The following is a 45,416-nucleotide window of genomic DNA, read 5'->3' on the forward strand; positions in this document are numbered from 1 at the left end:
GGCGTCCTGCCGGGTTACCCACGGATTCAAGCCTGCGTTCGGCCAGCGTGGTTTAACGGGGCGCCTAAGACCAAGATCAAAAGCCAGATCAAGAGCGACTCGCTTCGCATCGTGGTTACGGTTGGGTGCTACGCAGGTGTGTAGATACCTATGCCCCCGATGACGCCGGCCCAGCCAACACAAGACTCAGCGCTTGGGCAGGTAAGCCGGCAAATAAAGCCCCACATACGCATCAAACACCCGCATGCCTTCCTGCGCCATGCGCGGCGTAATCTGCCCATGCTGATGCACCGAGCGCGCATACACGCGGTCGCTCAATTCAAGCGCCAGGGCGAACACATCCACATCGCTCGGTAGTGTCGGCACTTCAAAGTGGCGGTTGAATACCGCCAGCATCAAATCGCCGAGTTCCAGGTCATGCTGACGATCCGCCTGGGTCACTTCAGTCAACCCATGCTGGGCCAGGATCAACTGGCGCGCGGCGGCGTCATGGCTGTAGATGGCGAGCATGCGCTGCTCGACGATGCAGGACAGGTCGCGCCAGGTCTTGAGCGAGTCGTGTTCGATGGGCGCCTGGATGGCCGCGCGAAAGGCGGCGTGCACATCGGCCGTCAACGCCTCCAGCAGTGCCGGCACGCTGGCGAAAAAGTGGTACACCGACGATGGCGGGATCTGCGCCCGTTCGGCCACGCTGTAGATCGACAAACCGGCCACGCCTTCGGCCGCCAGCAAGGCGCGGGCGGCGTCCAGGATCGCGTCGATCCGCGCTTGACTGCGGGCGCGAGGTTTGCGAGGGGCGGCGGTTGTCATGGAAGTCTCCTACAAGGCAGCGGGCATTGTACGCGACCCTAGGATCGTTCCCACGCTCTGCGTGGGAATGCCTCACTGGACGCTCCGCGTCTGCTCTTGGGACGCGGAGCGTCCCTTGATGCATTCCCACGCGGAGCGCGGGAACGAGAGTGCAGCGCAAAAAAAACGCCACAGACCCTCAAGCCTGTGGCGTTTCTTCAACATCGCAACCGCTTACACGGTATGCAGGTACCAGTTGTACTCAAGGTCGGAGATGGAGTGTTCGAACTCCTCCAGCTCGCTTTCCTTACAGGCGACGAAGATATCGATGTATTTGGGATCGATGTACTTGGCCATCACCTCGCTGTCGTCCAACTCGCGCAGGGCATCGCGCAGGTTGTTCGGCAGGCTCTGTTCGTTCTGCTCGTAGCTGTTGCCTTCCACGGGCGCGCCCGGTTCGATCTTGTTGGTCAGGCCGTGGTGCACGCCGGCCAATACCGAAGCCATCAGCAGGTAAGGGTTGGCGTCGGCGCCGGCCACGCGGTGTTCGATGCGCACCGCATCGGACGAGCCGGTCGGTACGCGAATCGCCACGGTGCGGTTGTCCAGGCCCCAGCACGGCGAATTCGGCACGTAGAACTGTGCGCCGAAACGGCGGTAGGAGTTGACGTTGGGGCATAGAAACGCCATCTGGGCGGGCAGGGTCTCGAGCACACCGCCGATCGCGTGACGCAATGCGGCGTTCTGCTCGGGATCCTCGCTGGCAAAAATGTTCTTGCCGTCCTTGTCCAGAATGGAGATGTGCACGTGCAAACCGTTGCCTGCCTGGCCTGGGTAAGGCTTGGCCATGAAGGTGGTGTCCATCTCATGGTCGTAGGCGATGTTCTTGATCAGGCGCTTGAGCAGTACCGCGTAGTCGCAGGCCTTGATCGGGTCGGCCACGTGGTGCAGGTTCACTTCGAACTGCGCCGGGGCACTTTCCTTGACGATGGCATCGGCCGGGATGCCTTGCTCCTTGGCACCTTCCAGAATGTCCTGGAGGCAGTCGACGTATTCGTCGAGGTCGTCGATCAGGTAGACCTGTGTCGAATGCGGGCGTTTGCCGGAGATCGGCGAGCGCGGCGGTTGAGGGCGGCCGTTCACGTTCTCCTGATCGATCAGGTAAAACTCAAGCTCGAAGGCGGCGCAGATGGTCAGGCCCATGTCGTCGAACTTGCTCACCACTTGGCGCAGTACTTCGCGTGGATCGGCGAAGAAGGGTTCACCTTCAAGTTCGTGCATGGTCATCAGCAGTTGCGCGGTAGGGCGCTTTTGCCAGGGTTCATTGCACAGGGTGTCGGGGATTGGATAACAGATTCGGTCAGCATCGCCGATGTCCAGGCCCAGGCCGGTGCTTTCCACCGTCGAGCCATTGATATCCAGGGCAAATAAAGAGGCAGGCAGGTTAATGCCCTTCTCGTAAACCTTGTGGAGGCTGGTGCGTTCGATGCGCTTGCCGCGCACCACACCATTCATATCCGCAATTAGAAGGTCTACGTACAGAACCTCAGGATGATCCTTAAGGAACGCGTTCGCTTCGTTAAGCTGAACGGCACGCGGGGGTACCGACATGATGCAACACCTTTGTTGTTAAAAATATCAATCATTGATCTTTTCTGGTTTCAGTCAACCCGAACGGCATGCCGAAGTCAAGCGAGGCCTTTTTTGCCCTAAAAAAGCGCCGTGGCGCCTTTTTTGGGGCTTTTTAGAGCGGTTTTTTGGGTTTCAGGGTCTTGGGACCAGCCGGCTTGAGCGGGCCGTGTTGTATTTTTTACGGGGGTGTTGTGTAAGAAAATGAACAAGGCTAAGCTCGATTCAAACCCATAACAGCAATAATATCGGGGTGCTTCATGTTTCACCTGCCACCATTGGGTGTCTATGCCTGCTTGAACCGGGCGTTGTCCGCAGTCCTTTCGTCCCGCGTCAATGCTCGCGCACCGGCTAATATTCTTGACGGCCGGTCCGGCCTCTTCTTTGCCATCTCATCCGCCACTGACAAGCCCTTGTCCACCTCGCCGATCAAAATTGCGCACAACTTTGGCGTGAGGAATGCAACGTTGCAGCAAATGGCAGGTAAGCTCCTACCCTGAATGAACACACGACGCGGATGCTGCGTCAACCAACGCCTGGCCTTTAACGGATGCCAGGAAACCCAGCCCAGAGGCATTTATGAGTAACAACCTCGACCAGCTCACCGATTGGTTGAAAGACCACAAGATCACAGAAGTCGAATGCATGATTGGCGACCTCACCGGCATCACCCGGGGCAAGATTTCGCCGACCAACAAGTTCATCGCCGAAAAAGGCATGCGCCTGCCCGAAAGCGTTCTGTTGCAGACCGTGACCGGCGACTATGTCGAAGACGACATCTATTACGAATTGCTCGACCCGGCCGACATCGACATGATCTGCCGCCCCGACCAGAACGCGGTATTCCTGGTGCCCTGGGCCATCGAGCCGACCGCCCAGGTGATCCACGACACCTACGACAAGCAAGGCAACCCGATCGAGCTGTCGCCGCGCAACGTACTCAAGAAAGTCCTCAAGCTCTACGCCGACCGTGGCTGGCAGCCTATCGTGGCGCCGGAGATGGAGTTCTACCTGACCAAGCGCTGCGAAGACCCGGACTTCCCGCTGCAACCGCCGATTGGCCGTTCCGGTCGCCCGGAGACGGGGCGCCAGTCCTTCTCTATAGAAGCCGCCAACGAATTCGACCCGCTGTTCGAAGACGTCTATGACTGGTGCGAACTGCAGGAGCTGGACCTCGATACCTTGATCCACGAAGACGGCACCGCACAGATGGAAATCAACTTCCGTCACGGCGATGCGCTGTCCCTGGCCGACCAGATCCTGGTGTTCAAGCGCACCATGCGTGAAGCCGCGCTCAAGCACAACGTGGCCGCCACCTTCATGGCCAAGCCCATGACCGGCGAGCCCGGCAGCGCGATGCACCTGCACCAGAGCATCATCGACATCGCCACCGGCAAGAACGTCTTCTCAAACGAAGACGGGAGCATGAGCCAGCTGTTCCTCAACCATATTGGCGGCCTGCAGAAATTCATCCCCGAGTTGTTGCCTTTATTCGCCCCCAACGTGAATTCATTCCGCCGCTTCCTGCCCGACACCTCGGCGCCGGTGAACGTGGAATGGGGTGAAGAAAACCGCACCGTGGGCCTGCGCGTACCGGATGCCGGGCCGCAGAACCGCCGCGTGGAAAACCGCTTGCCGGGCGCCGACGCCAACCCGTACCTGGCCATTGCCGCCAGTTTGCTGTGCGGCTACATCGGCATGGTCGAAGGCCATAACCCGAGCGCACCCGTGGTGGGCCGTGGTTACGAGCGGCGCAACCTGCGCCTGCCGCTGACCATCGAGGACGCCCTGGAACGCATGGAAAACAGCAAGACCATCGAAAAATACCTGGGGCAGAAATTCATCACAGGCTACGTCGCGGTCAAGCGGGCTGAGCATGAAAACTTCAAGCGCGTGATCAGTTCGTGGGAGCGGGAATTCCTGCTCTTCGCCGTCTGATGCGCCGGGCGCGCCTTCACATGGCGCGCCCTTCACCGAAAATTCCAGGAGATCGGTATGTCCAGCAACAACCCGCAAACCCGTGAATGGCAAGCCTTGAGCAATGATCACCACCTCGCGCCGTTCAGCGACTTCAAGCAATTGAAAGAGAAAGGCCCAAGGATCATCACCAAAGCCCACGGCGTTTACCTGTGGGACAGCGAAGGCAACAAGATCCTCGACGGCATGGCCGGCCTGTGGTGCGTGGCGATCGGTTACGGTCGCGATGAACTGGCCGACGCCGCCGCCAAACAGATGAAAGAACTGCCGTACTACAACCTGTTCTTCCAGACTGCCCACCCGCCGGTACTCGAATTGGCCAAAGTCATTTCCGACGTCGCACCGGCCGGCATGAACCACGTGTTCTTCACCGGTTCCGGCTCCGAAGGCAACGACACCATGTTGCGCATGGTCCGCCACTACTGGGCGATCAAGGGCCAGCCGAACAAGAAAATCATCATCAGCCGCAAGAATGGCTACCACGGTTCCACCGTGGCCGGCGCCAGCCTGGGCGGCATGACCTATATGCATGAGCAGGGCGACCTGCCGATCCCGGGCATCACCCACATCGCCCAGCCGTACTGGTTTGGCGAAGGCGGCGACATGAGCCCTGAAGAATTCGGGATCTGGGCCGCCAACCAGTTGGAAGAGAAGATCCTGGAACTGGGCGTGGACAACGTCGGTGCCTTTATTGCCGAGCCGATCCAGGGCGCCGGTGGCGTAATAGTGCCGCCTGACAGCTACTGGCCGCGCATCAAGGAAATCCTCGCCAAGTACGACATCCTGTTTGTCGCCGACGAAGTCATCTGCGGCTTCGGCCGTACCGGGCAGTGGTTCGGCAGCGATTTCTACGACCTCAAGCCACACATGATGACCATCGCCAAGGGCCTGACGTCCGGCTACGTCCCCATGGGCGGCCTGATCGTGCACGACGACGTGGTGGCCGTGCTCAACGAAGGCGGCGATTTCAACCACGGTTTCACCTACTCCGGGCATCCGGTGGCGGCGGCGGTGGCCCTGGAAAACATCCGCATCCTGCGCGATGAAAAAATCGTCAGTCGCGTGCATGAAGAAACGGCACCGTATTTGCAGAAACGTCTGCGGGAACTGGCCGACCATCCACTGGTGGGTGAAGTGCGCGGTGTGGGCATGCTCGGTGCGATCGAGCTGGTGCAGGGCAAGGCCACGCGCAAGCGCTACGAAGGCAAGGGCGCCGGCATGATTTGCCGAACCTTCTGCTTCGAAAACGGCCTGATCATGCGCGCCGTGGGCGATACCATGATCATTTCGCCGCCGCTGGTGATCAGCAAGGCTGAAATCGACGAGCTGGTGACCAAGGCCCGCCAGTGCCTGGACCTGACGTTGGCGGCATTGCAGGACTGAGTAGATAAATGTGGGGGCCGGTTGAAAGGGGGCCCCCGAACTTGCCAGACTGTCGTCCTGTTTTGTTGCCCTTTGGCTGGGCCCGAAACATTTACTACGTGCGGCCCAAAAAGAAAAATCGGAGCATCATCCAATGAAGGCATTAGGTTTGAAAAACGCTGGCAAGACCCTCCTCGCCTTGTCCCTGATGGGCGCAATGGCGGGCGTGGCCCAGGCGGACAATAAAGTCCTGCACGTCTACAACTGGTCCGACTACATCGCACCGGACACCATCGCCAACTTCGAAAAGGAGTCGGGCATCAAGGTGGTGTACGACGTGTTCGACAGCAACGAGACCCTGGAAGCCAAGTTGCTGGCAGGCAAGTCCGGCTATGACATCGTCGTACCGTCGAACAACTTCCTGGCCAAGCAGATCAAGGCCGGCGTGTACCAGGAGCTGGACAAGTCCAAGCTGCCTGAGTACAGCAACCTGAACAAATCGCTGCTCAAGGCCGTGTCGGTCAGCGACCCGGACAACAAGCACGCGTTCCCGTACATGTGGGGCTCGATCGGTATCGGCTACAACCCGGAGAAGGTCAAGGCCGCGCTGGGCGTGGACAAGATCGAGTCGTGGGATGTGCTGATGAAGCCGGAAAACATCGCCAAGCTGAAAAGCTGCGGCGTGAGCTTCCTCGATTCGCCGACCGAAATGCTGCCGATTGCGCTGCATTACCTGGGCCTGCCGACCGACACCCAGAAGAAAGCCGACCTCAAGCAAGCCGAAGACCTGTTCCTGAAAATCCGTCCTTCGATTGGCTACTTCCACTCGTCCAAGTACATCTCGGACCTGGCCAACGGCAACATCTGCGTGGCCGTGGGTTACTCGGGTGACATCCAGCAGGCCAAGTCCCGTGCGGCTGAAGCCGGTGGCAAGGTCAAGGTGGCCTACGACATTCCGAAAGAAGGCGCCGGCAGTTTCTTCGACATGGTCGCCATCCCGAAAGATGCTGAAAACGTCGAAGCCGCCTACGCGTTCATGAACTACCTGCTCAAGCCGGAAGTGATGGCTTCGATCACCAACAGCGTGCGTTTCCCGAACGGTAACGAGAAAGCCACCGCACTGGTCGACAAAGACATCACCAGCGACCCGGGCATCTACCCACCAGCGGACGTGCAGGCCAAGCTCTACGCCATTGCCGACCTGCCGGCTGCAACCCAGCGTGAAATGACCCGCAGCTGGACCAAGATCAAATCGGGCAAGTAACGCACAAAACCTGTAGGAGCGAGCTTGCTCGCGAAAAATTCAAGAGCGCTGCGGGGTGCCTGATGCCCCGCATGAGCGTTGACGACCTTCGCGAGCAAGCTCGCTCCTACAGTTAAATGACAGAAAGTTTTTGCCGGATCGGTTTATCGAGGGTAAGTTGCGCGCCGGTTTGTTGCCGGGCAACAACTTGGGCCCAACTATTTAAGAGGACCTCCACTTGCCAATTTTTTTATTTCGCAAAGCCTTGCTGGTGGGTGCAGGTATCACGCTGGCTGTCAGCGTGCAGGCCGCACCGACTGTGCATGTTTATAACTGGTCGGACTACATCGGCCCCGACACCCTGGCCAATTTCGAAAAGGCCACCGGCATCAAGCCCGTGTATGACGTGTTCGATTCCAACGAAACCCTGGAAGGCAAGCTGCTCGCCGGGCGTACCGGCTACGACGTGGTGGTGCCGTCCAACCACTTCCTGGGCAAGCAGATCAAGGCCGGGGCGTTCCAGAAGCTCGACAAGTCATTGCTGAACCACTACGCCAACCTCGACCCGGCGTTGCTCAAGCGCCTTGAGAAAAACGATCCGGGCAATGCGTACGCCGTGCCGTACCTGTGGGGCACCAATGGCATCGGTTACAACGTCGATAAGGTGAAGGAGGTGCTGGGCGTCGACAAAATCGACTCCTGGGCCGTGCTGTTCGAGCCGGAAAACATGAAGAAGCTCGCCAGCTGCGGTGTTTCATTCATGGATTCGGCGGATGAAATGCTGCCCGCAGTCCTCAACTACATGGGCTTGGACCCGAACAGCACCAACCCGGCCGACTACAAGAAGGCCGAGGAGAAGTTGCTCAAAGTCCGCCCCTACGTGACCTACTTCCATTCCTCCAAATACATCTCGGACCTGGCCAACGGCAATATCTGCGTGGCCGCCGGGTTTTCCGGCGATGTGTTCCAGGCCAGGGCACGTGCCGCCGAGGCGGGCAAAGGCGTGAACATCGCCTACGCGATTCCCAAGGAAGGCGGCAACCTGTGGTTTGACGTGCTGGCGATCCCCAAGGACGCCACCAACGTCAAGGAAGCCCACGCGTTCATCAACTATTTGCTGCAACCTGAGGTGATCGCCCAGGTCAGTGATTACGTCGGTTACGCCAACCCCAACCCAGGGTCGGACTCACTGATGGAGCAATCGATACGCACCGACGCAGCGGTTTACCCACCGCAGGCGGTACTCGATCGGACATTCGTCAACGGCGAGCTGCCCCCGACCGTGCAGCGTTTAATGACCCGTAGCTGGACCAAGGTCAAGACGGGCAAGTAAGGCTCAAACTATCCAAGTTCGCTCACCTGGGGCGAACTGCAAATTTGTTGGGAGTTTCGTAAATGGCAGTTGCCTCCGGCGCCTATAAGAAAGCCCTCGAGGGCGACCAGACACCGAAGAAGGTGCTGGTCAAAATCGACCGGGTCACGAAGAAGTTCGACGAGACGATTGCCGTGGACGATGTGTCCCTGGAAATCAAGAAAGGCGAGATCTTCGCCTTGCTCGGCGGATCGGGTTCGGGCAAGTCCACCCTGCTGCGCATGCTGGCAGGCTTCGAACGCCCGACTGAAGGTCGCATCTACCTTGATGGTGTGGACATCACCGACATGCCGCCCTATGAGCGGCCGATCAACATGATGTTCCAGTCCTACGCCTTGTTTCCGCACATGACCGTGGCGCAGAACATCGCCTTCGGCCTGCAACAGGACAAAATCCCCAAGGCCGAAGTGGATGCCCGCGTGGCCGAGATGCTCAAGCTGGTGCAGATGAGCCAGTACGCCAAGCGCAAGCCGCACCAGCTGTCCGGTGGCCAGCGCCAGCGTGTGGCATTGGCCCGCTCCCTAGCCAAGCGTCCGAAACTGCTGCTGCTCGATGAGCCGATGGGGGCGCTGGACAAGAAGCTGCGCTCGCAGATGCAACTGGAGCTGGTGGAGATCATCGAACGCGTCGGCGTGACCTGCGTGATGGTGACCCACGACCAGGAAGAGGCCATGACCATGGCCGAGCGTATCGCGATCATGCACCTGGGCTGGATCGCCCAGATCGGCAGCCCGATCGACATCTACGAAACGCCTACCAGCCGCCTGGTGTGCGAGTTCATCGGCAACGTCAATATCTTCGACACCCAGGTGGTGGACGACGCCGAAGGCCACGCCGTGCTCAAGTGCCCGGACCTGGACCGCGACATTTACGTGGGCTACGGCATCGCCACCTCGGTGGAAGACAAGTCGGTGACCTACGCGATTCGCCCGGAAAAACTGCTGGTCACCACCCAAATGCCGACCTGCGAGCACAACTGGTCCAGCGGCAAGGTGCACGACATCGCCTACCTGGGCGGCCACTCGGTGTTCTACGTGGAACTGCCGAGCGGCAAGCTGGTGCAGTCCTTCGTCGCCAACGCCGAGCGCCGTGGCCAGCGGCCGACCTGGGGTGACCAGGTCTACGTATGGTGGGAAGACGACAGCGGCGTGGTACTGCGCTCATGAACATGAAGAAATTCAAGCGGCGCTTGGATCGCATAATCCCCAATGGCAAGCAGGTGGTCATCGGGATTCCCTTCCTCTGGCTGTTCCTGTTCTTCGCACTGCCGTTCTTCATCGTGTTGAAAATCAGCTTTGCCGAAGCCGATGTGGCGATCCCGCCCTACACCGAGATCTACACCTACGTTGAGCAGAAGCTGCAAGTGGTGCTGAACCTGGCCAACTACAGCTTGCTGGCGGGCGACGAGCTCTACATCGCCGCGTACCTGGGCTCGCTGAAGATGGCCTTTTTCAGCACGCTGCTGTGCCTGCTGATCGGCTATCCGATGGCCTACGCCATCGCCACCGCACGCAAGGAAATGCAAACCGTGCTGGTGTTGCTGATCATGATGCCGACCTGGACTGCGATCCTGATCCGCGTCTATGCGTGGATGGGCATCCTCAGCAACAACGGCTTGCTCAACGGCTTCCTGATGTCCATGGGGTTGATCAACGAACCGCTGCAGATCCTCAACACCAACATCGCGGTGTATATCGGCGTGGTCTATTCGTACCTGCCGTTCATGATCCTGCCGCTGTACGCCAACCTGGTCAAACACGACCAGAGCCTGCTGGAAGCGGCGTCGGACCTGGGCTCAAGCACCTTCAACAGCTTCTGGAAAATCACCGTGCCGCTGTCCAAGAACGGCATCATCGCCGGGTGCATGCTGGTGTTTATCCCGGTGGTGGGCGAGTTCGTGATTCCTGAACTGCTCGGCGGCCCGGAAACCCTGATGATCGGTAAAGTGCTGTGGCAGGAATTCTTCAACAACCGTGACTGGCCGGTGGCGTCCGCCCTGGCGGTGGTGATGCTGGCGATCCTGATCGTGCCGATCATCCTGTTCAACCGCAGCCAGGCCAAAGAGCTGGAGGGCAAGATATGAAGCGCTTTCGTTTCTCCAGCTTCATGCTGGTCGTGGGGTTGCTGTTCATTTACCTGCCGATGCTGATCCTGGTGATCTACTCGTTCAACGAGTCCAAGTTGGTGACGGTGTGGGGCGGCTGGTCGATCAAGTGGTACGTGGGCCTGCTGGACAACACCCAGTTGATGGGCTCGGTGGCGCGTTCCCTGGAAATTGCCTGCTACACGGCGGTGGCGGCCGTTGCGCTGGGGACGCTGGCGGCGTTCGTGCTGACGCGCATCAGCCAGTTCAAGGGCCGCACGCTGTTCGGCGGCCTGGTCACGGCGCCGCTGGTGATGCCGGAGGTGATTACCGGCCTGTCGCTGTTGCTGCTGTTCGTGGCCATGGCGCAGATGATCGGTTGGCCTCAGGAGCGTGGCATCGTCACTATCTGGATCGCCCACACGACATTCTGCGCGGCGTATGTGGCGGTGGTGGTGTCGGCGCGCCTGCGTGAGCTGGACCTGTCGATCGAAGAAGCGGCAATGGACCTGGGCGCACGGCCGTGGAAGGTGTTCTTCCTGATCACCATCCCGATGATCGCGCCATCGCTGGCGGCGGGCGGCATGATGTCGTTCGCACTGTCCCTGGACGACCTGGTACTGGCCAGCTTCGTGTCGGGCCCGGGTTCGACCACCTTGCCGATGGAAGTGTTCTCGGCGGTGCGCCTTGGGGTCAAGCCCGAGATCAACGCGGTGGCGAGCCTGATCCTGCTGGCGGTGTCGCTGGTGACCTTCCTGGTGTGGTTCTTCAGCCGCCGTGCCGAAGAACACCGCAAGAAGGCCATCCAGCAAGCCATCGAAGAAGCCGCAGCGGATGGCTGGCAGCAGCCGGACAAGCGCCGCGCCCCGGCACCGGTCTAACTGCCGGAACCGGATCAAAATGTGGGAGGGGGCAAGCCCCCTCCCACATTTGATTGCATTTCAGGCTGGTTAAGCTGACCACGGCGACTGGCGAATCACCTCGACAAAGTTCATCGGCCTGAACCCCGGCTCCTGATCCACCAGCACATCGGTCTTCACGTTGCCAAACGTGGTCTGCGGGCGATGGCGCAAGCCGTCGGCGAACGCGCAGATGATGCATTCCTTGAACCCCTCAACGCGTGGATGCGCATGCACCACCGCTTCGCGCTGCACCGTGCTGAATGCGGCGTAGTCCATGCCCAGCACATCCATCTCCACCCCGGCAGTCACCAGCGCCACGGTAGGGCGCAAATGCTGCGGTACGCCCGGCGTGGTGTGCAGAGCGATGGACAGCCACACCTGTTCGATATCGTCGTCGCTCAGCCCATACGGCTTGAGAAAGGCGGCGGCCGCGTTGGCGCCGTCCACTTCGAAACGTTCGTTGTCACTGCGATGACCTTCAACCAAACCCAGATCGTGGAACATCGCACCGACGTACAGCAACTCCGGGTTGTAGGCCAGTTGCTTGCGCTCACCGCTCAAAGCGCCGAACAGGAACACCCGGCGCGAGTGGTGGTAGAGCAGGTCTGACTCAATGTCGCGAATGTATTCGGTGGTGGCCCTGGCCAGGGCACTGTCGGGGATTTTGATACCGGCGATGGTGGTGCTCATGGTGGCTCTCCTCTGGAAAGCTCCAGTCTGGTCGTGCACCCGCGCAAGGGCTATTGCGGCGAGGGAGTGATCCCGGCCAATTTGGCTATACATCGTGCCATGCTCAAATCAGCTAGGGTTGTGCCTGCGAAGATCCAAATGTGGGAGGGGGCTTGCTCCCGATAGCGGTGGGTCAGTACCAGATGCAGTGACTGACATTCTGCATTCGGGAGCAAGCCCCCTCCCACAGGGGATTTGTGTTTATCCAGTTAGAAAAAAGGCGTGTCTGACCATGAGCAAAACCGTCGCCATCCTGATCTTCCCCGGCGTCCAGTCACTGGATGTGACCGGGCCGATGGATGTGTTCTGCGAGGCCAACCGCTTCCTGGCGCCCGAAGCGCATTACCGCCTGGAGGTCATTGGCCTCGGCCACGGCACTATGGCGTGCTCGAACGGTTTGTCCTTGCAGGCGCACAAGCACTACAGCGAAGCCCTGCAAGCCTACGACCTGCTGCTGGTCGCCGGTGGTCCGCAGTTGCCCTTTGAAGATTTCGGCCCCCGCTTTGATGACTGGCTGCGCGGCGCCGCTGCCAGGGCACAGCGCTTCGGCTCGATCTGCAACGGCGCCTTCATGCTGGCCCGCGCCGGCCTGCTGGACGGTAAAACCGTCACCACCCATTGGGGTGACGCCGCCGACCTGGCCCGGTTGTGCCCCTCGGCACAGGTCGAGGCCGATCGTTTGTATGTGCAGGACGGCAACCTCTACACCTCGGCCGGGGTCACGGCGGGGATCGACCTGTCGCTGTACCTGCTGGCCCAGGACCACGGCCCGGAAGTCGCATTGAGCGTGGCCAAGCGCCTGGTCGTGTTTACCCAGCGTTCGGGCGGCCAGTCGCAGTTCAGTCCGTTCCTCACGCCCCATGCCGAAGCCACCTCGGCGGTGGCGCTGGTGCAGTTGTACGTGCTGGCGAACCTGACCGGGGATTTGAGCATTGCCGACCTGGCCGGGGCGGCCAATATGAGCGCGCGCAATTTCTCCCGGGTGTTCGCCCGTGAAGCGCGGATCACGCCGGCGGAATTTGTCGAGAGGGCACGCGTGGACGCGGCGCGGGTGATGCTTGAAAGCACTCATGCGCCGCTGAAGACCGTGGCCTATCAATGCGGGTTTCGCGATGCCCAGCACATGCGCAGTGTGTTCAACCGTCGGCTGGGCGTGACGCCGCAGCAGTTCAGGCTCAACTTTGCCGTACATGTGGGAGGGGGCTTGCCCCCGATGGCGGAGTGTCAGGCAAAGATTAGCTGACTGATCCACTGCTATCGGGGGCAAGCCCCCTCCCACATTTGATTGCATTTCAGGCTGGTTAAGGTGACCACCTCACCCCCTCCCATATTTTGACCCAGTGATACTCGGTTATCTGGCAGGCAACAGTTTCAAAGTGCCGCGGGTATTCGCCGTGATTTCTTCTTCACTGAAATGCGCTTGCTCGTACCCGCCTTCGATATAGGTTTGTGCCTGGTCGCTGTAGTGTGCATCAAACGGCACGCCGCTTTGTCCCACCGGGTTGATTGTCAGGGCATGGGCCGCGTCGGCGAAATCGATCAGGCGGCGGGTCGAAGGGCCGTAGGTCACCGGCCAGGGTGCCGGGCCGATCATGGCGGTCTGGTTGTTCGGCACTTCGTGGCTGCCCGGTGCCGCGAAGGGACCGACGTTGAAGAGTTTGTCCAATGGCTTTTGCATGCCCAGCGGGTGGCCGTGGGTCAGGGTGTGCGCTTTGCCCCACTGCCACTGGGACGGGTCATCGCCGAAGGTGGCTTTCAGATGCGCCAGGCTGTTGTCCCAGGCTCGCTTGACGGTGTCGGCCCGCGTGCCATTCCACCAGGGCGAATCCGCGGTGGCGGCCAGGCGGGGTAGGGCGGCGTCGATCACGCGGGTGCCGAGCAGCGTCTTGAACAGGGCGTCGCCCAGTTTCGGGTGGAAGGTCGCATCGGCCAGGTTGAACAGCAACTGGTTGAACAGGGTGGCACTGGTGGACTCCAGTGGGTAGTCGCCTGTCCAGCTTGCCAGTTGTTCCACCAGCTTCAACTGCGCCGGGTCTGTGACCACCTCGCGCAACACCGGCAACAGCGGCGCCAGCAGTCGCGGGCCAAAGGCGGTGGTGGTGCCCAGTTGCAGGGCCTGGCTATTGTTCACATCCCATTTCACGCGGTTGTCGCTCAACTGCGCATTCAACTGCTGGCCACGGTCGGCGAGGTTGTAATAGCCGGGGATTTCCATGCCGCTGGGCGATGCCGGCTGGGCGTTGGCGGAGACCACATAGCCGCGCGCCGGGTTTTCCTCCTGGGGGTTGGCGCTGAACGGGTAGAAGCCCAATTTATCGGCCTGGGCGGTACTGCCGTCGAGGATGAACCCCGGGTTGACGCCGGCCGGGCGTATCGGCAACTGCGCCGCCGCCCACCAGCCGATATCGCCTTTGGCATTGGCCCACACGATATTCAGGCCCGGCGCCGATACCTTGGCCGCCGCTGCGCGTGCCTTGGCCAGGGTGTCGGCGCGGTTGAGCTGGTAGAAGCCTTCGAGGATCGGGTTCTCGGTGTCGAGGAACGCCCACCACATGGCAATCGGCGTGGCGCCGGCCTGTTCACCGAGCACGTCATTGACGATCGGGCCGTGGGGCGAGCGGCGCAGGACGAGCGTGACCGGGGCCTGGCCCTTGACCTGGATTTGCTGTTCGCTGCTGCTCATGTCCACCCACTGGCCGTGGTACCAGACCTGGTTGGGGTTGGCCGGGTTGACCTTCTCGGCGATCAGGTCGAGGTCGTCGTTCTGGAACATGGTCAGGCTCCAGCCGAAATCCAGGTTGTGGCCCAGGAACGCCACCGGCACCAGCGCGTTGTGATAGCCATACAACTCAAAGCCGGGCGCCGACAGCTGCGCCTCGTACCACACCGACGGCACCGAAAAGCGAATATGCGGATCGCCGGCCAGTAACGGTTTGCCGCTTTTGGTACGGTTGCCGCTGATGGCCCAGGCGTTGCTGCCTTCCAGTTGCGGCAAGCCGTTGTCGGCCAGGGCCTGTTCGCTCAGGCGGGCGAGGGCGCCGAGGGTATTCCAATCGCCGGCCGTCAGGTTGAGTGCGCCTTTGGGTTGCCAGTCCAGGTCGAACACCTTGAGGTAGTCGCTGCCCAACTGGTCGCGCACGTAAGTCAGCACCGGTTCGGTACGAAAGGCTGCGGCGAAGCTGTAGGCCATATACCCGGCGACACTGATGGAGTCCTCGGCGGTGAAGGGCCGCTTGGGAATGCCCAGTACGTCGAACTCCATCGGGCTGGCGTGGCTGGCCTGGTATTGATTGATCCCGTCCAGATAGGCTTGCAGGGCCTTCCAGGCGTCCGAGTCAGGGTTCATGTGCTCGACGTAGCTCAGGGCACGCTCGCGAATGCGCAGGCTGCGAAACAGCTTGTCGGTCTCCAGCAGCTTGGGCCCCAGCACTTCGGCCAGTTCGCCACGGGCCAGGCGGCGCATGATTTCCATCTGGAACAACCGGTCCTGGGCATGCACATAGCCCAGCGCGCGGTACAGGTCGGCTTCGTTCTCGGCACGGATATGCGGCACGCCACGGTCGTCGTAGCGCACGGTGACCGAGCCTTGCAGGTGCGCCAGCGTGACCGTGCCCTGGCGGCCGGGTTGCTTGCTGTAGACATACCCGCCGGCGCCAAGGGCAACCAGCACAACCAGCACCACGAGAGCCAGCAAGACACGCTTCATCGACTTTCCTTACCCAGAATGGACAGACTACGGTTGCTCAGGCCACGAACAATAGCAGCCCACCGCCAGGGTGTGCGTGGCGTTGATTTCGCGCCCGGCTTGCAGGGCCTTGAGGATCGGCTCGATAAAGCTGTTGCCGGCATTGCAGGTCAACCCTTCACTGTACGGGCCGAAATACGCGAGCTTGCCCGTACGGTCCCAAATGCCCACGGCCGGGCTGGCCGGTACCTGGTCGGCGCCGGGCAGGGCCTCGAGGGTTTTCATCCGGCGCAGATTGTCCGGCAGGGCGCCGTGGCTGCCGGCTTTTTGCAGGGCATAGAACTCGACGCCTTGCGGCGCGTAGTGCTCGATCAGCTCACCCAGGTGTTGCTGGTTACCGACATTGCACGGGCAGGCCGGGTCCCAGAAGTGCACCAGGCGAATCGGGCCAGGGCCGCTGAGTGCGGCGGGCAGTTGCAGCGCATCCCCGGAAAACACCGCCGTATGCTCGCTGAAGGCGCGCAGGTAACGGCCCTGGAACCAGTCATACGCGGCCCACAGCACGCCGGCGCAGATAATCAGCACCAGGCTGGTGAACAAGGCAGTGCGGTAGGGCTGTCGCATTCAGAGGTATCCTCGCGGGTCGCGTAGCTTGCCATGCTTGTCCTGACAGATGAATATCGCAGCTCGATATTCATCTTCGCCGTCAGTCTGGAAGCCTTTATGCCCGTCACCTTTGACCCTGATCATCTGCGCGAAAGCTTGCAGCCCCTGATGCATGCGCAGCCGCTGTCAGCCGAGGCGCGGGTATACCAGCGGTTCTACGGGTTGGACCTGCCGGCCCGCAAGGCCGTGAGCCGCCTGGGGCGTATGGAGGTGGCCGGGTTCGAGGTGGTTGCGCAGGTGTGGTGGCCTTCGGCGCCGGTGGCAACGATGTTCATGTTCCACGGCTTCTACGACCACATGGGACTGTATCGCCATGCCGTGGACTGGGCGCTGGAGCAGGGCTTTGTGGTGATCGCCTGCGACCTGCCGGGCCATGGCTTGTCCAGCGGCATACGGGCCAGCATCGATGATTTTGCGGTGTACCAGCACGTGGTGCAGGCCTTGTTCGCCGAAGCCGCGGCGTTGCAACTGCCGCAACCCTGGCACCTGTTCGGGCAAAGCACCGGTGGCGCAATCGTGGTTGACCACCTGCTCAACCACGGCGACGAAAGCCCGGCCCAGGGCAAGACGTTCCTACTCTCGCCCCTGGTACGTCCGCGAGCCTGGGGTTGGTCGCAGCTCAGCTATTACCTGCTGCGCCCGTTCGTCAAAGGCATCGCGCGACGTTTCAGCGATAACTCCAACGACCCGGCATTCAGGCCTTTTCTCGAAGCCGACCCGTTGCAGCCGCGCCAACTGCCCACCGCCTGGGTGGGCGCGCTGGCGTGCTGGATCAAACGCATCGAAGCCGCACCCCGCAGCGTTCGGCGGCCAGTGATCGTGCAGGGTGAGGAGGATATGACGGTGGATTGGCGGCACAACTTGCAGGTGCTGCGCAGTAAGTTCGATCGGCCTGAGGTGTTGATGCTCAAGCGCGGCCGGCATCATTTGGCCAATGAGATCCCCGAGATTCGCGAGGAGTACTTCAATTTTCTTACGCAGCAACTGAAGTAACACAATCCAAATGTGGGAGGGGGCTTGCCCCCGATAGCGGTGGGTCAGTCAACTTATGTGTAGCTGATCCATTGCAATCGGGGGCAAGCCCCCTCCCACATTTTTATTACTGCGCCAGGCTTGAGGTGCTCTGGCCGACAGCCAGTCCCGCACGGATGGCCGCCAGCGCCGCCTGATAATACGCCTTCCCCTCCGGTGATTCGGCAAACGTCGCGAACTCTTCCAGCTCCGGGTCGGACAAGTCCCGATAGACGTACAGCAGCGTGTTATTCAGATCCTTGTCGATCTGCTGCATCAAGCGCTCACGCTGCCCATTCAACATGCCCTGGGCCTGACCGCCGCCCAGCAGGCCGGGGATCATCTGGCTCAAGCTGTCCGCCGCCACGCCGGCAATCGCCAGGCTGACTTCGGCGCCCGCTTCACGCGCGGGCAGAGCCTGGGCCAGGTGGCCGATGATCAGGCTGCGGGTGGCGTCGGCCTGGATTTTCGGCAGGCCCTGGGCGTTTTTCGCCAATTGGTCGCGACGCGTGGCGAGCAGCTCGGCGGCGACAATCTTGCGGCCCAGGGGCGATTGGAAAAACGCGAGGGCCGGTTTCGGGTCCGCCAGGTGCTTGCGCAATTGCGCTTCGGCACGCTGGTCCATGGCCTGGGCCGCGAAACGTTTGCTGCTGTTGTCCACCAGCGCCTGGTACACCGCCGGCGGCAGGCTGTTGCGGTAGCGCTGCTGTGCGGCAGTGAGGGCGTCGTTGAAGTGCGCACGTTGTTCGGCCCAGCCGGCGACTTTGTACAACTGGTCATGGCCGTCTGCCCAGGCGGGTAAAACGCAGAACATCAGCAAGGAAAAAAACAAACGACGCATAAGGACTCCTGTCAGTCGGCCACTATTGTCCGTGTCGGGCGTAGGATTTGTCGAGAAGTCCTATCAGTCACCTGACTAAAGTGTATTCGGGCGCTCGACGGCGCTGTCGGATTCACAGGCGTATGGATACTATGCGCGCCATGCAAACACCCCTCGATCACCCGCTGCTGCAACGCATTGTCGACGACCTGGCCGAAAAAGGCTGGTCGCAGCAGAACGCCTTCCTGCCCCAGGCTCTGACCCTGGAGCTGGCGGCCGAGTGCCGTAAACGTGCGGCCGAAGGTGAGCTTGCCCCGGCGGCCGTGGGGCGCGGGCCGGCCCAGGAAATTCGCGAGGGGATTCGCGGCGATCATATCCAATGGCTGGAAGAGGGCGACGCCGCCGTCTGCGACACCTACATGGCCGTGATGGACAGCCTGCGCCTGGCGATGAACCGTGGCCTGTTCCTCGGCCTGGAAGACTTCGAAAGCCACTTCGCGATGTACCCGCCCGGGGCGTTCTACCTCAAGCACCTGGACCGTTTTCGCGACGATGACCGGCGCATGGTCTCGGCCGTGATTTATTTGAATGACGCCTGGCTGCCCGAACACGGCGGTCAGTTGCGCATGTACCTCAAGGGCGGCATCGAACATGACGTGCTGCCCGCCGGCGGCAGCCTGGTGGTGTTCCTGTCGGGCGAGGTGCCCCACGAAGTCCTGCCCGCCACGCGCGAACGCCTGTCCCTGACCGGCTGGTTTCGTAGGCGCGGCAACGAGCCGTTCTGAGCAGGCAAAAGGCTCCGATCCATCCCTCAAGTCTTGCCTGGAACACAATGTGGGAGGGGGCTTGCCCCCGATAGCATTCTGTCAGTCAGCACATTTGATACTGATACACCGCCATCGGGGGCGAGCCCCCTCCCACATGGGTTATCGCGTATTCCCGTCGAGCCACTTCTCTTCCAGCGCCTTTAACCGACCATCGTCCTTCACCCGTTTCAACGCCCCGTCCAGGCTGCTCTTGAACGCAGGGTTGCCCTTCTGAAACGGAATCGCCAGTTCAGGTTTGTCGTTATACGCGGCGCTGAAATCGAAACGATCCTTCAGCTCGGCAGTCATAGCGATATGGTTGATTGCCACGTCGTATTTGCCGGTCGCCACGCCGTTCAGCAGGTCGGCATCATCGGTGGTGATAAACGAAGGGCGAACGTCCATTTCCTTGGCCAGTTGCTCGCCCAGCTCCACTTCAAAGCCGGTGAGTTTGTCGCCTTCCTTGAAATTGAAGGGCGGGGTATTGGCTTCGAGGGCGATGCGCAGTTCACCGCGATCATTGACGTCGTCGATCAGCTCGGCGTGAGCCCAGGGGCTCAGAAGGGGAAGCAACAGTAACAGGCCAGGCGAGAAGCGCATGGTCACTCCTAAGGAATTCGGATGTACGAGGCGCTGTTCAGCATCGTTTTGCTATGGTGTTGAGTGCCTTGGACAGCAATTTGCCGCGAAGTTGTCATAACCCTACAGATTTCACAGAAAAACTGGAGAAGCGAATGAAAGCCCTTTTGTCCCGTGCAACCCTGGCCAGCCTGTTGCTGGGCGCTTCGATGTTGGCGACCGCCGCTGACGGTATCCCGCGTAGCGCTCCACCTGAAGGTGCCAAGGTGTTTATCGTTTCGCCGAAAGACGGCGCCACCGTCGATAAAACCTTTACCGTGAAATTCGGCATGGAAGGCCTGAAACTGGCACCGGCCACCGATCAGACGCCCGGCACCGGCCATCACCACCTTCTGATCGACCAGAAAGAACTGCCGGATGCAAAACTGCCGATCCCGGCCACCGACACCGTGATCCATTACGGCAAGGCCCAGACCGAGACCGAATTGACCCTGACCCCCGGCAAGCACACCTTGCAACTGGTGGCCGGCGACAAGCTGCACATGCAGTTCAACCCGACGGTTGCCTCGAAAGTCATCACGGTTAACGTCAAGTAAGCGTTGTGCAGACTGATCGTTCCCTCGCTCCGCGTGGGAATGCATCCCGTGACGCTCCGCGTCGCCATCTCGCACGTGCCTGGTTATTCACTGAGAGCAGGACGCAGAGCGTCCCGAGCGGCATTCCCACGCAGAGCGTGGGAACGATCAAAAGGCGAAAAAAAGGGAGACCCGCCGGGTCTCCCTTTTTTGTGCAGCGTTTAAAGCGTTAGAACAACACGCGGCTACGAATCGTGCCGTTGATGTGCTGCAGCTTCTCTTGCGCCAGGTCCGAGTACTCGGCGTCGACGTCGATTACCACGTAGCCGACCTTCTCGTTGGTCTGCAGGAACTGACCGGAGATGTTGATGCCGTTTTCCGCGAAGACCTTGTTGATCTCCATCATCACACCCGGAATGTTCTGGTGGATGTGCAGCAGACGGTGCTTGCCAGGGTGAGCCGGCAGGGCCACTTCCGGGAAGTTGACCGACGATACCGAGGTACCGTTGTCGCTGTACTTGACCAGCTTTTCCGAGACTTCCAGGCCGATGTTGGCCTGGGCTTCAGCGGTGGAGCCGCCGATATGCGGGGTCAGGATCACGTTGTCCAGGCCGCGCAGCGGGCTTTCGAAGATGTCATCGTTGGAGCGTGGCTCCACCGGGAACACGTCGATGGCGGCGCCGATCAGGTGCTTGTCCTTGATCGCGTCGGCCAGGGCGTCCAGCTCGACCACCGTGCCGCGTGCGGCGTTGATCAGGATCCCGCCTTTCTTGATCGCACGGATTTCCTTCTCGCCGATCATCCACTGGGTCTCGGCGGTTTCCGGAACGTGCAGGGTGACGATGTCGGACATGCCCAGCAGCTCGGTCAGGCTCGACACTTGCGTGGCGTTGCCCAGCGGCAGCTTGGTCAGGGTGTCGTAGAAGAACACCTGCATCCCTAAGCCTTCTGCCAGTACCGACAGCTGTGTGCCGATCGAACCGTAACCGACGATCCCCAGCTTCTTGCCGCGAATTTCGAAGGAATTGGCCGCGCTCTTGATCCAGCCGCCACGGTGGCAGGACGCGTTCTTCTCGGGGATACCGCGCAGCAGCAGGATGGCCTCGGCCAGCACCAGCTCCGCAACGGAACGGGTGTTGGAGTAGGGTGCGTTGAACACCGCGATACCGCGCTCGCGCGCCGCGTTGAGGTCGACCTGGTTGGTGCCGATGCAGAAACAGCCGACGGCCACGAGTTTCTTGGCGTGGTCGAAGATCTCTTCGGTCAGCTGAGTGCGGGAGCGAATGCCGATAAAGTGCGCGTCGGCGATCTTTTCCTTGAGCTGGGCTTCCGGCAGAGAACTGGTGATGTACTCAATGCTGGTGTACCCGGCGGCTTTCAGAACGTCGACAGCCGATGGGTGGACGCCTTCCAGAAGAAGGAACTTGATCTTGCTCTTATCGAGAGAAGTCTTGCTCATCTGCGTAAACCTGTATCCCGGAGAAAAATGGCAGGGAATCGAGCAGCGCAAGCTGACCCGGACGGCAGGAAAGCCGTCACCGCAGAAACGCCCTTGGGCTCTGTCCTGCGGGGGCGGTATGCTAGCATACGCGCCCCGCTAAACACCTATTCCTGCGACGTGAAGCGTTCTCAGGATGACCATGAATTGTTCGAGAGTTCTGTCGATGACCCATCCTGCCCTGATTGATGAGCTGAAGACCCTGGTTGAGCCCGGCAAAGTGCTGACCGACGCCGACTCCCTGGAGGCTTACGGCAAGGATTGGACCAAGCACTTCGCGCCCGCGCCATGCGCCATCGTGTTCCCCAAGACCACCGAGCAGGTGCAGGCCATCGTCCGTTGGGCCAATACCCACAAGGTGGCGCTGGTGCCGTCCGGCGGCCGCACCGGCCTGTCGGCGGCGGCCGTTGCGGCCAATGGCGAGGTGGTGGTGTCGTTCGACTACATGAACCAGATTCTCGACGTGAACCTCACCGACCGCACCGCCAAGTGCCAGCCGGGCGTGGTCACCAAGCAGTTGCAGAACGTCGCTGAAGAACACGGCCTGTACTACCCGGTGGATTTCGCATCGTCCGGTTCCAGCCAGATTGGCGGCAATATCGGCACCAATGCCGGCGGGATCAAGGTGATTCGCTACGGCATGACCCGCAACTGGGTGGCCGGGATGAAAGTGGTCACCGGCAAGGGCGATGTGCTGGAACTGAACCGCGACCTGATCAAGAACGCCACCGGCTACGACATGCGCCAGCTGTTCATCGGCGCCGAAGGCACCCTGGGCTTTGTGGTGGAAGCCACCATGCGCCTGGACCGTGCGCCGAAAAACCTCACGGCCATGGTGCTTGGCACCACCGACTTCGACTCGATCATGCCGGTGCTGCACGCCTTCCAGGGCAAGCTCGACCTGACCGCGTTCGAATTCTTTTCCGACAAGGCCCTGGCCAAGGTCCTCGGCCGTGGCGATGTGCCGGCGCCGTTCGAGACCGAATGCCCGTTCTACGCACTGCTGGAATTCGAAGCCACCACCGAAGAAGTCGCCAATCACGCCCTGGAAACCTTTGAGCACTGTGTCGAGCAGGGCTGGGTGCTGGACGGCGTGATGAGCCAGAGCGAAACCCAACTGCATAACCTGTGGAAACTGCGCGAGTACATCTCCGAGACGATCTCCCACTGGACGCCGTACAAAAACGATATTTCGGTCACCGTTTCCAAGGTGCCGGCGTTCCTCGGCGAAATTGACGCAATCGTCGGCGAACACTACCCGGATTTCGAAATCGTCTGGTTCGGTCACATCGGCGACGGTAACCTGCACCTGAACATCCTCAAGCCGGAAAACCTGAGCAAGGACGAGTTCTTCGCCAAGTGCGCCACCGTGAACAAGTGGGTGTTCGAGACCGTCGCCAAGTACAACGGCTCGATCTCCGCCGAACACGGCGTAGGCATGACCAAGCGCGATTACCTGACCTACAGCCGTTCGCCGGTTGAAATCGAATACATGAAAGCAGTGAAAGCCGTGTTCGACCCCAACGGGATCATGAACCCTGGCAAGATCTTCGCTGTTTAACCGCCCCTGAAGGAGTCGTTTCATGAGCTACCAGCACAAGTACGTCGACGGCACCAACATCCACTTTCCAATGGGTAAAGTGGTGTGCATCGGGCGTAACTACGCCGAGCACGCCAAGGAACTGGACAACCCGGTACCCACCGAGCCGCTGCTGTTCATCAAGCCGGGCAGTTGCGTGGTGCCGCTCGAAGGCGGTTTCGCCATTCCAACCGAGCGCGGTTCGGTGCATTACGAAGCGGAGATCGCGGTGCTGATCGGCAAGCCGTTGTCGAACAAGCCAAGCCGCGAAGAAGTGCTGGACGCCATCTCCGGCTTCGCCCCGGCCCTGGACCTGACCCTGCGCGACAAACAGGCGGAGCTCAAGGCCAAGGGCCTGCCATGGGAGATCGCCAAGTCGTTCGACGGCGCAGCGGTGATCGCGCCTTTCGTGGTGAGCAGCACGTTCGCCGACGTGACCGATATCGGCATTCGCCTGACCATCAATGGCGAAGTGCGTCAGAACGGCAACAGTGCGCAGATGCTCAACCCGATCGTGCCGATGATCCAGCACATGGCCGGCTGCTTCTCGCTGCAGGCCGGTGACGTGATCCTGACCGGCACACCGGCGGGCGTCGGGCCGCTGAATGTCGGTGACAAGCTGGTGCTGGAGTTGTCGGGCGTGAACCGCTTCGAAAGCGTGGTGCGCTGATTTTTTCATGACGAAGTGCGGTAAAAATGTGGGAGGGGGCTTGCCCCCGATTGCAGTGTGTCAGCCAGCAAATCTGTGGCTGACACTCCGCTATCGGGGGCAAGCCCCCTCCCACATTTGATTGTGTACATCTGCCAAAACCGGTGTTTTTGCATTTTTTTCACACGTCACCCGGATAATCCCGATCCTGTGCTATTCCCTACCGCTGACTTTCCGGAAAAAAGCGCCCCATGGCCGTGCCTCTGCCCACTTCCAAACCTACGCTTCGCTCGCGCCTGACCATGCGCTGGTATTCCTGGGTGTTCCTGGCCGGTGCGATCCTGTATGGCATCGCCTGGGCCATGCACTGGGACGATCGGGGTGTGCTGTGGGTGCTGGAGGGTTTTGAAAGCCCGGCCGAACGCCGGGAAAGTGTGTGGCTGCCGGACTATCGCGTGGTCATCGACGCCAAGCTGCTGCCCGGTATGGAGAAGGATGAGGCTTCGGACCTGTCCTACAACCCCCAGACAAAAACCCTGTTTTCCGTGATGGGCAAGAACCCGTTCCTGGTGGAGCTGAGCCTGCAAGGCGATGTGCTGCGCAAGATGCCGCTCAATGGCTGGAACAACCCGGAAGGCGTGACGGTGATGGAAAACGGCCTGATGGCCGTGGTCGATGAGCGCCAGCACAGCCTGACCCTGATCAAGGTCGATGCAGGCACCACGGCGTTGAACAAGGCCGATTTCCCCAGTTATGACCTCGGCCCGTCCAAGGACCAGAACAAAGCCTTCGAAGCCATTACCTGGGACAAGCGCAACCAGCAGCTCGTGCTGGGCGAAGAGCGCCCACCGGCGCTGTTCACCTGGAAAAGCGATGGCAGCCAGACCCTGGCAGGCGACAAGCAAAAACTGGCCAGCACCGAGCTTGATATGCGCAACCTCTCGGCGCTGGCCGTCGACCCGCGTACCGGGCATCTGCTGGTGCTGTCGGCCGACTCCCACCTGTTGCTGGAGCTGGACGAGAAGGGTGAGCAAGTCAGCTTCATGACCTTGCTGGGCGGTTTCAACGGCCTGAAGGACACCATCCCGCGTGCCGAAGGCGTGACCATGGACGAGAGCGGTACGCTGTATATCGTCAGTGAGCCGAATCTGTTTTATCGTTTTGAGAAACAGAAATAACGTACGTTTACGTCAGGCATTTCTCAAATAGCGGCATTCGACAGGCATCCCGGCGCGTTTAAGTTTAAATTCAGGCGACCTTGATATCTATTCGCCAGTTTTTTCACCGAGCCCGCCCCGATGCGTCGACTTGCCCGCCCCAAACCCGCTTTAGTCATCCTGATTCTGATTGCCCTGGTTGCCGCCGGGGTCGTTGCGCAACAGTTTCGTCTGTTCGAACGTGCCTGGTTCAACTGGCGGGTGTGGCATCAGCCCGCCGATGAACGCAGCATAGGCCTGGCCGATTACCGCGTGTCCCTGGAGGGCCAGGTGATCGAGGGGCTCGACGACGATGTGTCGGCCCTCACCTACGACCCCGTGCGCAAAAGCCTGTTTACCGTCACCAATAAAAACGCCGAGTTGGTCGAGCTGTCCCTGCAGGGCAAGATCCTGCGGCGGATTCCCCTGGTGGGTTTTGGCGATGCCGAGGCGGTGGAGTTCATCAGCGACAACATCTATGTGATCAGCGACGAGCGCCAGCAGCGGCTGATCAAGGTGCATGTGGATGACGACACCCAGTTTCTCGATGCGGCCGATGCGGAGCAGATGACCCTGGGCGTGCACATTGGCAGCAACAAGGGCTTTGAGGGCCTGGCCTATGACTCGGTGGGCCAGCGCCTGTTTGTCGCCAAGGAACGCGACCCGATGGTGATTTACGAAGTCCACGGTTTTCCCCATTTCAAAGCGGAAAAAACCTACTCGGTACACGTGATCAACAACCCCAAGCGCGATGCCGGGCTGTTTGTGCGCGACCTGTCGAGCCTGCAATACGATGAGCGCAGCGGCCATTTGCTGGCGCTGTCGGATGAGTCATTCCTGGTGCTGGAGCTGGACATCGACGGTCGCCCGCTGAGCAGTCTGTCGCTGCTCAACGGGCGCCACGGCCTGAAAAAGCGTGTGCCCCAGGCCGAAGGCATCGCCATGGACGACGAGGGCACGCTGTATCTGGTCAGTGAGCCGAACCTGTTCTACGTGTTCAAAAAGCCCTGATCAGAACATCCACTGCACGCTGTGTTACATAAATCCAGCGTGGAGCACATACCAAATGGGAGAGGGGGCTTGCCCCTCCCACATTGGAACTGCCACATTGGAGTTGTGGTGTCTTTAGGCTTTGAGGGTTTTTACGCCTTCCGGGGTGCCCAGCAGCAGCACATCCGCCGGACGTGCGGCGAACAGGCCGTTGGTGACCACGCCAACGATGGCGTTGATCTGCGTCTCCAGCTCCACCGGGTGGGTGATCTGCATGTTGAACACATCGAGGATAATGTTGCCGTTATCGGTCAGCACGCCTTCGCGGTACACCGGGTCGCCGCCCAGTTTCACCAGCTCGCGGGCCACGTGGCTGCGGGCCATCGGGATGACTTCCACCGGCAGCGGGAAAGCACCGAGTACCGGCACCAGCTTGCTGGCGTCGGCGATGCAAATGAAGGTCTTGGCCACGGCCGCGACGATTTTCTCGCGGGTCAGGGCTGCGCCGCCGCCCTTGATCAGGTTCAGGTGTTCATCGCTTTCGTCCGCGCCGTCGATGTAGAACTCCAGGTCGCTCACGGTGTTGAGCTCGTACACCGGAATGCCATGGCCTTTAAGGCGTGCGGCGGTCGCTTCGGAGCTGGCCACGGCGCCATCGAACGCGCCTTTGTGCTGGGCCAGCGCATCGATAAAGCAGTTGGCAGTGGAGCCGGTGCCGACACCGACGACGCTCTTGTCGTCGAGTTTGGGAAGGATTAAATCGACGGCGGCCTGGGCCACTGCCTGTTTGAGTTGATCCTGGGTCATGCGGGCTCCGGAGCGGGCGGGGAGTTATCGAGGGCGGCGAGTATACCCCAACAAACCTTGGGATTCGTGTGGTCTCCCGGCCAAAAGCCGGGTTAGACTCCGTGGTCCTGCCCAACCCCCGAAGTAGATGCCTGCCGATGCTTGAACACTACGTCAAAAAGATCCTCACCTCGCGCGTTTACGACGTTGCCGTAGAAACACCCTTGCAGACTGCCCGCCAGCTTTCCGAGCGGCTGGGCAATCAGATTTGGCTCAAGCGCGAAGACTTGCAGCCGGTGTTCTCGTTCAAGATTCGCGGCGCCTACAACAAACTGACCCAGCTCAGTGCCGAAGAACGCGCACGCGGCGTGGTCACCGCCTCGGCGGGCAACCATGCCCAGGGCCTGGCCCTGGCGGCCAAGGTGCTGGGGGTCAAGGCGACCATCGTGATGCCCAAGACCACGCCGGAAATCAAGGTCGAAGGCGTGCGCTCCCGTGGCGGCAAAGTGGTACTGCACGGCGATTCCTTCCCGGAGGCGCTGGCCTATTCGCTCAAGCTGGTCGATGAAAAAGGCTACGTCTACATTCACCCCTACGATGATCCGCACACCATTGCCGGGCAGGGCACGGTGGCGATGGAAATCCTGCGCCAGCACCCCGGGCCGCTGGATGCGATCTTCGTACCGGTGGGCGGCGGCGGGCTGATCGCCGGTATCGCGGCGTACGTGAAATACCTGCGTCCGGAGATCAGGATCATCGGCGTCGAGCCGGACGACTCCAACTGCCTGCAAGCGGCGATGGCCGCCGGTGAGCGTGTGGTGTTGCCGACCGTGGGCATCTTCGCCGATGGCGTGGCGGTGGCGCAGATCGGCCAGCACACCTTCGACATCTGCAAAGACTATGTGGATGAAGTGATCACCGTCAGCACCGATGAAATCTGTGCGGCGATCAAGGACATCTACGACGACACCCGCTCCATCACCGAGCCGGCCGGTGCGTTGGGCGTGGCCGGGATCAAGAAGTACGTCGAGACCCGCGGCGTCAGCGGCAAGACCTTTGTCGCCATCGATTCGGGCGCCAACGTCAACTTCGACCGCCTGCGCCATGTAGCCGAACGTGCCGAGCTGGGTGAAGGCCGCGAAGCCATCATCGCCGTGACCATTCCCGAGAAGCCGGGCAGCTTCAAGGCGTTCTGCGAGGCGGTGGGCAAGCGCCAGATTACCGAATTCAACTACCGCTATCACACCGGCAGCGAGGCCCACATCTTCGTCGGCGTGCAGACCCACCCGGAAAACGATCCGCGCAGTGCGTTGATCGCAAGCCTCACGGACCAGGGTTTCCCGGTGCTGGACCTGACCGAAAACGAATTGGCCAAGCTGCATATCCGCCATATGGTGGGTGGTCACGCCGCCAAGGTCAGCGACGAGCTGGTGTTTCGTTTTGAGTTCCCCGAACGGCCGGGGGCGTTGTTCAACTTTCTTAACAAACTGGGCGGGCGCTGGAATATCTCGATGTTCCACTATCGCAACCACGGCGCGGCCGATGGCCGTGTGGTCGCCGGCCTGCAAGTGCCGGCGGACGAGCGCCACCTGGTGCCGGCGGCCCTGGCGGAAATCGGCTACCCGTACTGGGATGAAAGCGAAAACCCGGCCTACCAGTTGTTCCTCGGTTGAGCGACTAAGCTGACTGAGCGGCCTTCAAGGAATCGAGACTATGGAAACGCTGACCACCCTCAAGGTTATCCACATCGCCGCCACCGTGTTGCTGCTGCTCAGCGGCCTCGGCCTGGCGGTACTGGCCTGGCGCAAGCGCAGCGCCGGGCCGGCGGTGACTATGCAACGGCCGTGGGCATTTGTGTGGCTGCTGATGGGCATTTGCCTGCTCAGCATGCCGTTCACCGGCTGGTGGCTGGTGCACCTGACTGGCTGGCCGCTGGGGCAAACCTGGATTCTGGGCTCCAGCATTCTCTACACCGTGGCGGCGCTGGCATGGTTCTGGCTGGTGGCGCGGCTTAATCGCTTGCGTAGAGGCGAGGGTGGCAGCCTGAATTTCACTGTGGTGCTCGCGGTGGTGAGCCTGGTGGGGTTTGTGGCGATTGCCGGGCTTATGGGGGCCAAGCCCGTGTAGGAGCGAGCTTGCTCGCGAAGAACGTCAACGATGACGCGGGTATCCTGGATGCACGCGGCGCTCTCAGGTTTTTCGCGAGCAAGCTCGCTCCTACAGGGTTGGGGGGTCAGCTGCGCAGCGTAATCACCGGCCAGCCGCGCCGTTCAGCCTCAGCACGAAGATTGGGGTCCGGGTCCACCGCCACCGGGTGCGTCACCTGCTCCAGCAACGGCAAATCATTCATCGAGTCGCTATAGAAGTAGCTGTCCTCCAGGCTATACCCGGTCTCCTCCAGCCAACGGTTCAAACGCGTCACCTTGCCTTCGCGAAAGCACGGCACATCGGTGCTGCGTCCGGTGTAGCGGCCATTTTCCATCTCGCATTCGGTGGCAATCAGGGTTTCAACGCCCAGGCGTGCGGCAATCGGCGCGGTGACGAAACGGTTGGTGGCGGTGATGATCACCAGCTTGTCGCCGGCGGCGCGGTGTTTGGCCAGCAGTTCCAGCGCCTTGGGCAAGATGATCGGCTCGATGCAGTCGCGCATATAGTCGTTGTGCCATTCGTCCAGCTGAGCCATTTCGGTGCGGCCGAGGATTTCCAGGCAGAAGTTCAGGTAAGCGGCGTTGTCCAGCGTGCCGGCCAGGTAGTCCTGATAAAACTCGTCGTTGCGGGCCTTGTAGGCCACCGCATCGAGAATCCCGCGTTCACACAGGTAATCGCCCCAGGCGTGGTCGCTGTCACCGCCGATCAGGGTGTTGTCCAAGTCGAATAAAGCCAGGCGCATTGCAGTTACTCGCTGAAAAGTCTGTAAAAAGGCGTCCAGAATACGGTCTTTTCACAAGAGTGCACATAAGGTAAGAAGCCTCGTTGCCGCTGGAGGAAGCTTTGTGGAACAATGCGGTGATATGCGTTTGCGAGGTTGTTGCCGTGATCGACCCCGATGGTTTCCGTCCTAATGTCGGGATTATTCTCACGAATGATGCCGGACAGGTGCTATGGGCTCGCCGAATCAACCAAGATGCCTGGCAGTTTCCTCAAGGTGGGATCAACCCCGATGAAACCCCTGAAGACGCCTTGTACCGTGAGTTGAACGAAGAAGTCGGCCTTGAGCGCGAAGATGTGCAAATTCTGGCCTGTACCCGTGGCTGGTTGCGCTATCGTTTGCCGCAACGCCTGGTGCGTACCCACAGCCAACCGCTGTGTATCGGCCAGAAGCAGAAGTGGTTTCTCCTGCGCCTGATCTCCAATGAGCAGCGGGTGCGGATGGATTTGACCGGTAAACCGGAGTTCGATGGCTGGCGCTGGGTCAGTTATTGGTACCCGCTGGGCCAGGTGGTGACATTCAAGCGCGAGGTTTATCGTCGCGCTCTCAAAGAGCTTGCCCCGCGCCTTTTATCGCGCGACTGACGACGGAGTTCGACCCCGAGCCATGCTCAATACGCTGCGCAAGATCGTCCAGGAAGTTAACTCCGCCAAGGATCTCAAGGCGGCGTTGGGGATTATTGTGTTGCGCGTCAAGGAAGCCATGGGCAGCCAGGTCTGCTCGGTTTACCTGCTGGACCCCGAGACCAACCGTTTTGTGCTGATGGCCACGGAGGGCTTGAACAAGCGCTCCATCGGCAAAGTCAGCATGGCGCCCAATGAAGGTCTGGTGGGCCTGGTGGGGACGCGTGAAGAACCCCTGAACCTTGAAAATGCGGCCGATCACCCGCGTTATCGCTACTTTGCCGAAACCGGCGAAGAACGCTACGCCTCGTTCCTCGGTGCACCGATCATTCACCACCGCCGCGTTGTCGGCGTACTGGTCATCCAACAGAAAGAACGCCGTCAGTTCGACGAAGGTGAAGAAGCCTTCCTGGTGACCATGAGCGCGCAGCTCGCCGGGGTTATCGCCCACGCCGAGGCCACCGGCTCGATTCGCGGCCTGGGGCGCCAGGGCAAGGGCATCCAGGAAGCCAAGTTCGTCGGCGTGCCGGGTTCGCCGGGTGCCGCCGTGGGTACCGCCGTGGTCATGCTGCCACCGGCCGACCTCGACGTGGTGCCGGACAAGACCGTCGATGACATCGACGCTGAGATCAAACTGTTCAAGACCGCCCTGGAAGGCGTGCGCGCCGACATGCGCAACCTGTCGACCAAGCTGGCGACCCAGTTGCGCCCCGAAGAGCGTGCGCTGTTCGATGTCTACCAGATGATGCTGGACGACGCGTCCCTGGGTAACGAAGTCAAGACCGTGATCAAGACCGGCCAGTGGGCCCAGGGTGCACTGCGCCAGGTGGTCACCGATCACGTCAACCGTTTCGAAATGATGGACGACGCCTACCTGCGCGAACGTGCCTCGGATGTACGCGACCTGGGTCGCCGTCTGCTCGCCTACCTGCAGGAAGACCGCACCACCAACCTGGTCTACCCCGACAACACCATCCTGATCAGCGAAGAACTGACCGCCACCATGCTCGGCGAAGTGCCTGAGGGCAAACTGGTGGGCCTGGTCTCGGTATTGGGTTCGGGCAACTCCCACGTGGCGATCCTGGCCCGTGCCATGGGCATCCCGACGGTGATGGGCCTGGTGGACCTGCCGTATTCCAAAGTGGATGGTATCGACATGATCGTCGATGGCCATCGCGGCGAAGTCTTCACCAACCCCAGCGAATTGCTGCGCAAGCAATACGCCGAAGTGGTCGAGGAAGAGAAACAGCTGGCGCTGGGCCTGGACTCATTGCGCGAACTGCCGTGCGTGACCATCGACGGCCACCGTGTGCCACTGCTGGTCAACACCGGCCTGCTGGCCGATGTGGCCCGTGCGCAACAGCGCGGCGCGGAAGGGGTAGGGCTGTACCGCACCGAAGTGCCGTTCATGATCAACCAGCGTTTCCCGAGTGAGAAGGAGCAGCTGGCGATTTATCGCGAGCAACTGCAAGCCTTCCATCCGTTGCCGGTGACCATGCGCAGCCTGGATATCGGCGGCGACAAGTCACTGTCGTATTTCCCGATCAAGGAAGACAACCCCTTCCTCGGCTGGCGCGGTATTCGCGTCACCCTCGACCACCCTGAAATTTTCCTGGTGCAGACCCGCGCCATGCTCAAGGCCAGCGAAGGCCTGAACAACCTGCGTATCCTGCTGCCGATGATCTCCGGCACCCACGAGCTGGAAGAAGCCCTGCACCTGATCCACCGCGCCTGGGGCGAAGTGCGCGACGAAGGCGCCGACGTGCCGATGCCGCCGATCGGCGTGATGATCGAAATTCCGGCGGCGGTGTATCAGGCCAAGGAGCTGGCGCGGCAGGTGGACTTCCTGTCCGTGGGCTCCAACGACCTGACCCAGTACCTGCTGGCCGTGGACCGCAACAACCCACGGGTCGCCGACCTTTACGACTACCTGCACCCGGCCGTGCTGCAAGCGCTGCAACACGTCGTACGCGACGCCCATGCCGAAGGCAAGCCGGTGAGTATCTGCGGGGAAATGGCCGGCGACCCGGCGGCGGCGGTGCTGTTGATGGCGATGGGCTTTGACAGCCTGTCGATGAACGCCACCAACTTGCCGAAAGTGAAGTGGATGCTGCGTCAGGTTGAATTGAGCATGGCCAAGGATTTGCTGGCCGAGCTGATGACCATCGACAACCCGCAGGTTATCCACAGCTCGCTGCAATTGGCGCTGAAGAATCTGGGGCTGACCCGAATGATCAATCCGGCTTCTGCGAAAACCCTTTAGACCTGCCAATGAACATCCAATTGTGGGAGGGGGCTTGCCCCCGATAGCAGTGTGTCAGTCAGAGTATCTGGTACTGATACACCGCAATCGGGGGCAAGCCCCCTCCCACATTTGATTTTTGGTGTGATTAAAGATTGAGTTCGACTTCACCCAGCCTGCCACCCTGCGGCCCGAAACTGCGCTCCACCATCCGCCGCGTGCCGTCGGCATTCACAATCAGCGCCGTGCTCGCCCGTGTTCCGTAACTGGGGCTGGCGATAAATACGCTCGACAACAGGCTCTCCGTCGCCAGGCCGACGCCGGTATCCGGCAGCTCGGCGAACTGTGCGGTCTGCGGGTCGCTCAAGATATCCAGCAACGCCTGTGGCTGCGGATCGTCGAGGATGTCTGCGAGTGCGGCCCTGGCCTTGAGCAACTTCGGCCAGGGCGTATCCAGCCCGGCATTGGACAAACCGTACACGCCGGCCTTCAACCGCGTCGGCGTGGTCTCGTTGGCGTTGTAATGCCACAGTTGGTCCGGTGTGCCTACCAGCAGGTTGAAGCCGGCGTATTCAATCGAGCGGCCATTAACATCGGCCAGATAGTCGTCAATCGACAGCGAACCACTGAGAAAACGCGCCACCAGTTCGCCACGGGACTTGCGTGACGGTGGCTGGTGCGGGTCGCGGATATTGGTCAACGCGGCAAAGCGCCCGTCGGCGTTAACCCCCAGCCAGGTGCCGCCCGCTTCCTGGTCGCGACCGGCATAGACCTGGGGTAGATCCGGCCATTGCGCCAGGGGCAGGCTGGGCCGGGCGTAGAACTCATCGCGGTTGGCCGCGACGATCAGCGGCTGGGCATGGCCCGGCCGCCAGGCAAAGACAATCAGGCACATCGGGCGATCCCTTGTGTGTTTTTCCTCACTCTACCCACACAACTGCGAGCGTTCCATCGCAACGAAGTTGGGCCGCGCACCTTCCATCCGTTAACATGCCGGGCCGTTGGGTGTGTATGTGAACTTCTTAATTTGATCTCGCAGCTGTAACGCAGGCTTAATCGCGCATCGGCATGGTCCGATGCGTCATGACTAAATGTTTAACGAGGAGTCGCAATGCTGCCTTACCCGCAGATCGATCCGGTGGCCCTGGCCATCGGTCCGCTGAAAATCCACTGGTACGGGTTGATGTACCTGATCGGCATCGGCGGTGCCTGGCTGCTGGCTTCCCGGCGCCTGAACCGTTTCGACCCGACCTGGACCAAGGAGAAGCTCTCCGACATGGTGTTCTGGATGTCGATGGGGGTAATCGTCGGCGGGCGCCTGGGGTATGTGCTGTTTTACGATTTGTCGGCGTATATCGCCAACCCGACGCTGATCTTCGAAGTGTGGAAGGGCGGCATGGCGTTCCATGGCGGCTTTGTCGGCGTGATGATCGCCGCCTGGTGGTTCGGCCGGCGCAACGGCAAGTCGTTCTTCCAGTTGATGGACTTCGTCGCACCGTTGGTGCCCATCGGCCTGGGCGCCGGGCGCATCGGTAACTTCATCAACGCCGAGCTGTGGGGCAAGCCCACCGACGTGCCGTGGGCCATGGTGTTCCCGCCGTTCAGCGACCCGGCGCAATTGCCGCGCCATCCGTCGCAGCTGTACCAATTCGCCCTGGAAGGTGTGGCACTGTTCCTCATCCTCTACCTCTTTTCGCGCAAACCACGCCCAACCATGGCGGTTTCCGGGATGTTCGCGCTGTTCTACGGGATCTTCCGCTTTATCGTCGAGTTCGTGCGGGTGCCGGATGCGCAGTTGGGCTACCTGGCGTGGGGCTGGCTGACCATGGGCCAGGTCCTCAGTATTCCGATGATCCTGGCGGGCCTGGGCCTGTTGTGGTGGGCGTACAACCGTCCGCAACCGCTGAAGAACGCCACGCTTTAAATTCGAATGCCAGGACCAGGAGGTCCTGGCTTCAACGATACGGGTAATCACATGAAGCAATACCTCGAACTCCTGCACGACGTCGTGACCAATGGCCTGACCAAGGGCGATCGTACCGGCACCGGCACCAAGGCCGTGTTCGCCCGCCAGTATCGGCATAACCTGGCCGACGGCTTCCCGCTGCTGACCACCAAGAAGCTGCACTTCAAAAGCATCGCCAACGAGCTGATCTGGATGTTGAGCGGTAATACCAACATCAAGTGGCTCAACGAAAACGGCGTGCGCATCTGGGACGAATGGGCCACCGAAGACGGCGACCTGGGCCCGGTGTACGGCGAGCAGTGGACCGCCTGGCCCACCAAGGACGGCGGCACGATCAACCAGATCGACTACATGGTTCACACGCTCAAGACCAACCCCAACAGCCGCCGCATCCTGTTCCACGGCTGGAACGTCGAATACCTGCCGGACGAAACCAAGAGCCCCCAGGAAAATGCGCGTAACGGCAAGCAAGCGCTGCCCCCGTGTCACCTGCTCTACCAGGCGTTCGTGCACGACGGCCACCTGTCGATGCAGTTGTACATCCGCAGCTCCGATGTCTTCCTCGGCCTGCCCTATAACACCGCCGCGCTGGCGTTGCTCACCCACATGCTGGCGCAGCAGTGCGACCTGATCCCCCACGAGATCATCGTCACCACCGGCGATACCCATGCCTACAGCAACCACATGGAACAGATCCGCACCCAGCTGGCGCGCACGCCGAAAAAGCTGCCGGAACTGGTGATCAAGCGTAAACCGGCATCGATCTACGACTACAAGTTCGAAGACTTCGAAATCGTTGGCTATGACGCGGATCCGAGCATCAAGGCAGACGTGGCGATCTAAAGCTTGTCTCGGTCAAAAATGTGGGAGGGGGCTTGCCCCCGATTACGGTGTGTCAGTAGCAGATATTCTGACTGACACACCGCTATCGGGGGCAAGCCCCCTCCCACATTTTGATTCGGTTATCAGCCTGAGTCAGTGGCCGTGGCTGCGGCCCACGTGCGAGGGCTCGGCCTCGCTGGCCGCAATCCCTCCGCTGACTTCCAACTGCTGCAGGATTCCACACGGCTCCCCACCCCCGCAGCGCTGGCGCAGGTCCAGCAATTGCTCCTGCAACGCCAGCAGCCCATCGATCCGCGCCTTTACATGGTGGATATGCTCATCAATCAACGCATTCACGCTTTCGCACTGGTCCTGGGGGCTGTCGCGCAGGCTGAGCAGGCTGCGGATTTCTTCCAGTGTCATGTCGAGGCTGCGGCAGTTGCGGATAAAGATCAGCCGCTCGGTATGCGCCTGGGTGTACACGCGGTAGTTGCCGTCCGTGCGTGCGGGGGGTGGCAGCAGGCCTTCCTTCTCGTAATAACGGATGGTTTCCACCGGGCAGTCGGTGAGTTTGGCCAGTTCGCCGATCTTCATCGCAGCAATCTCCAAATGGGTGCTTGACCCTATAGTGGCTACAGGGTCTTTACTTGGCAACAGGCACCTTTCCGGACGCGACACCATGAGCGATTCCCTCCACACCCCGCACAAGCACGACCACGATCACAGCGAGCACACGCTCAAGCCGGTACATGACCACGGCGGCGCCTGCTGTTCCGGCGCTCCGGCACCTGCGCGGGTGCAACTGAGCGACGCCCCCACCGCCGGCTCGCGCCTGAGCACCTTTCGCATCGAAGCGATGGACTGCCCTACTGAGCAGACGCTGATCCAGAACAAATTGGGCAAGCTTGCCGGCGTGCAGCAGTTGGACTTCAACCTGATCAACCGCATCCTCGGCGTCACCCACGATTTGCCGAGCACTGCGCCGATCATCGACGCGATCAAATCCATCGGCATGCAGGCCGACCCGATTGAAGAAGGCACGCCTGCTGCCGCCCCGCCTGCCAAGAAGCACTGGTGGCCGCTGGCTGTGTCGGGCGTGGGCGCGTTGGGCGCCGAGGTCCTGCATTTCAGCGGCATTGCACCGACCTGGGTGATCGCCCTGGTGGCATTGGTGTCGATCCTCAGCGGTGGCCTCACCACCTACAAAAAGGGCTGGATTGCCCTGAAAAACCTCAACCTGAACATCAACGCACTGATGAGTATCGCCGTGACCGGTGCGGTGCTGATTGGCCAGTGGCCGGAAGCGGCGATGGTGATGTTCCTGTTTACGGTGGCCGAGTTGATCGAAGCCAAGTCCCTGGACCGTGCGCGCAATGCCATCAGCGGCTTGATGCAGATGACCCCGGAACAGGCCACGGTGCGGCAGGCTGATGGTTCCTGGATGGAACAGGAGGTCAAAAGCATTGATCTTGGCGCCATTGTGCGGGTCAAGCCCGGCGAGCGCATCGGCCTGGACGGTGAGGTGACTGCTGGTCAATCCACCATCGACCAGGCACCGATCACCGGTGAAAGCCTGCCGATTGAAAAGACCGTGGGCGATAAAGTCTTCGCCGGTACGATCAACCAGGCTGGCTCCCTGGAATATAAAGTGACCGCAGGCGCCAACAACTCCACCCTGGCGCGGATCATCCACGCGGTGGAGCAGGCTCAGGGCGCGCGGGCACCGACCCAGCGTTTTGTCGACAGCTTCTCGAAAATCTACACCCCGGCGGTGTTCTTGTTTGCCCTGGGCGTGGCCGTCATCCCGCCGCTGTTCATGGCGGGCGTCTGGTTCGACTGGATCTACCGCGCCCTGGTGTTGCTGGTGGTCGCGTGCCCGTGCGCCCTGGTGATCTCCACCCCGGTGACCATCGTCAGCGGCCTTGCGGCGGCGGCGCGCAAAGGCATCCTGATCAAGGGCGGCGTGTACCTGGAGGGCGGTTACAAGCTCGACTACCTGGCCCTGGACAAGACCGGCACCATCACCCACGGCAAGCCGGTGCAAACCGACTATGTGCCGCTGTTCGACACCGTGCAGGACAGCGCGCCGGCCCTGGCCGCGAGTCTGGCGGGGCGTTCCGACCACCCGGTGTCCCTGGCCATTGCCAACGCGGCGGTGGATAAAAACCTGCCGTCCCACGTTGTGGATAACTTCGAGGCATTGCCCGGGCGTGGTGTGCGCGGTGACATCAACGGCGAAACCTACCATCTGGGCAACCACCGTCTGGTGGAAGACCTCGGGCTGTGCTCGCCGGCGCTGGAGGAGAAACTCTTCGCCCTGGAAAAACAGGGCAAGTCCGTGGTGTTGCTGCTCGACAAGTCCGGCCCGCTGGCCTTGTTCGCGGTGGCCGACACCGTCAAGGACAGCAGCCGCGAAGCCATCCGGCAACTGCACGACCTGGGCGTCAAGACCTTGATGCTGACCGGCGATAACACCCACACCGCCCAGGCGATTGCGGCTCAGGTCGGTATCGATCAGGCCCGAGGCGACTTGTTGCCCACCGATAAGCTGCAAGCGATTGAAACGCTCTACGGCCAGGGCTACCGCGTCGGCATGGTCGGCGACGGCATCAACGACGCCCCGGCCCTGGCCCGCGCCGAAATCGGCTTCGCCATGGCTGCGGCGGGCACCGACACCGCGATCGAGACCGCCGACGTGGCATTGATGGACGATGACCTGCGCAAGATTCCCGCATTCATCCGGCTCTCCAGGCAAACGTCGAGTATCCTCAAGCAGAACATCGCCCTGGCGCTGGTGATCAAGGCGATTTTCCTGGCGGTCACGTTCCTCGGCATGGCCACCATGTGGATGGCGGTGTTCGCCGACATGGGCGTCAGCCTGCTGGTGGTGTTCAATGGCCTGCGCCTGTTGCGCAAATAGACGATGAGAGGGCGGTGTGCTGAGTGCTGAGCTGAAGGCGTTTTACAAGGTCGCCCGCCTGGGCAGCATCACCCAGGCGGCGAAAAAACTCGGCCTGAGCCAGCCCACGGTCACCACCCAGATTCGCAACCTGGAAAGCCAATACGGCGTTGAACTGTTCTACCGTGGCGGTCGCCGTCTGACGGTGAGCGATGAGGGCGCGCGGCTGTTGCCGATGGTCAAGGCGCTGTTGCAGCAGGAAGCGGATATCGAGTTTTTCCTGCGTAACAATGGCCAGGTTCAAGGCGCGCTGAGGATCGCCGCGACGGCACCGTACTACATCCTCGATCTGGTCAAAGCCTTTCGCGAACGCCTGCCGCAAGTGGAAGTGTCGGTGGAAATCGGCAATTCCCAGCAGGTGCTCGAAGCGCTGGACGACTACCGTGTCGACGTCGCCGCCTCGTCGCAACTGCTGGAGGACGCGCGCCTGGTGCGTCGTGTGCTCGGCACTGATCCTCTGGTATTGGCGGTGCATCGCAACCATCCGTTGGCCAGGCTTGATAATGTGCCGTTGACTGCGCTGGCCGGGCATACGCTGCTGATGCGTGAAGCGGGGTCCACCACCCGCAGGCTGACGGAAGACATGCTTCAGGGCGCTGGCGTCAGCTACGGGCCGCTGCTGGAAATCGGCAGTCGTGAGTCGATCCGCGAGGCGGTGCTGCGCAATATCGGCATCAGCATCATTGCGCGGCAGGAAGTGCCCCATGATCCGCAGCTGAAGGTGCTGACCCTTGAGAATGCGCCGCAGATTCCGGAGTATCTGTACTGCCTCAAGGAGCGCAAAGGTGCGCGGCTGCCGGCGGCTTTCCTTGGCCTTGCCCAGGAAATGTCACCAATTTGATCGTTCCCACGCTCCGCGTGGTAACGCCTCCCGGGACGCTCCGCGTCCCGCTTGATCATGCTCACCTCCAAGAGCCCAACCCAAATCCACCAATACCCCTATCACGCCCTTTTGCCCTTCTGCCACATCAGCGAAGTATTCCCCCCCTAGCATGGCCTTCATCCGATCGATGAGGCGCCACCATGAACACAGCCCTGACCCACCCCGGCGCACCGATGAAGGTGCGCGGTCTCCAGAAACGCTTCGGCGCCTTTACCGCGCTCGATAACGTGTCCCTGGATGTCGCCGCCGGCGAGCTGGTGTGCCTGCTGGGCCCGTCCGGCTGCGGCAAGACCACCATGCTGCGCTGCATCGCCGGCCTTGAGCACCAGGACAGCGGCGAAATTTACCTGGGTGACCGCGATGTTTCCCGGCTGCCGCCCCAGGCGCGGGACTACGGCATCCTGTTCCAGTCCTACGCGCTGTTTCCCAACCTGACCGTAGAAGCGAACATCGGCTACGGCCTCACCGGCAGCGGTCGCGATGAGGTGCGCAAGCGTGTCGGGCAGATGCTTGAGCTGGTCGGCCTGCTCGGCAGCGAAAAGAAATACCCCGGCCAATTGTCCGGCGGGCAACAGCAGCGGGTAGCCCTGGCGCGTGCCCTGGCGCCGGCACCTTCGTTATTGCTGCTGGATGAACCGATGTCGGCCCTCGACGCCCAGGTTCGCGAGCATCTGTGCACCGAACTGCGCCAACTGCAACGACGCCTGGGCATCACCACGCTGATGGTTACCCACAATCAGGACGAAGCCATGCTGATGGCCGACCGTATCGCCGTGATGAACAACGGCAAGGTCGAGCAATACGCGACGCCCCAGGACATCTACGACCGCCCGGCCACGCCGTTCGTGGCGGAATTTGTCGGCCAGGGCAACTGGTTGCCGTTCAGCCGCAACAGCGCCAGCCACGCCCAGGTCGGTGGGCTGAAGATGCGCCTGGCCGACGACGCCGGCATGGCCACCTCCGGTCGTCTGTTCTGCCGGCCGGAAGCCATCAGCGTGAATCCGCCGGTGCATGAAGAAAACCTGTTTGCGGCCAAGGTGCGCGAGATCACGTTTCTGGGCAACCGCTGCCGCATGAGCTTCGAACTGGCGCAGCTGCCGGGCCACGCGTTGCTGGCCGAACTTGCACCACACGACATGCCGCGCCTGGGCAGCCAGGATATCTGGGTGGCGTTGCCGCCGCGCAGCCTGCAGGTGTTTGCCTGAGATGGCTGCGATCATGAGCGCGCCGCTGCCGCGTCAGGCGGCCCGCGCCGAGTGGGGTGACCGCCTCTTCGTGGTCGGCGGCAAATGGCTCTGGCTGGGCCTGTTGGTGGTGGCGGTGCTGCTGCCGCTGCTGGCGATCTTCTGGCGTGGCTTCAGCAGCGAAGCCGGGCAGGGCGGCGGCCTGATCGCCGCACGTGAATTGCTGACCAGCGCCAATTTCCACTGGTTGCTGGGCAATAGCCTGAAAGTCTCCCTGAGCGTAGCCGCGATCGTCGTACCGCTGGCCTATCTGTTTGCCTACGCGCTGCAACGCACCTTGATCCCCGGCAAGGTGATCTGGCGCGGCGTGTCGCTGCTGCCGTTGATGGCGCCCTCGATGTTGCCGGGCATCGCGCTGGTGTACCTGTTCGGCAACCAGGGGCTGTTGCGTGGGTTGCTCTCGGACAATATCTACGGCTTCTGGGGCATTGTCCTGGGCGAAGTGATTTACACCTTCCCACACGCCCTGATGATTCTGCTGTCCGCATTGTCGCTGGCGGATGCGCGCTTGTTCGACGCGGCCTCCAGCATGGGCGCCAGCCCCGCCCGGGCGTTTCGCAGCATCACCTGGCCGGCCACGCGCCAGGCGGTGTTCGCGGCGTTCTGTTTGGTGTTTACGTTGACGATCACCGACTTCGGCGTGCCGGTGGTGGTGGGTGGGGACTACCAGGTGCTGGCCCTGGAAGCCTACAAGGCCGTGGTCGGTCAGCAACAATTCGGGCGCGGCGCGTTGATCGGCATGGTGCTGCTGTTGCCGGCGCTGTTCAGCTTTGGCGTGGATGCGTGGTTGCGCCGCCGTCACGGTGGTGCCATGAGCGGCCGTGCCCAGGTCTTTCAGCCGCTGCCGTCGCGTTCAAGGGATGGCTGCTACCTGGCCATCGTGCTGCTGATCTGCGCGGCGCTGCTGCTGGTGTTCGGCATGGCGGTGTATTCCTCGCTGGTCAAATTCTGGCCCTATAACCTGTCGCTGTCGCTCAACCACTATCAGTTCGAAGACACCGCCGGCGGCGGTTGGCTGGCCTATCGCAACAGCCTGACCATGGCGCTGTGCACGGCGCTGATCGGCAGTGTGCTGATCTTCACCGGTGCCTATTTGATGGAAAAAACCAAGGGCCAAAAGGGCCTGAACCTGGCCCTGCGCCTGCTCAGCTTTGTGCCGATGGCCGTGCCGGGCCTGGTGCTTGGCCTGGGCTATGTATTCTTTTTCAACCTCGGCGGCAACCCGCTGCATGTGTTCTACGGCAGCATGGCACTGCTGGTGGTGTGCACCATTGCTCACTATCTGACCACCGCACAAATGACCGCCACCACCGCACTGCGCCAACTGGACGCCGAATTCGAAGCCGCCGCGTTGTCCCTCAAGGCGCCGCTCTACCGCCATTACCTGAAAGTGACGGTGCCGATCTGCCTGCCCGCGCTGCTGGATATTCTGCGTTACCTGTTCGTGTCGGCAATGACCACCGTCTCCGCTGCGATCTTTCTCTACAGCCCCGACACCATCCTCGCCGCCGTCGCCGTGTTGAACATGGACGACGCCGGCAATGTGGGCGGTGCGGCGGCCATGTCGACCCTGATTCTGTTCACCTCAGGCAGCGTTTCGTTGCTGCTGGCGTGGGCTTCACGTGGCGCCTTGCGCCGCTCCCAAGCCTGGCGCCAGACCGCGCCCGGGCAATGATCCTTCAAAGGAGGTATTCCATGTTCAAGCCCCTGGCGCTGGTCGCTGCCGTACTCACTGCATTCAGCCTGAATGCCTTCGCCAAGACTGAGCTGACCGTGTACACGGCCCTCGAAGCCGAACAGTTGAAGACCTACAAAAAGGCCTTCGAACAGGCCAACCCCGACATCGAGATCAAGTGGGTGCGCGACTCCACCGGCATCATCACCGCCAAACTGCTGGCCGAGAAAGACCGCCCGCAGGCTGACGTGGTCTGGGGCCTGGCCGCCTCCAGCCTGGCGATACTTGACCAGCAAGGCATGCTCGATACCTATGCCCCGAAAGACTTGGACAAGATCGGCAAAAACTACCGCGACGCCGCCAACCCGCCGGCCTGGGTCGGCATGGACGTGTGGGCCGCCACCATCTGCTTCAACACCGTCGAAGCCGAAAAGCAGGGCCTCACCAAACCGGTGAGCTGGCAGGACCTGACCAAGCCTGAGTACAAGGGCAAGATCGTGATGCCCAACCCGGCCTCCTCCGGCACCGGCTTCCTGGACGTGAGCGCCTGGTTGCAGACCTTCGGCGAGAAGCAGGGCTGGCAGTACATGGATGACCTGCACCAGAACATCGGCCAGTACGTTCACTCCGGCTCCAAGCCGTGCAAGTTGGCGGCATCCGGTGAGTTCCCGATCGGGATTTCGTTTGAGTACCCGGCCGTGCAGTTGAAGCGCCAGGGCGCACCGCTGGACATCATCCTGCCCAAAGAGGGCCTGGGCTGGGACATCGAAGCCACGGCGCTGATCAAGGGCACGACCCATGCCGAGGCTGCGAAAAAACTGGCGGACTTCTCTGCAAGCCCGGCGGCGATGGCGTTGTACAAGGACAATTTCGCCGTGCTCGCCCAACCGGGGATCGCCAAACCGCAGACTGAATTGCCCGCCGATTACGAGCAGCGGTTGATCAAGAACGACTTTGTGTGGGCGTCGAAGCATCGCGACAGCATTCTGGCTGAGTGGCGCAAGCGTTATGACGGGAAGTCGGAAAAGCAGTAACCGATCGTTCCCACGCTCCGCGTGGTAACGCCGCTCTGGACGCTCCGCGTCCGCTCTTGAACGTCGTGACGCAGAGCGTCACTGGATGAGTTCCCACGCGGAGCGTGGGAACGAGAGGACGGTATGAGTAGTGATCTGTTAATTGTCGGCGCCGGCATCCTCGGCCTCTCCCACGCCTACGCCGCCGCCAAGCGCGGCCTCAAGGTCAAGGTCTTCGAACGCAGCGCCACGCCCCTGGGCGCCTCGGTGCGTAACTTCGGCCAGGCGCTGGTCACCGGCCAACCGCCGGGGCCGATGCTCGACCTGGCAAGGGAAAGCCGCGCTATCTGGGGGCATTGGGCGCAGGTGGCCGGCCTTGCGCTCAAGCGCAATGGCTCCTACCTGTTTGCCCGTACCGAAGCCGAAGCGCATCTGCTCGAAGCCTTTTGCCGCGGGCGTGCCCGCGAGCACGGCTACAACGTCGAGCTGCTGCAAGGCGCGGCCTTGAATGACCTGTACGCCGGCCAGTTCCGCCATCACCGCGCCGCGCTGCATGGCAGGGACGACCAGCAACTCTATTCACGCGAAGCGATTCCGGCGCTGATCAACTACCTGGCGCAAGCGCTGAACGTGGAGTTTCACTTTTCCACCTTGGTGCATGACGTCGAGCCGGGCCAGTTGCACAGCACGGCGGGGCGTTTTCGCGGCGAGCAGATCATTGTGTGTTCCGGTCACGACTACCAGACCCTGCTGGCCGATTCGATGGCCGCACTCAACCCGCAAGTCTGCCGCCTGCAAATGCTGCGGGCACGGCCGGCGCATGACCTGAACCTGCAACATGCCTTGCTGACCGGCCTCAGTTGCGTGCATTACGGTGCGTTTGCCGACTTGCCCGAGGCCGCCGCGGTACAGGCGCAGATCCTGCGCGAAACGCCGCACTTGCAGGCGCACGGGATTCACCTGCTGATCAGCCCCACGCCCCATGGCGAGTTGATCATCGGCGATTCCCATGATTACGGCAGCGATGCATCGCCCTTCAACGCCGAACAGGTCGATGACTGGCTGATCGAACTGGCCGAGCAGACCCTGGGTTGCAAGATCCAGGTGGTGGAGCGTTGGCAGGGTGTGTATGGCTCGCGTGGGCCCGCGCCGTTTTCATTTGTCCAGGCGGCTGCGGGCATCAGCGCCGCGTTGATGCATACCGGTGTGGGCATGAGCGTGGGCCCGGCGATGGCCGAGCGAAATATCACCACAGTGTGGGGGCCGGCGTAATGACTCGTGAGCGCTTGCTTGCCGAGCTGTTCGGCCTGTACGAACGCCATGGCACGGCGGATTACATCGGCGAGCCGGTGTCGCAGATTGAGCACATGTCCCAGGCTGCGCAGCTCGCGATGGCCGAAGGCTTTGACGATGAAGTGGTGCTGGCGGCGTTCTTCCACGATATCGGCCACCTCTGTGGTCAGGGTGGCGAGGGCATGGGTGGGTATGGCGTGCTCAGCCATGAGCGGCTTGGCGCAGATTACCTGCGTCGTGCAGGCTTCAGCGAACGCATGGCGAGGTTGGTGGAATATCACATACAAGCCAAGCGTTACCTGACCTTCAAGCAGCCGGACTATTACGCACAGTTGAGCGAGGCCAGCCGCCGCACGCTGGCGTATCAGGGCGGTGTGATGACCGCGCAGCAAGCACAGGCGTTCGAGCAGGACCCGCTCTGTCACATCAGCCTGCGCATGCGCCATTGGGACGAACAGGCCAAGCAGATGCACATCTCGTTGCTGGACCTTGAAGTGCTCAAGGCCAAGGCCCTGCGACTATTGGCCGATCAGGACGCGTCCAGCCGCTGAGCCAGTGCCTGGATTTGCTCCTGACGCTCGGCCTGGTTCAACTTGGGGCGTGGGTTGAGCGACGACCATTGCGGATAGGCGCGGGCCCTGTTCAGCGCGTCCGGCAGCTTGCCTTCGCGCCAGGTCTTGTCCTGGGGCGTGTCGACTTTGATGCTGTGCATGGCCGCATGGCCGCGCAGGTTCAAGGCCTTGACCAACTGGCGCTGGCGCAGGGCGAGCAGGCGCAGCACGCTGTCGTCGACGGTCAGCTCGCGCTGGCCCTTGATCTTGCCGAGCAGGCGACTGCCGTA

The 45,416-nt window shown here is 61.3% G+C and carries 41 protein-coding genes; 28 read left to right on the top strand and 13 right to left on the bottom strand.

Annotated features, from left to right (window positions below; translation table 11 throughout):
• Positions 1-186: 186 nt before the first annotated feature.
• Positions 187-810: a TetR/AcrR family transcriptional regulator gene (locus tag BFP90_RS18295; protein WP_065893885.1), complete on the bottom strand. Its 624-nt coding sequence runs from the start codon at positions 808-810 to the stop codon at positions 187-189.
• 213 nt (positions 811-1,023) lie between these two features.
• Positions 1,024-2,400, bottom strand: coding sequence for a glutamine synthetase family protein (locus BFP90_RS18300; protein WP_003176781.1), 1,377 nt, complete (start codon positions 2,398-2,400; stop codon positions 1,024-1,026).
• A 597-nt stretch (positions 2,401-2,997) separates the two neighbouring features.
• Here BFP90_RS18300 and BFP90_RS18305 point away from each other — a divergent pair.
• The 7 genes from BFP90_RS18305 (at position 2,998) to BFP90_RS18335 (ending at position 11,336) form a co-directional block, all read left to right on the top strand.
• Entirely contained in the window at positions 2,998-4,356 is a 1,359-nt protein-coding gene (locus tag BFP90_RS18305) for a glutamine synthetase family protein (RefSeq protein ID WP_057723413.1), read from the top strand.
• A 57-nt stretch (positions 4,357-4,413) separates the two neighbouring features.
• Positions 4,414-5,778, top strand: a complete 1,365-nt coding sequence (locus tag BFP90_RS18310) for an aspartate aminotransferase family protein (protein WP_065897653.1) — start codon at positions 4,414-4,416, stop codon at positions 5,776-5,778.
• Positions 5,779-5,926: 148 nt separating this feature from the next.
• Positions 5,927-7,021: a polyamine ABC transporter substrate-binding protein gene (locus BFP90_RS18315; protein WP_065887081.1), complete on the top strand. Its 1,095-nt coding sequence runs from the start codon at positions 5,927-5,929 to the stop codon at positions 7,019-7,021.
• Positions 7,022-7,238: 217 nt separating this feature from the next.
• Positions 7,239-8,333, top strand: a complete 1,095-nt coding sequence (locus tag BFP90_RS18320) for a polyamine ABC transporter substrate-binding protein (protein WP_065897654.1) — start codon at positions 7,239-7,241, stop codon at positions 8,331-8,333.
• Between the two features lie 62 nt (positions 8,334-8,395).
• Positions 8,396-9,538, top strand: a complete 1,143-nt coding sequence (locus BFP90_RS18325) for an ABC transporter ATP-binding protein (protein ID WP_057723416.1) — start codon at positions 8,396-8,398, stop codon at positions 9,536-9,538.
• A complete protein-coding gene (locus BFP90_RS18330; RefSeq protein WP_065887049.1) occupies positions 9,535-10,455 on the top strand; it encodes an ABC transporter permease subunit in 921 nt (306 codons plus the stop codon). The genes BFP90_RS18325 and BFP90_RS18330 overlap by 4 nt, the downstream gene beginning before the upstream one ends.
• Positions 10,452-11,336 (top strand): ABC transporter permease subunit, encoded by an 885-nt coding sequence (locus BFP90_RS18335; protein WP_057723417.1) that lies wholly within the window; start codon positions 10,452-10,454, stop codon positions 11,334-11,336. Before BFP90_RS18330 ends, BFP90_RS18335 begins: the two co-directional genes overlap by 4 nt.
• Before the next feature lie 69 nt (positions 11,337-11,405).
• On the opposite strand, the gene BFP90_RS18340 is transcribed toward BFP90_RS18335, so the two are convergent.
• Positions 11,406-12,047 carry an HD domain-containing protein gene (locus BFP90_RS18340; RefSeq protein ID WP_065897655.1) on the bottom strand — a complete coding sequence of 214 codons (642 nt, stop codon included), beginning with the start codon at positions 12,045-12,047 and terminating at the stop codon, positions 11,406-11,408.
• A gap of 271 nt (positions 12,048-12,318) precedes the next feature.
• Between BFP90_RS18340 and BFP90_RS18345 the strand changes: the two genes are divergently transcribed.
• Complete coding sequence (locus BFP90_RS18345) at positions 12,319-13,329, top strand: GlxA family transcriptional regulator (RefSeq protein ID WP_065897656.1); 1,011 nt, start codon at positions 12,319-12,321, stop codon at positions 13,327-13,329.
• 108 nt (positions 13,330-13,437) lie between these two features.
• On the opposite strand, the gene BFP90_RS18350 is transcribed toward BFP90_RS18345, so the two are convergent.
• Both BFP90_RS18350 and BFP90_RS18355 read right to left on the bottom strand, forming a co-directional pair.
• Positions 13,438-15,792, bottom strand: coding sequence for a penicillin acylase family protein (locus BFP90_RS18350; RefSeq protein ID WP_065897657.1), 2,355 nt, complete (start codon positions 15,790-15,792; stop codon positions 13,438-13,440).
• 27 nt (positions 15,793-15,819) lie between these two features.
• A complete protein-coding gene (locus tag BFP90_RS18355) occupies positions 15,820-16,395 on the bottom strand; it encodes a DUF6436 domain-containing protein (RefSeq protein ID WP_065893878.1) in 576 nt (191 codons plus the stop codon).
• Between the two features lie 99 nt (positions 16,396-16,494).
• Here BFP90_RS18355 and BFP90_RS18360 point away from each other — a divergent pair, with 99 nt between their 5' ends.
• The gene (locus BFP90_RS18360) at positions 16,495-17,430 is read left to right on the top strand and encodes an alpha/beta hydrolase (protein ID WP_065897670.1); all 936 of its coding nucleotides are present in this window, start codon (positions 16,495-16,497) and stop codon (positions 17,428-17,430) included.
• Positions 17,431-17,536: 106 nt separating this feature from the next.
• On the opposite strand, the gene BFP90_RS18365 is transcribed toward BFP90_RS18360, so the two are convergent.
• Positions 17,537-18,289 carry a DUF2059 domain-containing protein gene (locus BFP90_RS18365; RefSeq protein ID WP_065893877.1) on the bottom strand — a complete coding sequence of 251 codons (753 nt, stop codon included), beginning with the start codon at positions 18,287-18,289 and terminating at the stop codon, positions 17,537-17,539.
• Between the two features lie 131 nt (positions 18,290-18,420).
• Between BFP90_RS18365 and BFP90_RS18370 the strand changes: the two genes are divergently transcribed.
• Positions 18,421-19,053 (top strand): 2OG-Fe(II) oxygenase, encoded by a 633-nt coding sequence (locus tag BFP90_RS18370; RefSeq protein ID WP_065897658.1) that lies wholly within the window; start codon positions 18,421-18,423, stop codon positions 19,051-19,053.
• Between the two features lie 141 nt (positions 19,054-19,194).
• Here BFP90_RS18370 and BFP90_RS18375 read toward each other — a convergent pair whose 3' ends face one another.
• Positions 19,195-19,674 (bottom strand): transporter substrate-binding domain-containing protein, encoded by a 480-nt coding sequence (locus tag BFP90_RS18375; protein ID WP_065897659.1) that lies wholly within the window; start codon positions 19,672-19,674, stop codon positions 19,195-19,197.
• 134 nt (positions 19,675-19,808) lie between these two features.
• Here BFP90_RS18375 and BFP90_RS18380 point away from each other — a divergent pair, with 134 nt between their 5' ends.
• Positions 19,809-20,249: a DUF4399 domain-containing protein gene (locus BFP90_RS18380; RefSeq protein ID WP_065887058.1), complete on the top strand. Its 441-nt coding sequence runs from the start codon at positions 19,809-19,811 to the stop codon at positions 20,247-20,249.
• A gap of 208 nt (positions 20,250-20,457) precedes the next feature.
• Here the strand turns inward: BFP90_RS18380 and serA are convergent, their stop codons facing one another.
• On the bottom strand, positions 20,458-21,687 hold the full coding sequence (gene serA, locus BFP90_RS18385; RefSeq protein WP_003176761.1) for a phosphoglycerate dehydrogenase: 1,230 nt from the start codon (positions 21,685-21,687) through the stop codon (positions 20,458-20,460).
• Between the two features lie 205 nt (positions 21,688-21,892).
• Between serA and BFP90_RS18390 the strand changes: the two genes are divergently transcribed.
• The 4 genes from BFP90_RS18390 to BFP90_RS18405 all read left to right on the top strand — a co-directional run bounded on the left by BFP90_RS18390 (position 21,893) and on the right by BFP90_RS18405 (position 26,161).
• Entirely contained in the window at positions 21,893-23,287 is a 1,395-nt protein-coding gene (locus BFP90_RS18390; protein WP_065893874.1) for an FAD-binding oxidoreductase, read from the top strand.
• A gap of 22 nt (positions 23,288-23,309) precedes the next feature.
• Positions 23,310-23,975 carry a fumarylacetoacetate hydrolase family protein gene (locus BFP90_RS18395; RefSeq protein ID WP_065887060.1) on the top strand — a complete coding sequence of 222 codons (666 nt, stop codon included), beginning with the start codon at positions 23,310-23,312 and terminating at the stop codon, positions 23,973-23,975.
• A 230-nt stretch (positions 23,976-24,205) separates the two neighbouring features.
• Positions 24,206-25,132 (top strand): SdiA-regulated domain-containing protein, encoded by a 927-nt coding sequence (locus tag BFP90_RS18400; protein ID WP_065887061.1) that lies wholly within the window; start codon positions 24,206-24,208, stop codon positions 25,130-25,132.
• 120 nt (positions 25,133-25,252) lie between these two features.
• On the top strand, positions 25,253-26,161 hold the full coding sequence (locus tag BFP90_RS18405) for an SdiA-regulated domain-containing protein (protein ID WP_065897660.1): 909 nt from the start codon (positions 25,253-25,255) through the stop codon (positions 26,159-26,161).
• Between the two features lie 114 nt (positions 26,162-26,275).
• On the opposite strand, the gene rpiA is transcribed toward BFP90_RS18405, so the two are convergent.
• Positions 26,276-26,947: a ribose-5-phosphate isomerase RpiA gene (gene rpiA, locus BFP90_RS18410; protein ID WP_065893872.1), complete on the bottom strand. Its 672-nt coding sequence runs from the start codon at positions 26,945-26,947 to the stop codon at positions 26,276-26,278.
• A 137-nt stretch (positions 26,948-27,084) separates the two neighbouring features.
• On the opposite strand from rpiA, the gene ilvA reads away from it, so the two are divergent.
• On the top strand, positions 27,085-28,599 hold the full coding sequence (gene ilvA / locus BFP90_RS18415; protein WP_065893871.1) for a threonine ammonia-lyase, biosynthetic: 1,515 nt from the start codon (positions 27,085-27,087) through the stop codon (positions 28,597-28,599).
• A gap of 40 nt (positions 28,600-28,639) precedes the next feature.
• Positions 28,640-29,053, top strand: a complete 414-nt coding sequence (locus BFP90_RS18420) for a DUF2269 family protein (protein WP_065897661.1) — start codon at positions 28,640-28,642, stop codon at positions 29,051-29,053.
• 106 nt (positions 29,054-29,159) lie between these two features.
• Here BFP90_RS18420 and BFP90_RS18425 read toward each other — a convergent pair whose 3' ends face one another.
• Positions 29,160-29,816, bottom strand: coding sequence for a histidinol-phosphatase (locus BFP90_RS18425; protein WP_065893869.1), 657 nt, complete (start codon positions 29,814-29,816; stop codon positions 29,160-29,162).
• 143 nt (positions 29,817-29,959) lie between these two features.
• Between BFP90_RS18425 and BFP90_RS18430 the strand changes: the two genes are divergently transcribed.
• Positions 29,960-30,439, top strand: coding sequence for an RNA pyrophosphohydrolase (locus BFP90_RS18430; protein WP_053128161.1), 480 nt, complete (start codon positions 29,960-29,962; stop codon positions 30,437-30,439).
• Between the two features lie 22 nt (positions 30,440-30,461).
• The gene (ptsP, locus tag BFP90_RS18435; protein WP_065887067.1) at positions 30,462-32,741 is read left to right on the top strand and encodes a phosphoenolpyruvate--protein phosphotransferase; all 2,280 of its coding nucleotides are present in this window, start codon (positions 30,462-30,464) and stop codon (positions 32,739-32,741) included.
• Between the two features lie 127 nt (positions 32,742-32,868).
• Here ptsP and BFP90_RS18440 read toward each other — a convergent pair whose 3' ends face one another.
• Positions 32,869-33,615, bottom strand: a complete 747-nt coding sequence (locus BFP90_RS18440; RefSeq protein ID WP_065897662.1) for an NRDE family protein — start codon at positions 33,613-33,615, stop codon at positions 32,869-32,871.
• A 216-nt stretch (positions 33,616-33,831) separates the two neighbouring features.
• Here BFP90_RS18440 and lgt point away from each other — a divergent pair, with 216 nt between their 5' ends.
• Both lgt and BFP90_RS18450 read left to right on the top strand, forming a co-directional pair.
• On the top strand, positions 33,832-34,644 hold the full coding sequence (gene lgt, locus BFP90_RS18445; protein ID WP_065897663.1) for a prolipoprotein diacylglyceryl transferase: 813 nt from the start codon (positions 33,832-33,834) through the stop codon (positions 34,642-34,644).
• Positions 34,645-34,695: 51 nt separating this feature from the next.
• Positions 34,696-35,529 carry a thymidylate synthase gene (locus BFP90_RS18450; protein WP_057022799.1) on the top strand — a complete coding sequence of 278 codons (834 nt, stop codon included), beginning with the start codon at positions 34,696-34,698 and terminating at the stop codon, positions 35,527-35,529.
• A gap of 132 nt (positions 35,530-35,661) precedes the next feature.
• Here the strand turns inward: BFP90_RS18450 and cadR are convergent, their stop codons facing one another.
• Positions 35,662-36,102: a Cd(II)/Pb(II)-responsive transcriptional regulator gene (cadR, locus tag BFP90_RS18455; protein WP_065893866.1), complete on the bottom strand. Its 441-nt coding sequence runs from the start codon at positions 36,100-36,102 to the stop codon at positions 35,662-35,664.
• A gap of 85 nt (positions 36,103-36,187) precedes the next feature.
• Between cadR and BFP90_RS18460 the strand changes: the two genes are divergently transcribed.
• From BFP90_RS18460 to BFP90_RS18490, 7 genes are all read left to right on the top strand, one after another.
• A complete protein-coding gene (locus BFP90_RS18460) occupies positions 36,188-38,428 on the top strand; it encodes a heavy metal translocating P-type ATPase (RefSeq protein WP_065897664.1) in 2,241 nt (746 codons plus the stop codon).
• Between the two features lie 16 nt (positions 38,429-38,444).
• A complete protein-coding gene (locus tag BFP90_RS18465) occupies positions 38,445-39,308 on the top strand; it encodes a LysR family transcriptional regulator (RefSeq protein WP_065897665.1) in 864 nt (287 codons plus the stop codon).
• Between the two features lie 182 nt (positions 39,309-39,490).
• Positions 39,491-40,555 carry a putative 2-aminoethylphosphonate ABC transporter ATP-binding protein gene (locus BFP90_RS18470; protein WP_065887074.1) on the top strand — a complete coding sequence of 355 codons (1,065 nt, stop codon included), beginning with the start codon at positions 39,491-39,493 and terminating at the stop codon, positions 40,553-40,555.
• A gap of 1 nt (position 40,556) precedes the next feature.
• A complete protein-coding gene (locus BFP90_RS18475) occupies positions 40,557-42,269 on the top strand; it encodes a putative 2-aminoethylphosphonate ABC transporter permease subunit (RefSeq protein WP_065897666.1) in 1,713 nt (570 codons plus the stop codon).
• Positions 42,270-42,289: 20 nt separating this feature from the next.
• Entirely contained in the window at positions 42,290-43,303 is a 1,014-nt protein-coding gene (locus BFP90_RS18480; protein WP_065897667.1) for a putative 2-aminoethylphosphonate ABC transporter substrate-binding protein, read from the top strand.
• 123 nt (positions 43,304-43,426) lie between these two features.
• Positions 43,427-44,554, top strand: a complete 1,128-nt coding sequence (locus tag BFP90_RS18485; protein ID WP_065897668.1) for a TIGR03364 family FAD-dependent oxidoreductase — start codon at positions 43,427-43,429, stop codon at positions 44,552-44,554.
• On the top strand, positions 44,554-45,126 hold the full coding sequence (locus BFP90_RS18490) for a phosphonate degradation HD-domain oxygenase (RefSeq protein WP_065897669.1): 573 nt from the start codon (positions 44,554-44,556) through the stop codon (positions 45,124-45,126). Before BFP90_RS18485 ends, BFP90_RS18490 begins: the two co-directional genes overlap by 1 nt.
• Here the strand turns inward: BFP90_RS18490 and BFP90_RS18495 are convergent.
• Positions 45,105-45,416 (bottom strand): DUF3482 domain-containing protein (locus BFP90_RS18495; RefSeq protein WP_141688985.1); only part of this gene is annotated, 312 nt, incomplete at its 5' end. The genes BFP90_RS18490 and BFP90_RS18495 overlap by 22 nt on opposite strands.

The sequence above is a fragment of the Pseudomonas sp. 24 E 13 genome (assembly GCF_900004715.1).
In the GTDB taxonomy this organism is placed as follows: domain Bacteria; phylum Pseudomonadota; class Gammaproteobacteria; order Pseudomonadales; family Pseudomonadaceae; genus Aquipseudomonas; species Aquipseudomonas orientalis_A.

What these genes read in the sequence shown, in the direction of transcription:
- BFP90_RS18355 (WP_065893878.1), bottom strand. Translation starts at nt 16,395, where the DNA reads ATGCGACAGCCCTACCGCACTGCCTTGTTCACCAGCCTGGTGCTGATT.
- BFP90_RS18340 (WP_065897655.1), bottom strand. Translation starts at nt 12,047, where the DNA reads ATGAGCACCACCATCGCCGGTATCAAAATCCCCGACAGTGCCCTGGCC.
- ilvA (WP_065893871.1), top strand. Translation starts at nt 27,085, where the DNA reads ATGCTTGAACACTACGTCAAAAAGATCCTCACCTCGCGCGTTTACGAC.
- rpiA (WP_065893872.1), bottom strand. Translation starts at nt 26,947, where the DNA reads ATGACCCAGGATCAACTCAAACAGGCAGTGGCCCAGGCCGCCGTCGAT.
- BFP90_RS18475 (WP_065897666.1), top strand. Translation starts at nt 40,557, where the DNA reads ATGGCTGCGATCATGAGCGCGCCGCTGCCGCGTCAGGCGGCCCGCGCC.
- BFP90_RS18310 (WP_065897653.1), top strand. Translation starts at nt 4,414, where the DNA reads ATGTCCAGCAACAACCCGCAAACCCGTGAATGGCAAGCCTTGAGCAAT.
- BFP90_RS18335 (WP_057723417.1), top strand. Translation starts at nt 10,452, where the DNA reads ATGAAGCGCTTTCGTTTCTCCAGCTTCATGCTGGTCGTGGGGTTGCTG.
- BFP90_RS18330 (WP_065887049.1), top strand. Translation starts at nt 9,535, where the DNA reads ATGAACATGAAGAAATTCAAGCGGCGCTTGGATCGCATAATCCCCAAT.
- BFP90_RS18440 (WP_065897662.1), bottom strand. Translation starts at nt 33,615, where the DNA reads ATGTGCCTGATTGTCTTTGCCTGGCGGCCGGGCCATGCCCAGCCGCTG.
- BFP90_RS18325 (WP_057723416.1), top strand. Translation starts at nt 8,396, where the DNA reads ATGGCAGTTGCCTCCGGCGCCTATAAGAAAGCCCTCGAGGGCGACCAG.
- BFP90_RS18485 (WP_065897668.1), top strand. Translation starts at nt 43,427, where the DNA reads ATGAGTAGTGATCTGTTAATTGTCGGCGCCGGCATCCTCGGCCTCTCC.
- BFP90_RS18350 (WP_065897657.1), bottom strand. Translation starts at nt 15,792, where the DNA reads ATGAAGCGTGTCTTGCTGGCTCTCGTGGTGCTGGTTGTGCTGGTTGCC.
- BFP90_RS18420 (WP_065897661.1), top strand. Translation starts at nt 28,640, where the DNA reads ATGGAAACGCTGACCACCCTCAAGGTTATCCACATCGCCGCCACCGTG.
- BFP90_RS18380 (WP_065887058.1), top strand. Translation starts at nt 19,809, where the DNA reads ATGAAAGCCCTTTTGTCCCGTGCAACCCTGGCCAGCCTGTTGCTGGGC.
- BFP90_RS18450 (WP_057022799.1), top strand. Translation starts at nt 34,696, where the DNA reads ATGAAGCAATACCTCGAACTCCTGCACGACGTCGTGACCAATGGCCTG.
- serA (WP_003176761.1), bottom strand. Translation starts at nt 21,687, where the DNA reads ATGAGCAAGACTTCTCTCGATAAGAGCAAGATCAAGTTCCTTCTTCTG.
- BFP90_RS18295 (WP_065893885.1), bottom strand. Translation starts at nt 810, where the DNA reads ATGACAACCGCCGCCCCTCGCAAACCTCGCGCCCGCAGTCAAGCGCGG.
- BFP90_RS18390 (WP_065893874.1), top strand. Translation starts at nt 21,893, where the DNA reads ATGACCCATCCTGCCCTGATTGATGAGCTGAAGACCCTGGTTGAGCCC.
- BFP90_RS18300 (WP_003176781.1), bottom strand. Translation starts at nt 2,400, where the DNA reads ATGTCGGTACCCCCGCGTGCCGTTCAGCTTAACGAAGCGAACGCGTTC.
- BFP90_RS18345 (WP_065897656.1), top strand. Translation starts at nt 12,319, where the DNA reads ATGAGCAAAACCGTCGCCATCCTGATCTTCCCCGGCGTCCAGTCACTG.
- BFP90_RS18405 (WP_065897660.1), top strand. Translation starts at nt 25,253, where the DNA reads ATGCGTCGACTTGCCCGCCCCAAACCCGCTTTAGTCATCCTGATTCTG.
- BFP90_RS18360 (WP_065897670.1), top strand. Translation starts at nt 16,495, where the DNA reads ATGCCCGTCACCTTTGACCCTGATCATCTGCGCGAAAGCTTGCAGCCC.
- BFP90_RS18305 (WP_057723413.1), top strand. Translation starts at nt 2,998, where the DNA reads ATGAGTAACAACCTCGACCAGCTCACCGATTGGTTGAAAGACCACAAG.
- BFP90_RS18395 (WP_065887060.1), top strand. Translation starts at nt 23,310, where the DNA reads ATGAGCTACCAGCACAAGTACGTCGACGGCACCAACATCCACTTTCCA.
- BFP90_RS18470 (WP_065887074.1), top strand. Translation starts at nt 39,491, where the DNA reads ATGAACACAGCCCTGACCCACCCCGGCGCACCGATGAAGGTGCGCGGT.
- BFP90_RS18490 (WP_065897669.1), top strand. Translation starts at nt 44,554, where the DNA reads ATGACTCGTGAGCGCTTGCTTGCCGAGCTGTTCGGCCTGTACGAACGC.
- BFP90_RS18370 (WP_065897658.1), top strand. Translation starts at nt 18,421, where the DNA reads ATGCGCGCCATGCAAACACCCCTCGATCACCCGCTGCTGCAACGCATT.
- BFP90_RS18365 (WP_065893877.1), bottom strand. Translation starts at nt 18,289, where the DNA reads ATGCGTCGTTTGTTTTTTTCCTTGCTGATGTTCTGCGTTTTACCCGCC.
- BFP90_RS18425 (WP_065893869.1), bottom strand. Translation starts at nt 29,816, where the DNA reads ATGCGCCTGGCTTTATTCGACTTGGACAACACCCTGATCGGCGGTGAC.
- lgt (WP_065897663.1), top strand. Translation starts at nt 33,832, where the DNA reads ATGCTGCCTTACCCGCAGATCGATCCGGTGGCCCTGGCCATCGGTCCG.
- BFP90_RS18480 (WP_065897667.1), top strand. Translation starts at nt 42,290, where the DNA reads ATGTTCAAGCCCCTGGCGCTGGTCGCTGCCGTACTCACTGCATTCAGC.
- cadR (WP_065893866.1), bottom strand. Translation starts at nt 36,102, where the DNA reads ATGAAGATCGGCGAACTGGCCAAACTCACCGACTGCCCGGTGGAAACC.
- ptsP (WP_065887067.1), top strand. Translation starts at nt 30,462, where the DNA reads ATGCTCAATACGCTGCGCAAGATCGTCCAGGAAGTTAACTCCGCCAAG.
- BFP90_RS18375 (WP_065897659.1), bottom strand. Translation starts at nt 19,674, where the DNA reads ATGCGCTTCTCGCCTGGCCTGTTACTGTTGCTTCCCCTTCTGAGCCCC.
- BFP90_RS18460 (WP_065897664.1), top strand. Translation starts at nt 36,188, where the DNA reads ATGAGCGATTCCCTCCACACCCCGCACAAGCACGACCACGATCACAGC.
- BFP90_RS18400 (WP_065887061.1), top strand. Translation starts at nt 24,206, where the DNA reads ATGGCCGTGCCTCTGCCCACTTCCAAACCTACGCTTCGCTCGCGCCTG.